Source organism: Nonomuraea sp. NPDC050733, from assembly GCF_040654215.1.
In the GTDB taxonomy this organism is placed as follows: Bacteria; Actinomycetota; Actinomycetes; order Streptosporangiales; family Streptosporangiaceae; genus Nonomuraea.
Window position 1 is genome coordinate 56987 of record NZ_JBFAHO010000014.1, and the last position, 55767, is coordinate 112753.

The 55767-nt window shown below is 73.0% G+C and carries 54 protein-coding genes and 1 riboswitch (2 of these 55 only partly in view); of the genes, 28 read left to right on the top strand and 26 right to left on the bottom strand.

All coding sequences use genetic code 11. The annotated features are described in order from the left end of the window. The 5 genes from AB0H64_RS22780 to AB0H64_RS22800 all read left to right on the top strand — a co-directional run. Positions 1-379, top strand: the 3' portion of a protein-coding gene (locus tag AB0H64_RS22780) for an arginine deiminase (protein ID WP_357627659.1). Its footprint begins 866 nt before the window's first position; 379 of the gene's 1245 nt are visible here — the last part of the coding sequence; its start codon lies off the left edge, out of view; it ends in the stop codon at positions 377-379. 51 nt (positions 380-430) lie between these two features. Further along, positions 431-1366, top strand: a complete 936-nt coding sequence (arcC, locus tag AB0H64_RS22785) for a carbamate kinase (RefSeq protein WP_357627661.1) — start codon at positions 431-433, stop codon at positions 1364-1366. Between the two features lie 42 nt (positions 1367-1408). Next, the gene (locus AB0H64_RS22790; protein WP_357627664.1) at positions 1409-2830 is read left to right on the top strand and encodes an amino acid permease; all 1422 of its coding nucleotides are present in this window, start codon (positions 1409-1411) and stop codon (positions 2828-2830) included. Continuing rightward, complete coding sequence (locus tag AB0H64_RS22795; protein ID WP_357627667.1) at positions 2830-3696, top strand: universal stress protein; 867 nt, start codon at positions 2830-2832, stop codon at positions 3694-3696. Before AB0H64_RS22790 ends, AB0H64_RS22795 begins: the two co-directional genes overlap by 1 nt. Positions 3697-3999: 303 nt before the next feature. Next, positions 4000-4494, top strand: coding sequence for a transcriptional regulator (locus AB0H64_RS22800; RefSeq protein WP_026214021.1), 495 nt, complete (start codon positions 4000-4002; stop codon positions 4492-4494). Positions 4495-5294: 800 nt separating this feature from the next. Here AB0H64_RS22800 and AB0H64_RS22805 read toward each other — a convergent pair. From AB0H64_RS22805 to AB0H64_RS22815, 3 genes are all read right to left on the bottom strand, one after another. Next, complete coding sequence (locus AB0H64_RS22805) at positions 5295-5741, bottom strand: SAV_6107 family HEPN domain-containing protein (protein WP_355447126.1); 447 nt, start codon at positions 5739-5741, stop codon at positions 5295-5297. A 362-nt stretch (positions 5742-6103) separates the two neighbouring features. Further along, positions 6104-6298, bottom strand: coding sequence for a (4Fe-4S)-binding protein (locus AB0H64_RS22810; RefSeq protein ID WP_357627670.1), 195 nt, complete (start codon positions 6296-6298; stop codon positions 6104-6106). 10 nt (positions 6299-6308) lie between these two features. Next, positions 6309-7505, bottom strand: coding sequence for a cytochrome P450 (locus AB0H64_RS22815; RefSeq protein WP_357627672.1), 1197 nt, complete (start codon positions 7503-7505; stop codon positions 6309-6311). A gap of 94 nt (positions 7506-7599) precedes the next feature. On the opposite strand from AB0H64_RS22815, the gene AB0H64_RS22820 reads away from it, so the two are divergent. The 3 genes from AB0H64_RS22820 (at position 7600) to AB0H64_RS22830 (ending at position 11346) form a co-directional block, all read left to right on the top strand. After that, the gene (locus tag AB0H64_RS22820) at positions 7600-8205 is read left to right on the top strand and encodes a helix-turn-helix domain-containing protein (protein WP_357627675.1); all 606 of its coding nucleotides are present in this window, start codon (positions 7600-7602) and stop codon (positions 8203-8205) included. 171 nt (positions 8206-8376) lie between these two features. After that, on the top strand, positions 8377-9543 hold the full coding sequence (locus AB0H64_RS22825) for an ROK family transcriptional regulator (RefSeq protein WP_357627678.1): 1167 nt from the start codon (positions 8377-8379) through the stop codon (positions 9541-9543). Positions 9544-9573: 30 nt separating this feature from the next. Further along, positions 9574-11346 carry a glycoside hydrolase family 36 protein gene (locus tag AB0H64_RS22830; RefSeq protein ID WP_357627680.1) on the top strand — a complete coding sequence of 591 codons (1773 nt, stop codon included), beginning with the start codon at positions 9574-9576 and terminating at the stop codon, positions 11344-11346. Here AB0H64_RS22830 and AB0H64_RS22835 read toward each other — a convergent pair. Beyond that, positions 11300-13132: a hypothetical protein gene (locus tag AB0H64_RS22835; RefSeq protein ID WP_357627683.1), complete on the bottom strand. Its 1833-nt coding sequence runs from the start codon at positions 13130-13132 to the stop codon at positions 11300-11302. The genes AB0H64_RS22830 and AB0H64_RS22835 overlap by 47 nt on opposite strands. A 100-nt stretch (positions 13133-13232) precedes the next feature. Next, complete coding sequence (locus AB0H64_RS22840; protein WP_357627686.1) at positions 13233-14126, bottom strand: LysR family transcriptional regulator; 894 nt, start codon at positions 14124-14126, stop codon at positions 13233-13235. Between the two features lie 73 nt (positions 14127-14199). Between AB0H64_RS22840 and AB0H64_RS22845 the strand changes: the two genes are divergently transcribed. Then, on the top strand, positions 14200-14604 hold the full coding sequence (locus tag AB0H64_RS22845; protein ID WP_357627689.1) for a RidA family protein: 405 nt from the start codon (positions 14200-14202) through the stop codon (positions 14602-14604). A 47-nt stretch (positions 14605-14651) separates the two neighbouring features. Here the strand turns inward: AB0H64_RS22845 and AB0H64_RS22850 are convergent, their stop codons facing one another. From AB0H64_RS22850 to AB0H64_RS22860, 3 genes are all read right to left on the bottom strand, one after another. Next, entirely contained in the window at positions 14652-15917 is a 1266-nt protein-coding gene (locus tag AB0H64_RS22850) for a hypothetical protein (RefSeq protein WP_357627690.1), read from the bottom strand. Beyond that, entirely contained in the window at positions 15914-17107 is a 1194-nt protein-coding gene (locus AB0H64_RS22855) for a CBM35 domain-containing protein (protein ID WP_357627692.1), read from the bottom strand. The genes AB0H64_RS22850 and AB0H64_RS22855 overlap by 4 nt, the downstream gene beginning before the upstream one ends. A 121-nt stretch (positions 17108-17228) precedes the next feature. Beyond that, positions 17229-19100: a glycoside hydrolase family 97 catalytic domain-containing protein gene (locus tag AB0H64_RS22860; protein ID WP_357627695.1), complete on the bottom strand. Its 1872-nt coding sequence runs from the start codon at positions 19098-19100 to the stop codon at positions 17229-17231. A gap of 175 nt (positions 19101-19275) precedes the next feature. Between AB0H64_RS22860 and AB0H64_RS22865 the strand changes: the two genes are divergently transcribed. From AB0H64_RS22865 to AB0H64_RS22895, 7 genes are read left to right on the top strand one after another with little or no spacing between them, the layout of a single operon-like run. Next, positions 19276-20595: an alpha-L-fucosidase gene (locus tag AB0H64_RS22865; RefSeq protein ID WP_357627698.1), complete on the top strand. Its 1320-nt coding sequence runs from the start codon at positions 19276-19278 to the stop codon at positions 20593-20595. A 19-nt stretch (positions 20596-20614) separates the two neighbouring features. Beyond that, the gene (locus AB0H64_RS22870) at positions 20615-22039 is read left to right on the top strand and encodes a sugar ABC transporter substrate-binding protein (RefSeq protein WP_357627700.1); all 1425 of its coding nucleotides are present in this window, start codon (positions 20615-20617) and stop codon (positions 22037-22039) included. Beyond that, positions 22036-22956, top strand: coding sequence for a sugar ABC transporter permease (locus AB0H64_RS22875; protein ID WP_357627702.1), 921 nt, complete (start codon positions 22036-22038; stop codon positions 22954-22956). The genes AB0H64_RS22870 and AB0H64_RS22875 overlap by 4 nt, the downstream gene beginning before the upstream one ends. Positions 22957-22961: 5 nt before the next feature. Further along, positions 22962-23867, top strand: coding sequence for a carbohydrate ABC transporter permease (locus AB0H64_RS22880; protein WP_357627705.1), 906 nt, complete (start codon positions 22962-22964; stop codon positions 23865-23867). Positions 23868-23870: 3 nt separating this feature from the next. Continuing rightward, positions 23871-24851: an aldo/keto reductase gene (locus AB0H64_RS22885; RefSeq protein WP_357627707.1), complete on the top strand. Its 981-nt coding sequence runs from the start codon at positions 23871-23873 to the stop codon at positions 24849-24851. Then, the gene (locus AB0H64_RS22890) at positions 24844-25143 is read left to right on the top strand and encodes a cupin domain-containing protein (RefSeq protein ID WP_357627710.1); all 300 of its coding nucleotides are present in this window, start codon (positions 24844-24846) and stop codon (positions 25141-25143) included. The genes AB0H64_RS22885 and AB0H64_RS22890 overlap by 8 nt, the downstream gene beginning before the upstream one ends. Beyond that, the gene (locus AB0H64_RS22895) at positions 25140-26036 is read left to right on the top strand and encodes an aldo/keto reductase (RefSeq protein ID WP_357627713.1); all 897 of its coding nucleotides are present in this window, start codon (positions 25140-25142) and stop codon (positions 26034-26036) included. Before AB0H64_RS22890 ends, AB0H64_RS22895 begins: the two co-directional genes overlap by 4 nt. Before the next feature lie 24 nt (positions 26037-26060). Here the strand turns inward: AB0H64_RS22895 and AB0H64_RS22900 are convergent, their stop codons facing one another. After that, positions 26061-26867: a L,D-transpeptidase family protein gene (locus AB0H64_RS22900; protein ID WP_357627716.1), complete on the bottom strand. Its 807-nt coding sequence runs from the start codon at positions 26865-26867 to the stop codon at positions 26061-26063. A gap of 95 nt (positions 26868-26962) precedes the next feature. Between AB0H64_RS22900 and AB0H64_RS22905 the strand changes: the two genes are divergently transcribed. Both AB0H64_RS22905 and AB0H64_RS22910 read left to right on the top strand, forming a co-directional pair. Next, positions 26963-27508, top strand: coding sequence for a YbaK/EbsC family protein (locus AB0H64_RS22905; protein WP_357627718.1), 546 nt, complete (start codon positions 26963-26965; stop codon positions 27506-27508). Positions 27509-27518: 10 nt separating this feature from the next. Further along, complete coding sequence (locus AB0H64_RS22910) at positions 27519-28145, top strand: GNAT family N-acetyltransferase (protein ID WP_357627721.1); 627 nt, start codon at positions 27519-27521, stop codon at positions 28143-28145. Positions 28146-28549: 404 nt separating this feature from the next. Here AB0H64_RS22910 and metF read toward each other — a convergent pair whose 3' ends face one another. Beyond that, positions 28550-29473 (bottom strand): methylenetetrahydrofolate reductase [NAD(P)H], encoded by a 924-nt coding sequence (gene metF, locus AB0H64_RS22915; RefSeq protein WP_357627724.1) that lies wholly within the window; start codon positions 29471-29473, stop codon positions 28550-28552. Between the two features lie 89 nt (positions 29474-29562). Here metF and AB0H64_RS22920 point away from each other — a divergent pair, with 89 nt between their 5' ends. After that, entirely contained in the window at positions 29563-30630 is a 1068-nt protein-coding gene (locus tag AB0H64_RS22920; protein ID WP_357627727.1) for a polyprenyl synthetase family protein, read from the top strand. Positions 30631-30681: 51 nt separating this feature from the next. Here the strand turns inward: AB0H64_RS22920 and thiE are convergent, their stop codons facing one another. The 3 genes from thiE to AB0H64_RS22935 are packed head-to-tail and all read right to left on the bottom strand — an operon-like array spanning position 30682 to position 32863. Continuing rightward, entirely contained in the window at positions 30682-31317 is a 636-nt protein-coding gene (gene thiE, locus AB0H64_RS22925) for a thiamine phosphate synthase (protein ID WP_357627729.1), read from the bottom strand. After that, positions 31295-31669 (bottom strand): Rv2175c family DNA-binding protein, encoded by a 375-nt coding sequence (locus AB0H64_RS22930; RefSeq protein WP_357627732.1) that lies wholly within the window; start codon positions 31667-31669, stop codon positions 31295-31297. Before AB0H64_RS22930 ends, thiE begins: the two co-directional genes overlap by 23 nt. 30 nt (positions 31670-31699) lie before the next feature. Continuing rightward, complete coding sequence (locus AB0H64_RS22935; protein ID WP_357627734.1) at positions 31700-32863, bottom strand: FAD-dependent oxidoreductase; 1164 nt, start codon at positions 32861-32863, stop codon at positions 31700-31702. 58 nt (positions 32864-32921) lie between these two features. Beyond that, a riboswitch (TPP riboswitch) is annotated at positions 32922-33038 on the top strand. Here AB0H64_RS22935 and AB0H64_RS22940 point away from each other — a divergent pair. The 4 genes from AB0H64_RS22940 (at position 33028) to AB0H64_RS22955 (ending at position 37649) form a co-directional block, all read left to right on the top strand. After that, complete coding sequence (locus AB0H64_RS22940; protein WP_357627737.1) at positions 33028-34323, top strand: FAD-dependent oxidoreductase; 1296 nt, start codon at positions 33028-33030, stop codon at positions 34321-34323. (Overlaps the previous riboswitch by 11 nt.) Continuing rightward, on the top strand, positions 34320-34520 hold the full coding sequence (gene thiS / locus AB0H64_RS22945; protein ID WP_357627740.1) for a sulfur carrier protein ThiS: 201 nt from the start codon (positions 34320-34322) through the stop codon (positions 34518-34520). The genes AB0H64_RS22940 and thiS overlap by 4 nt, the downstream gene beginning before the upstream one ends. Continuing rightward, on the top strand, positions 34513-35268 hold the full coding sequence (locus AB0H64_RS22950; RefSeq protein WP_357627743.1) for a thiazole synthase: 756 nt from the start codon (positions 34513-34515) through the stop codon (positions 35266-35268). Before thiS ends, AB0H64_RS22950 begins: the two co-directional genes overlap by 8 nt. Positions 35269-35489: 221 nt before the next feature. Further along, a complete protein-coding gene (locus tag AB0H64_RS22955; RefSeq protein ID WP_357627745.1) occupies positions 35490-37649 on the top strand; it encodes a PASTA domain-containing protein in 2160 nt (719 codons plus the stop codon). A 13-nt stretch (positions 37650-37662) separates the two neighbouring features. Here the strand turns inward: AB0H64_RS22955 and alc are convergent, their stop codons facing one another. Genes alc through AB0H64_RS22970 form a run of 3 tightly spaced genes read right to left on the bottom strand, consistent with a single transcriptional unit; the run spans position 37663 to position 41158 of the window. Beyond that, complete coding sequence (gene alc, locus AB0H64_RS22960) at positions 37663-38625, bottom strand: allantoicase (protein ID WP_357627747.1); 963 nt, start codon at positions 38623-38625, stop codon at positions 37663-37665. 3 nt (positions 38626-38628) lie between these two features. Further along, the gene (gene allB, locus AB0H64_RS22965; protein ID WP_357627750.1) at positions 38629-39933 is read right to left on the bottom strand and encodes an allantoinase AllB; all 1305 of its coding nucleotides are present in this window, start codon (positions 39931-39933) and stop codon (positions 38629-38631) included. A gap of 49 nt (positions 39934-39982) precedes the next feature. Beyond that, positions 39983-41158 carry a glycerate kinase gene (locus tag AB0H64_RS22970; protein ID WP_357627752.1) on the bottom strand — a complete coding sequence of 392 codons (1176 nt, stop codon included), beginning with the start codon at positions 41156-41158 and terminating at the stop codon, positions 39983-39985. Between the two features lie 179 nt (positions 41159-41337). Here AB0H64_RS22970 and AB0H64_RS22975 point away from each other — a divergent pair, with 179 nt between their 5' ends. Then, complete coding sequence (locus AB0H64_RS22975) at positions 41338-42552, top strand: winged helix DNA-binding domain-containing protein (protein ID WP_357627754.1); 1215 nt, start codon at positions 41338-41340, stop codon at positions 42550-42552. Between the two features lie 19 nt (positions 42553-42571). Here the strand turns inward: AB0H64_RS22975 and AB0H64_RS22980 are convergent, their stop codons facing one another. Genes AB0H64_RS22980 through uraD form a run of 6 tightly spaced genes read right to left on the bottom strand, consistent with a single transcriptional unit; the run spans position 42572 to position 47079 of the window. Beyond that, positions 42572-43969 (bottom strand): 8-oxoguanine deaminase, encoded by a 1398-nt coding sequence (locus tag AB0H64_RS22980; RefSeq protein ID WP_357627757.1) that lies wholly within the window; start codon positions 43967-43969, stop codon positions 42572-42574. Further along, positions 43966-44463, bottom strand: a complete 498-nt coding sequence (locus tag AB0H64_RS22985; RefSeq protein ID WP_357627760.1) for a (2Fe-2S)-binding protein — start codon at positions 44461-44463, stop codon at positions 43966-43968. The genes AB0H64_RS22980 and AB0H64_RS22985 overlap by 4 nt, the downstream gene beginning before the upstream one ends. Further along, positions 44463-45335 carry an FAD binding domain-containing protein gene (locus AB0H64_RS22990; protein WP_357627762.1) on the bottom strand — a complete coding sequence of 291 codons (873 nt, stop codon included), beginning with the start codon at positions 45333-45335 and terminating at the stop codon, positions 44463-44465. The genes AB0H64_RS22985 and AB0H64_RS22990 overlap by 1 nt, the downstream gene beginning before the upstream one ends. Positions 45336-45346: 11 nt before the next feature. Then, on the bottom strand, positions 45347-46213 hold the full coding sequence (pucL, locus tag AB0H64_RS22995; protein ID WP_357627765.1) for a factor-independent urate hydroxylase: 867 nt from the start codon (positions 46211-46213) through the stop codon (positions 45347-45349). Next, positions 46214-46513 carry a hydroxyisourate hydrolase gene (uraH, locus tag AB0H64_RS23000; protein WP_357627768.1) on the bottom strand — a complete coding sequence of 100 codons (300 nt, stop codon included), beginning with the start codon at positions 46511-46513 and terminating at the stop codon, positions 46214-46216. Further along, the gene (gene uraD / locus AB0H64_RS23005) at positions 46510-47079 is read right to left on the bottom strand and encodes a 2-oxo-4-hydroxy-4-carboxy-5-ureidoimidazoline decarboxylase (protein WP_357627771.1); all 570 of its coding nucleotides are present in this window, start codon (positions 47077-47079) and stop codon (positions 46510-46512) included. The genes uraH and uraD overlap by 4 nt, the downstream gene beginning before the upstream one ends. Before the next feature lie 145 nt (positions 47080-47224). Between uraD and AB0H64_RS23010 the strand changes: the two genes are divergently transcribed. After that, positions 47225-48067, top strand: coding sequence for a deoxyribonuclease IV (locus AB0H64_RS23010; RefSeq protein WP_357627774.1), 843 nt, complete (start codon positions 47225-47227; stop codon positions 48065-48067). Between the two features lie 681 nt (positions 48068-48748). Here AB0H64_RS23010 and AB0H64_RS23015 read toward each other — a convergent pair. Further along, positions 48749-49489, bottom strand: coding sequence for a LytTR family DNA-binding domain-containing protein (locus AB0H64_RS23015; protein WP_357627776.1), 741 nt, complete (start codon positions 49487-49489; stop codon positions 48749-48751). A gap of 109 nt (positions 49490-49598) precedes the next feature. Next, a complete protein-coding gene (locus tag AB0H64_RS23020; protein ID WP_357627779.1) occupies positions 49599-50195 on the bottom strand; it encodes a molybdopterin-dependent oxidoreductase in 597 nt (198 codons plus the stop codon). Positions 50196-50498: 303 nt separating this feature from the next. Here AB0H64_RS23020 and aroF point away from each other — a divergent pair, with 303 nt between their 5' ends. After that, a complete protein-coding gene (gene aroF, locus AB0H64_RS23025) occupies positions 50499-51530 on the top strand; it encodes a 3-deoxy-7-phosphoheptulonate synthase (protein WP_357627782.1) in 1032 nt (343 codons plus the stop codon). Between the two features lie 93 nt (positions 51531-51623). On the opposite strand, the gene thiI is transcribed toward aroF, so the two are convergent. Continuing rightward, on the bottom strand, positions 51624-52820 hold the full coding sequence (thiI, locus tag AB0H64_RS23030) for a tRNA uracil 4-sulfurtransferase ThiI (protein ID WP_357627785.1): 1197 nt from the start codon (positions 52818-52820) through the stop codon (positions 51624-51626). A 215-nt stretch (positions 52821-53035) separates the two neighbouring features. Between thiI and AB0H64_RS23035 the strand changes: the two genes are divergently transcribed. Both AB0H64_RS23035 and AB0H64_RS23040 read left to right on the top strand, forming a co-directional pair. Beyond that, entirely contained in the window at positions 53036-54172 is a 1137-nt protein-coding gene (locus AB0H64_RS23035; protein WP_357627788.1) for an MHYT domain-containing protein, read from the top strand. A gap of 52 nt (positions 54173-54224) precedes the next feature. After that, the gene (locus tag AB0H64_RS23040) at positions 54225-55070 is read left to right on the top strand and encodes an MHYT domain-containing protein (protein ID WP_357627791.1); all 846 of its coding nucleotides are present in this window, start codon (positions 54225-54227) and stop codon (positions 55068-55070) included. A gap of 195 nt (positions 55071-55265) precedes the next feature. Here the strand turns inward: AB0H64_RS23040 and AB0H64_RS23045 are convergent, their stop codons facing one another. Next, a protein-coding gene (locus AB0H64_RS23045; RefSeq protein WP_357627794.1) for a 6-phosphofructokinase crosses the window boundary here: on the bottom strand, positions 55266-55767 show its 3' portion. It continues 524 nt past the right edge of the window; only the last 502 of its 1026 coding nucleotides appear in the window; its start codon lies off the right edge, out of view; its stop codon occupies positions 55266-55268.

Below are 55767 nucleotides of genomic sequence, written 5' to 3' on the forward strand. Positions count from 1 at the left end.
GTTCACCAAGTACGCCGGGCTCGGCATGCTGCCGTCGTACACGATCGAGCCGGGCGACACCGAGAAGGAGCTGAAGGTCACCGACCATCCGCCCGAGGACATGCACCGCGCCATCGGCCGCGCGCTCGGCCTCGACGACATCAAGGTGCTCACGCCCACGCAGGACGTCTACGCCGCCGAGCGCGAGCAGTGGGACGACGGCTGCAACGCGCTGGCCGTCGAGCCCGGCGTGGTCATCGCCTACGAGCGCAACACCACGACCAACAACTTCCTGCGCGACAACGGCATCGAGGTCGTCACGATCCGCGGCAGCGAGCTCGGCCGGGGCCGCGGCGGCCCCCGCTGCATGAGCTGCCCGATCGAGCGCGACGGCATCTGAGCAGCATCTGAGAAGCACGGCATCTGAGCAGGACGGCAGGGGAGGGATCGGATGCGGGTCATCGTCGCGCTGGGCGGCAACGCGGTGCTCCAGCGGCAGCAGCAGCCGGACGCGCACACGCAGGTCGCCAACGTGGCCTCGTCCGTGCGGACGCTGGCCAAGCTGGCCGAGCGGCACGAGCTGGTCATCACGCACGGGAACGGCCCCCAGATCGGCCTGCTCGCCCTGGAGAGCGCCGCCGACCACCATTTGACCAGGCCGTACCCCTTCGACGCGCTCGGCGCGCAGACCCAGGGCATGATCGGTTACTGGATGCTGCAGGCCCTGCAGAACGCGCTGCCCGGCCGCCAGGTCCTCGCCATGGTCACGCAGACGCTGGTGTCGGCGGTCGACCCGGCCTTCGACGACCCGACCAAGTTCGTCGGCCAGGTCTACGACCGCGAGGAGGCGGGGAAGCTGGCCGCCGAGTACGGCTGGACCGTCAAGCAGGACGGCGACTACTGGCGGCGCGTCGTCCCCTCGCCCACGCCGCAGCGCGTCGTGGAGACCCGGCTCATCCGCCGGCTGCTGCGCGAGGAGGTCGTCGTGATCTGCGCGGGCGGCGGCGGCGTGCCGGTCATCCGCGACGAGCACGGCCGGCTGTCGGGCGTCGAGGCCGTCATCGACAAGGACGCGACCGCCTCGATGCTGGCCGAGGCGCTCGAGTGCGACGCGTTCCTCATCCTCACCGACGTGCCGCGCGTCATGCGCGGCTTCGGCACCCCCGGGCAGAGCGAGATCGGCCACACCACCCCCCATGAGCTGCGCGCCCTCGACTTCCCGGCCGGCTCCATGGGGCCGAAGGTCGAGGCCGTGTGCAGGTTCGTCGAGACGACGGGCGACATGGCCGCCATCGGCCGGCTCGACCAGGCGGAGCAGATCCTGGAGGGCTCCGCGGGCACCATCGTCACGCCCAACGCCCGCTGGCCCCTGACGAGCACGCTCTAGGCGCGGCTCCAGGCCCGGCTCCACGTCCGAAGGAGGTTCCCGGTGACACTGGCCCAACGGCTCTTCCGCACCAAGCCGACCGCGCAGATCGTCGCGGAGGGCGGCCGGGGCGAGGGCGGCGAGCTGCGCCGCACCATGTCCCTGTGGCAGCTCACGCTCTTCAGCGTCGGCGCCACGCTCGGCACGGGCATCTTCGTCATCCTCGGCCAGGCCGTGCCCAAGGCCGGTCCGGCGGTGGTGCTGTCGTTCGTGCTCGCCGCCGTGACCGCCCTGTTCTCGGCGCTGTCGTACGCCGAACTCGCCGGGACCATCCCGGTGTCCGGCTCGTCCTACTCCTACGCGTACGCGACGCTGGGCGAGCTGATCGCCTGGGTGTGCGGCTGGTGCCTCATGCTGGAGTACGCCGTCTCGGTGGCGGCGGTGGCCGTCGGCTGGGGGCAGTACCTCAACTCGTTCCTGCACGGCCTGTTCGGGTGGGAGCTGCCCGCCGCGATCATCGGCTCGCCCGGCCAGGACGGCGGCGTCATCAACCTGCCCGCCATCCTCATCGTCCTGCTGGCCACCTGGGTGCTGCTGTACGGGGCCTCCGAGAGCGCCACGGCCAACGCCGTGTTCGTCATCATCAAGGTCATCGTGCTGGCGTTCTTCTGCGTGGTGGCGTTCTCGGCGTTCCAGGCGCAGAACTTCACGCCGTTCGCGCCGCTGGGCGTGGCCGGCATCACCGCCGCCGCCTCTCAGGTGTTCTTCTCCTACATCGGCTTCGACGCCGCCTCCACGGCCGGCGAGGAGGCCAAGAACCCCAGGCGCGACCTGCCGCTGGCGATCATCTTTTCGCTGGTCATCGTGACCGTCCTGTACGTGCTCGTCGCCACCGCCGCGGTGGGCGCCATGCCGTGGACCCAGTTCGACCCGGAGAGCACCGAGGCGAGCCTGGCGCAGGTGGCCAACCTCGCCACCGGCTCCACCTGGGCCGGGATCATCATCTCCTTCGGCGCGGTCATCGCGATCGCCAGCGTCGTGCTGACCGTCATCTACGGCCAGACCCGCATCCTGTTCGCCATGTCCCGCGACGGGCTCATCCCCCACGTGTTCCAGAAGGTCAACCCGCGCCACCAGGTGCCGGTCGCCAACACACTGATCGTCGCGGCGTTCATCTCGGTGCTCGCCGGGTTGGTCCCGCTCGGGCAGCTCGCGGAGGCCACCAGCATCGGCACGCTGTTCGCGTTCCTCATCGTGAACGTCGGCGTCCTCGTCCTCCGCTACCGCAGCCCCGAGCTGCCCCGCAGCTTCCGCACGCCGTTCTTCCCGGTCACGCCGGTGCTCGGGGCGATCTTCTGCGCCATCGTGATGGCCGGGCTCGCGGGCATCACGTGGATCGCCTTCGGGCTGTGGATGCTGGTCGGCCTGGCCGGATACTTCCTGTACGGCTTCCGCAAGTCGCGGCTGAACGCCGAGGTGGTCTGATGCGGTTCGACAACATTCTCGCCGGAGCCATTCCCGAGCCGAGGGGCCGCGACGGGATCGTCCTGGCCGCGCTCCTGGCCAAGCAGGCCGGGGCCCGCCTCACGGTGGCGACCGTGCAGCCGCCGGCCTGGACCACGCCCGGACCGGCGCGGGCGGAGGAGACCGCCTGGCGCGCCTACCTGGAGGAGCAGGCCGAGAGCACGCTCACCCAGGCCCGGCAGATCGCGGGCGACGACGCCGACTACGTGATCCACATGCACAAGGGCAGCGGACGCGGGCTGGTGGAGCTGGCCCGCAGGCGCGGGGCCGACGTCGTCGTGATCGGCTCGGCGCCGGGCGGCGGCAAGGGCCGCATCGAGATCGGCAGCACCGCCGACCAGCTCCTCCACTCCTCCTCTGTGCCGGTGCTGCTGGCCCCGCGCGGCTTCGCGGACGAGCCGCCGGGCGCCTTCGAGCGCATCACGGTCGCCTACCGGCGCGGCCCGTCCGCCGACGCGGCGGTCGTCTCGGCCGCCCGGGCGGCGGCCGCTCTGGAGGTGCCGCTGCGGCTGGTGACGCTGGTCGTCAGCAGCGGCAGGCGGGTCGAGATCGAGGAGCGGATGCTGGAACGGCTGCGCGACCAGACGGCGGCCGACCTCAGGGCGGCGGCCCGGGGCCACCGGCGGCGGCTGGAGGTGGAGGTCGAGGTGCTGGAGGGACGGAACGTGGCCCAGGCGCTCGCCACCACGTCGTGGGTGGGCGGGGAGCTGCTCCTGTGCGCGTCGAGCACGGGCGGCCCGCTGCGCCGGGTCTTCCTCGGCGACACCTCAGTCAAGATCGTCCGGGCGGCCACGTGCCCTGTGATGATCCTCACTCGACAGCCGTGAAACGGAAAACTCGTACTCGACAAATCGTGACGAAGTACCGTTATTGCCGGGACAACTGGGACTAATGTGGCGTAGCCTCCCGGATCGGATTCGGCATCTTTTTTCCAATCAGCTTGACCTTAGGCGTCCTCCCCTTTACCGTCACTGTGCGTAACCACACCTCGCGGCGTTTTGGGGGTAAACCCAAGGCCATGGCTACCGATGGTGCCGGATTCGGCACCAGACCCCCGGTGGCTTCGGCGTTCACCGTGAGGGAGCACAATCTACTGATAGCGATACATACGAGAGCCGGGGGGCCACACGATGCCGTCTGAGTACGCAAAGTCGCTGGGTGCACGACTGCGCGCCATCCGCACCCAGCAGGGTCTGTCCCTGCACGGGGTCGAGGAGAAGTCGCGTGGCAGGTGGAAGGCCGTGGTCGTGGGCTCGTACGAGCGTGGCGACCGCGCGGTCACGGTGCAGAAGCTTGCCGAGCTTGCCGACTTCTACGGGGTGCCCGTCTCCGAGCTCCTGCCGGGCGGTGCCGCGCCCAGCCCGCTCGGGCCGACCCCGAAGCTTGTGATCGACCTGGAGCGGCTGGCCACGCTGCCCAAGGAGAAGGCCGGAGCGCTCGCCCGCTACGCCGCCACCATCCAGAGCCAGCGCGGCGACTACAACGGCAAGGTGCTGTCGATCCGCCAGGAGGATCTGCGCTCCCTGGCCGTCATCTATGACAAGTCGCCCAGCGAGCTGACGGAGGAGCTCATCAGCTGGGGCGTCCTCGACGCGGAGGCCCGCCGGGCGGTCGAGTCGTTCTGACCCGCCCGGGCCGGGGCCCGGCCCCACCGGCACCCGGCCCCACCGGCTTCCGCCCGACCGGCTCCCGCCCGATCGGCACATGCCTGGCCGGCTCCCGCTCGGTCGGCTCGCTCCCGTCCCGGCCGCTTCGCCGGGGGCGATGTTCTCACCTGAGGGGCGCGCACCGCACTGCGCGCCCCTCAGGCATGTCCGGGCCCCGTTGTGACGTACGGCTTGCGTGCGCTTCGGGGATTGCCTGCGTTTCTGGGCGTGCCAGTGGGCTTGCCTGCGGTTCCGAGCGTGCCCGTGGGGCTGTGAGTACTCGGGCGCGCACTGGGATGCTGCGTGCGACGGGAGGCCGCGTGCGGGCTGCTTGCGCTTCTGGCGCGCCCGTGAGGGGCCCCGGCGCTTCCGGGCGTGCACGTGGGGCTGCGTGCGCCTGGAGGCCGCGTGCCTGTGCGGGATGGGCGCCACATATGAAGGCCCCGGATGTGACAGGGCGAGGCGAATCGCGCCGCGAGGGGGCGTCGGCTCGCCGTCGGACCGGGACGCTGGGCGCGGGCGTGCCCGGCCCCGTGAGACTGGCCGGTGCGAATCCACCTGAACGGTGCCGGTGAGCCTGGCCGGCGCCAACTCAGCCTGAACGGTGCCAGTGAGCCTGAACGCGCACGTGGGCGTGCCTGGTGACGCGCGGGGAGGCGCCCCGGTGGGGTTGCCAGTTGGCCGGTAGGGCGGGGCGCGGCCGATGGAAGCCCGTGGAGCCCGGTCGCGAGGGCGCTAGAAGAGGGTCGGGCCCTGGGGTGGTGGGGTGCGGCGGCGGGTCACCCGGCCAAAGGAACGTCGACGGGCAACTGGGGTTGGGTAGGGACCCCCAGGATCTCCTCCACTCGCGTCACAAAGGTGTCGGCCTCGGACAACAGCTCGTCGGCGTCGGCCGCGGAGACGCCGCGGACCATGCCGGCCTCGGCGGCGGCGCGCTTGGCGGCGCTCACCTCGAAGTAGGCGGCCCACTCGGCGAGCTCGGGCTCCGCCTCGGGCAGCAGCTCCCACGCGCTGCGCAGGCGGCGCCTGCGGCCCTCCATCGGCCGGGGCCGGGCGGCCAGGATCGCGGCGGCCGCTCGGAGCGCCGCCAGGTGTGCCGCCACATATCGGGATGCCGGGGTGCGCGCGACCGTCGCCTCCGCCAGGCAGGAACGGGAATCCGTCAGGTGCGCCCGAACGGCGGGCGACAGCCTGGGACCCTGCGGGTCTCTAGACCGTGGTGCCATGTGCACGCCTCCTTGGGGTCGTGGGCGGCTGCCGGCGTCACCACCGGTGAAGCCAGAATCGCAGGCGCCACCGACAATTCCGCCGGGCGAGCCGGACGAGAAGCTTCCCCTCTCCCCGTCCGGCCAGGACGCGCCCCGACTCGTCTCCGCCGACGACGAGGACACGCCCTTCGCCCGTGGAGCCTGACCGCGGGTCCCGCTTGGGGGAAGCGTGGCCCGCGACCAGGTCCTCCGACGTGAGCCGCGAGCCTCACGTCACTACGTCGAACATAAATTCGATCACGCTCGGTGTCAACCCGTTTCAGAACACAGGTTCGATCGGCATGACGAAAAGGGGCTCCGGACGCACCCCTCGCGGGGCGTCAGGACGTGACCGACAGCGCCCCCGACGGGCACAGGGTCACCGCGCGCCTGACCGCCTCCTCCAGCTCCTCGGGTGGAGCCGTCTCCAGGAGGACCACCGTGCCGTCCTCGTCGCTCTGGTCGAAGACCTGGGGCACCGTGAGCGCGCACATGCCCGCCCCGATGCACACCGTCGTGTCTGCCTTGATCTCCATGATGATCTCCCTACCACGTGACGGGGAGGCGGTGCACCCCGTAGATGCTCATGTCCGTCCGCATCGGCACCTCCTCCGGCGGCACGGCCAGGCGCAGACCTGGGAAGCGGCGCAGCAGCGCCGGGTAGCCGATGCGCATCTCGATCCGGGCGAGCTGCTGCCCGAGGCACTGGTGGATGCCGTGCCCGAAGGTCAGATGGCCGCCGGCGGGCCGAGTCACGTCGAGCGTATCGCCGCCGGGGAAGCGGGCGGCGTCGCGATTGGCGACCGGCAGGCACAGGGCGACCGCCTGGCCCTTCGCGATGACGGCGCCCTCCACCTCGACGTCCTCCAGCGCGGTGCGGATCGGGCCGACATGGATGATCGTGAGGTAGCGCAGCAGCTCCTCGACGCCGTTGTCCACCACGGAGGGGTCGTCGCGCATCGCGGCGAGCTGGTCGGGGTTGCGCAGCAGCGCGTACGTGCCGAGCCCGAGCATGTTGGCGGTCGTCTCGTGCCCCGCCACGAGCAGCAGGAACGCGACGCCGGTCAGCTCGTCGTCGGCCAGCTCCCCGCCCTGGGCGAGGCCGCTGATCAGGTCGTCGCGCGGCTCGGCGCGCCGGCGCCGGACGAGCTCGCCGAGGTAGGACGTCATGCTGGCCATGGCGTCCATGACCTCCGCCGCCCCGCTCTCCAGCGCGAGCAGCGCTCTCGAGTCGCGCTGGAAGCGCTCCCTGTCCTCGTACGGCACGCCGAGCAGCTCGCAGATCACCAGCGACGGGATGGGCAGCGCGAACTGCTCCACCAGGTCGGCAGGCTTGCCCACGGCCTCCATGGCGTCGAGGCGGGCGTGGGTGATCTCCTCGATGCGGGGTTCGAGCTGCTTCATCCGGCGGACGGTGAACTGGCCGGTGAGCAGCTTGCGGTAGCGCGTGTGCTCGGGCGCGTCCATGCGCAGGAAGAACCCGGGCGGCACGAACGCGTTCTCCCGCAGTTCCTTGGCGACGGCCGCGCGGGCCGGGAGGGTGGGGTGGATGTGCTCGGGCCGGTTGCCGAAGCGGGGGTCGGCGAGGATGGCGCGCACGGCGGTGTAGCCGGTGGCCAGCCAGCCCTCGTGCCCGTCGGCGAACGTCAGGGGGTGGAGAGGCGCCTCCCCGCCCAGCTCGGCGAGGAGGTCGGGAGGGTCGAAGGGGCGTTCGCGGTCGGTGGACATGGTCAGCTCGGACATCTGTGGGCTCCTTTCGAGTCACCCTCCACAAAACATCAACGAATGCAAACTTTCAACGGATGAAAAACTAAAATGCGTGCAGTACAGTTCCGCCATGGCGGGAATCCGGGAGCGCAAGAAGCAGCGCACGCGCCGGGCGCTGATCGAGGCCGCGCTCCGGCTGTTCGCCGAGAAGGGCTACGAGGAGACCACGCTCGCGGAGATCGCGGCGGAGGCCGACGTGTCGACGCGCACGTTCTTCAGCTACTTCGCGAGCAAGGAAGACGTGATCTTCCACGACATGGAGAGCCGCATGGAGCGCACGACCGCGGCCGTGCGGGACCGGGCGCCGGACGAGCCGCTGCCCGACCTGCTGACGCGGATCGCGCGGGACGCCCTGGCCCACGCCGCCGGGGACGAGAACTACGCCGTGGAGGAGACGCCGCTGCGGATCCGGCTCATGATGACGGTCCCGGCCCTCCAGGCGCGCGCCCTCCACCTGCTCTACACCAGCCAGCTCCAGCTGGCGCGGGCGCTCCACGAGTCCTACCGCGGGCGGCTGAGCCCGGTGGAGGCGGCCGCGGCGGTGGGCGCGTTCGCGGGCGCGGCCAAGCTGGCGGTCATGGCCAGCGTCGAGCGGGGCGAGTCCATGGACCAGGCGCTGGATGCGGCCATGGTCGCCACCGAGATCACCCTCCGCGGCCTGCGCTCGCTGGGCTGACATCCCCGCCCAGGCGCGTGCCGGACGGTGGCGTGGAGCCGCCGGCGAACGTGCCGCGCCGGATCGTGGCGCGCGGCACCGTGACACCCGCGTCCGGGGACGTGGCGCAGGCGGACAAGGGGCGGATGCCGCCGCTTGACAATTCCTTTCCTAACGAAGTTAATTTGCGTCATGCTCGCACCGCTCACCACCCCCGCGTCGGCCACCGTGTTCACCATGGTCCTCACGCAGGGGCCGGTGTCCCGCGTGGAGATCGCCCGGCGGACCGGCCTGTCGTCCGCCGCGGTCACCAAGGCCGCCCGCCCGTTCATCGAGGCGGGCTACCTGGAGGAGCTCCAGGCGACCGAGCGGCCCGGCCCCGGCGCGGGGCGGCCGGCAAGCCCGCTGGCCATCAGGCCCGACCGGCAGTTCTTCGCCGGTGTGAAGATCACCGACGACGAGCTCATCGGCGTGGTCACCGACCTGCGCGCCCAGGTCCTGGAGTCGGCCCACCGGCCCCTGCGCACGGCCTCCGCCGAGGAGGTGGCGGCCGAGATCGCCGCGCTGGTGTCCGAGCTGCTCGACGCCCGCCCCGCCTACCGGGAGCGGTGCCACGCGCTCGGCCTGGCCGTGTCCGGCGACGTCGACAAGGCCCGCGGCGTGGTGCGCTACTCGCCGTTCCTCACCTGGCGCCAGGTGCCGCTGGCCCGGATGACCGCCGAGGCCACCGGCCTGACCGTGACCGTCGAGAACGACGTCAAGTCGCTCACCGTGGCCGAGCAGTGGTTCGGCGAGGGCATCGGGGCGTCGTCGTTCGCGCTGGTCACGGTGGGGGCCGGCATAGGGTGCGGGCTGGTGGTCAACGACCGCGTGGTGGCCGGGTCGCACGGCGTCGCGGGTGAGATCGGCCACGTGCCGGTCGGCGGTGACGAGCCCGCGTGCCACTGCGGCGGGCGGGGCTGCGTCGAGGCCATCGCCGGGACCGCGCCCATCCTGGCGGCCGTCAGGTCCGCGACCGGCGACGCCGCGCTCACCGTCGACGGCGCGATCGAGCTGGCCCACGCCGGCGACCCCGTGGCGCGCGAGGTGTTCGCCCGCGCCGGGCACGCCATCGGCCTGGCCGTGGCCGCCATGGCCAACCTCGTCGGCCCCGAGCGGATCATCGTGACCGGCGACGTGCAGGGGCTGGCGGCCTACGACCTGTTCGAGGAGCAGATCCGGCGGGGCTTCACCGAGCAGGCGTTCGGCGCCGCCGCCGAGTGCCGGCTCGTCCTGCGGCCCCGCCCGTTCGAGCAGTGGGCCCGCGGCGCGGCCGCCGTCGCCATCCAGTCGCTCTTCACCCTCCAGGGCCAGCCGTGACACAGGACCAGCCGTGACGCAGGAGGAACCGTGACCCTGGCCCCCGGCATCTGGCAGCCCCACGACGAGGCGTTCGCGCCGATCCGCGAGGAACGTGTGCCGACCGGCCTGACCGCCGCCGGCGGCGCCGAGATCGTGCTGGACGCCATGGCCGCCGCCTCGCTCTCGTGGACCGTCGTCCCGGGGCCGACGGGCGTGGCCGAGATCACGGTCGTGCCCGACCGGCCGGCGCCCGTACGGGTCGGCTGGCGGTTGCCGTGCGTGGACGTGACCGCGTTCTGGGCGGCCGACGGGGGCGAGCACCCGGGGCTGCCGCCGTTCTGGCGCCGGCCGCGCACCGCCGCGCTGGAGCGGAACGCGCCCGTCGGCTGCCTGGTCGGCGCCGGCGACGTGTCGGTGTGCACGTACGCGGCCGGCGAGGTCGTCAAGCCGGTGCGCACGCGCACCGGCGTCGTGGAGGAGACCGGGGAGTTCGGGTTCTGGGTCGAGCACGACGCCTCGCCGGACGCGGGCGTGGTGCTGCGGCTGGACGTCAGCGGGCGGCACTTCGCCCGCACGCTCGCGGACGTCGCCGCCTGGTGGGGCGCCGGCCGCGTCGCGCCCGTGCCCCGGGCGGCGCGCATGCCCGCCTACTCCACCTGGTACGCCATGCAGCAGCACGTGGACGCCGAAGGGGTGGAGCGGCAGGCCGCCGCCTCCGCCGCGCTGGGCTGCGAGGCGGTCATCGTGGACGACGGCTGGCACAGCGACGACCGGGGCCGCGGCTACGGGTACGCCGGCGAGTGGGAGCCGTCGCCCGCCGCGTTCCCCGACTTCGCGCGGCACGTCGCCCGGGTGCGGGACTCCGGGCAGGCGTACCTGCTGTGGTACGCGCTGCCGTTCGTGGGGCGGCGCACCGCGCTGTGGGAGCGGGTCCAGCCGTACACGCTGGCCTACAAGGAGCACATGGACGCGGCCGTCGTCGACCCGCGCCACCCGTACGTGCGCGAGCTGCTGGCCGGGCACCTGACCCGGGCGGTCGAGGAGTGGGGCGTCGACGGGCTGAAGATCGACTTCATCGACCAGTTCGCCGTGGAGGACCCGCCCGAGCCGGCGCCGGGCGCCGACTGCGCGACGGTCAACGAAGGGGTGCGCAGGCTGCTGGCCATGCTGCCGCGCGACTGCCTCGTGGAGCTGCGCCAACCGTACGTGAGCCCGGGACTGTGGCCGTACGCGACGATGGTGCGCGCCTCCGACTGCCCGCTCAGCCCCGCCCACAACCGGCAGCGCACCGTGGACCTGAGGCTGATCGCCGGGCCGCTGGCCGTCCACGCGGACATGATGATGTGGCACCCGTCGGAGTCGCCGGAGCGGGTCGCGGCGCAGCTCGTCAACACGCTGTTCGCGGTGCCGCAGATCTCCGTGGACCTCACGGCGCAGACGCCGGAGCAGCTCGACGTGCTGCGCTTCTGGCTCGGGTTCGTCAGGCGGCACGCGGACGTGCTGCAGGAGGGCTCGTTCGAGCCGGCCCGGCCGGACCTGATGTATCCGCAGGTCACGGCGCGGGGCGACGGCGTGGTCGTCACCGCCCGCTACGCGCCGCTGCCCGTGGAGGTGCCGGAGAGGGGCACGCTGCTGCTGGCCAACGCGGACGACTCGCCCGACGTGCTGCTCCGCGTGACGGACGCCGGGGGCGCGGCGGGCGCCGTGGTGCGGGACTGCCGGGGGCGCGTGGTGAGCGAGCGGACGGTGGAGCTGGCGGCCGGGACGCACGAGCTCACGGTGCCCACGGGCGGGCTCCTGACGCTGACCCGCCCGGACTGACGCCCCGTGGGCAGCCGGGGCCGGACCAGCTCGTCCAGCCCTGGCGTGTCCCGCCCAGGCCCGTGGCGGTCCAGCCTTCCGGAGGGGCGCCCGCGTCGGGGGGCACCACGGCCGTGCAGGCGCCGGCGGGCGGGTCCTGGCGGGCTCCGTCGTACGACTCCAGCCGGGTCCACCACACCCGGTACGTCAGGGGCACCCAGACGTTCCACTGCACCCGGCTGTCCAGGGCCACCCTGCCGGGAGGCGGCGGCGCGGGCAGCCAGTCGGGGCCGGCGGGCGGCGCGGCCCGGGGGGCGAGGCCGGCGGCGAAGGCGACGTTCACGGCGGCCAGCACGACCACGAGCGGCGCCGTCCGCCACCGCCCCCGGACCCGGCCACCGGCGCACAGCGCGGCAAGGACCAGGCATGCCAGCAGGCCCAGGGCCGCCGCCGAGGCCCGCGCCATGTCGAGGGAGTCCCAGGTACGGCTGAGGAACGAGACCTCCGGGAAGTCGAACGCGATGAACGCGTACCGCCGGAGACGGTCACCCGCGTACCAGGCCGCCACTCCCCCGCTCACGGCCATGAGCGCGGCGGCCGCGCCCGCGTGCACCGCCACCACCCGGCCGGCCCGCACCCCCGGCACGGTGCGGCGGCGGGCGGCGGCGCGGACCGTCCGCGCCAGGACGGCCAGGCCTGCCAGCGTCCACACCACCGCGACGCACGCCAGGTACCGGCCGTAGGCGTAGTTGCCCACCCGGTGCTCGTCCGGCAGCGCCGCCGAGGACGCGTACGCCACTCCCAGGGTGGCCGCCAGCAGCGTGCCCGCCAGGACGCGGCGGGCGGGCGGGCCGCCCCGCCCTAACAGGTGGAAGACCGCCGCGGCCAGGCCGAGGCCCGCCAGGCCCCAGGTGCCGACGATCAGGTACCAGAGCTGGCCGGCGGCCCCCGAGAGCGCCCACGCCTGGCCGTCGAGGGTGGTGAGACGCGACAGCAGCAGGTGGGACAGGTCCCGGGCGCCCCCCGGGTACACCGCCGAGGCCAGCCTGCCGTTGAGCGCCGCCCCCGCCGCCGCGACCAGCCCGGCGGCGCCCCACGCGACGAGCCCGGCCCGCGGCGCGAGCCGCCTGCCCCCTCCCGCGGGCCGGCGGATCACCAGCAGCGCCGCCACCGTCAGGACGTACACGGCCAGGATCACCGCCCCCCGCAGGTGCACCGCCGTCGCGAACCCCGCCAGCGCGCCCGCCACCACCCCGCCCCGGAGGGAGCCGGTGCGCGCCAGGTCGTGCGTGGCCAGCAGCCAGCCCAGCACCAGGGTGGGCAGCACCGCGTCCGCCAGCGCCAGCCCCGAGAACAGCAGCAGCGCCGGAGACAGCCCCGCCACGAACGCCAGCGCCACCGCCTCCGGTCGCCCGAGCGCCAGCCGCCGCAGCACCAGGTACGCCAGCGGGAACGCCGTGGCCGCCGCCATCGAGCCGATCGCGGCCACCAGCCGGTAGACCATGACGGGATCGGAGGTCAGCCAGTACGCGGGCACGAGCAGCAGCGGGTAGCCGCCCTGGTAGAACGTCGAATGCGAGAAGTCCGCCCCGGGGCCGCCGGCGAGCCAGCGGGCCGCGACCAGGTAGCCCGTCTCGTCGGGGTTGGCGACGGGGCCGGTGTGGTAGCGGAACAGCCACAGCCGCAGCAGCACCTGCACCGCCCAGCCGCCCGCCAGCGCCCACGCCGGCCACCTGCTCCGTCGCCTGGCCGCCCTCCTGACGGCCGGCGAGATGCGTTCGGTACGTGCGACGGACGTGGACAGCATGATCTCCCCCTGCTCGGAGCGCGGGGTTTCCCGGGCTCAGAGCAGGGAGTTCAGCAAAAGCCCGCTAACCGGGCCGTCACCTGATCTGGTTATACGGGCGTTATGCCTGGGCCCGGGCCGTGTGGAGGAAGCGGGCCAGCAGCGGGTTCGGGTCGTCGCGGCGGTGGCAGGCGGCGACCGTCGTGCGCGCCCCGCCCGGACTGATCCCCCGGTACGTGACGCCCGCGAGCCGGATCCCCCGGACGCTCGCCGGGGCGAGCGACACCCCCAGGCCGGCGCCCACGAGCGCGCAGACCGTCTGCCACTCCACCGCGCGCTGCCCGGCCCGCGGCTCGAAGCCCGCCGCACGGCACAGCCCCGTGATCCGGTCGTGGACCGTGGGCGCCGCCTCGCGCGGCAGCAGCACGAACGGCTCGTCCGCCAGCGCCGCCACCGGCACGGCTCGCCGGGCGGCCAGGGGATGCCCGGACGGCAGCACCGCCACGAACCCCTCCGACAGGATCGGCTCGGCCACCAGGCCGTCCGCCTCGGGCGGCTCGCGCAGCAGCCCCACGTCGAGCGAGCCGTCGCGCAGGGCCGCCACCTGCGGCGCCGTGGTCATCTCGCGGATCTCCACCTCCACGCCCGGATGCCCGTCGCGGTACGCCCGCAGGATGCGCGGCAGCACGGTGAGCGCGAGGGAGGCCGCGAAGCCGATCCGGAGGCGGCCCGTCTCTCCCCTGCCGGCGCGGCGGGCCGCGTCCAGGCCGCCGGCGATCTCGCCGAGGGCGCGCCGGGCGGACGGCAGCAGCTCGTGCCCGGCGGGCGTCAGCGTGACGCCGCCGGGCCCCCGGTCGAACAGCGCATGACCGACCCTGCGCTCCAGCCGCCGGATCTGCTGGCTGAGCGGCGGCTGCGCGATGCCGAGCCGTTCGGCCGCCCGACCGAAGTGCAGCTCCTCGGCCAGCACGGCGAAGGCGTGGAGCTGGTGCAGCGCGAGCTCGGGCCGGTCCATACGCGCAGGGATATCACATCATACAAGAAGTCGTCTTGGACGTATCTCCGCTGGTGGCCTACGGTTCTCAGACGTGACAGAGCGACGCGCGATCATGAGTGGGTCCGTCTTCGAGGAGCGCATCGGGTACGCCCGCGCGGTGGTGGACGGCGACCGGGTGCACGTGTCCGGCACCACCGGGTTCGACTACGCGGCCATGACCATCTCCGAGGACGTGGTGGAGCAGGCGCGGCAGTGCCTGCGCAACATCGGGGCGGCGCTGGCCGAGGCGGGCTGCACGTTCGCCGACGTCGTGCGGGTGCGTTACCTGCTGCCGGAGCGCGAGGACTTCGAGCCGTGCTGGCCGGTCCTGCGGGAGTGCTTCGGCGAGGTGCGGCCGGCCGCGACCATGCTCGTCTGCGGGCTGGCCGACCCGCGCATGCGCATCGAGATCGAGGTGGACGCCCGGCTCCCCGTACGACTCGGGGCGACGGGCTAGGTCACGGCCCGCGCCGGGCGGACGCGGTGGCGCGGGCCGTGACCGTCCTACCTGATGACGATCTTGTCGAGCTCGGGGGCGCGGGCGGTGTGGTGGAAGAACCGGATGGTGTTCACCCCGGCCACCAGGGTCACCGGCACCGTCGTGGTGGTGACCGTGTCCTTGGCGCCGGTCATCGGCACCTCGAACGAGTCGGCCCCGTTGACGCTGACCCGGAACGACTGGGAGCCGTCCACCAGCGCGTGCACCGTCATCTGCCGGACCCCGGCCGTGTCGGCCAGCACCCCCTTGACCACGGCGTAGTCGTAGATGTTGCCGCCGATGAGCAGCACCTTGCGCCCGCCGGAGCAGACGGCGCAGTAGGCGGGCTCGGCCGCGCCCTCCCAGACGTTGCCGGGCCGCTCGGCCTCGTACGCGCCGGGGCTCCGGTCGGGGGCCGGCAGGGTGACCGGCGGCGTCGCCGGGCCGAGCTGCCACGCCTTCAGGTCGCGCACCAGCAGGTACGTCTCCTGCAGTCCGGCGCTCTTGATGCTGCGGTAGATCCCCCACTTGGGCCGCCCGTACTGCTCCCGGGTCCACCACAGGTCGATGCCGTCGGCCCGCTGGTCGGCGACCGTCCGCCGGCCGTCCTGGAGCACCCAGCGCAGGTAGCCCTGGTGGCCGGCCTTGAGCTCCAGCGTGGTGGTGATCCACCGGTTCTGGAGGGGCTCCAGGTCGGCCGAGGCGACCTCGTGGGCCTGGTCGTCCCGGGTCCAGTAGCGGGCCTGGATCTTCTGCACGCCGTTCACGACGGGCAGCGAGATCTGCGCCACCGGGGTGCCCACGTCGGAGAACTTGAGCTGCCAGATGTGGCTGAAGCTCGTGGTCGCGTCGAGGGTGTCCGGGATGTACATCTGATAGGTGATCCGCCAGACCTCGTCCTCGCGGATCTCCAGCGGCCGGCCGTCGTGGTCGCGCATGCCGCGCATCTCGTTGCGCATGCGGTCGGAGCCGTCGCGGTCCTCCAGGTGCGAGTCGAAGCGCCAGGCGTCGCGCTGCACGTAGACGTGCGGCTGACCTTCGGGGTGGGAGCCGCGCCGGTCGTCCTCCAGCGCCTCGAACGCCTTGAGGCCGTCCCGGGACGGGCTGGGACTCCAGCGCTGCTCCCAGCGCTGGGGCCGGGCGGTCCCGGTCCCAGTCCTGGTATCGGCCTCGGTCGAGACCGTGGGAGAGGAAGAGGGAGAGGGGGCGGCCGCGGCCGCCGGGGTGGCCGCCGCGATCAACGCGATCGCGGACAGAACCCCGGCCAGCCGCAGGCCGTGTCGCTTTGTCACTGAAGGGTCACCTTGTCGAGGTCGGGCGCGCTGGCGCTGTCGTTGGTGAAGCGGATGGTGTTGGCCCCCGCGGCGAGCTGGACGGGGATCGTCGCCGTCACGGGGGTGGACCAGCTCGTGCCGGTCAGCGAGAGGGTGACGGGCGAGCCGCCGTTGACGCTGACCTGGAAGCTGCGGGTGCCGTCGACCAGGCCGTGGACGGTCAGCTGCCGGGTGCCGGCGGAGGCGGCCCGGGCGTTGATGGTCACGTGGTTGCCGGAGCCGGCGCCGAGCCGGCCCACCTTGGTGCCGCCGGAGCAGCCGGAGCAGGAGGTGGAGCGGGCGGTGCCGGCCATCGTGCCCTGCTCGGCCTCGTACGAGCCGGCGGAGGAGCCGCCGTCGTCGCCGGTGAGCTGGTGGGCCTGGAGGCGCCGGACCAGCAGATAGGTGTTCTGCAGGCCGGAGCTGTTGATGCTGCGGTAGATCCCCCACTTGGGCCGCAGGTACTCGTCGTCGCCGCGCCACAGGTCGGTGTCGTCCAGGCGCTTGTCGACGAGCGTGGTGGACCCGTCCTTGAGGGTCCAGCGCAGGTAGCCGTCGTCGGAGGCCTTGAACTCGAAGGTGGTGTCCAGCCACTTGCCCTGGATCGGGTTCAGGTTCGTGTTGCCGACCTCGTGGGTCTGCTCCGACTCGTCCCAGTAACGGACGTTGATCTTGGGGGTGCCACCCGAGACGGGCAGCGACATCGTGTAGAGCGGCGCCCCGGACCCGGGCACCTTCATCTGCGCGATGTGGGTGAAGCCGGTCGTGGCGTCCAGCGAGGTGGGGATGTACAGCTGGTAGCTGATCCGCCAGGTCTGGTTCTCCAGGATCTTCAGGTACGAGCTGCCGCCGGTGCGCATGCCCTTGGCCTCGTTGCGCTGGCGGTCGTCGCCGTCGCGGTCCTGGGTGTGCATGTCGAAGCGGTAGGAGTCGCCCGAGGTGTAGATGTGGGTGACGCCGGGGTGCGAGCCGGAGCGGTCGTCCTCCAGGCCCTCGAAGGCCTCGGAGGGGCTGTCGCCCGGCGCGGTGGGGCTCCAGCGGAGCGTCCACACGGGGGCCGCCGCGGCTGCGGTGCCGGCTGCGGTGGCGGACGCGGTGGCGGGGGCGGTGGGTAGGGCCGCGCAGGTCAGGGCGAGCACGGCGAGCGCACCGGTGAAGCGCTTGATCATGAGATCTCCCACGGCGGTGAGGGGTGGCCGGCCCGGCGGGACCGGGCCGGTGGTACCGGTGGTTCGGCGGGGCGTCCCGGAGGAGCCGGCGGGTCGCCGGGGCGGCCCCGCGGTCGGGCGCCTAACGGCGCAGGCGGACGGTGAATCCCCCGTTGCGCGCGACCGGCAGGTCGAGCTTGCCCCCGGCGGTGACGGTCACGGTCTCGGTGACGATCCGGTCGTCCGGCGGCTCCGGCCGGACGCCCTGGTCGCCGGGCGCGTCGCGCCAGATCTCGGCCGTCCACTCCCCCTGTCTCCCGGCGGTCTGCCCCCCGGCGGTCTGGTCCCCGACGGTCTGCTCCCCGGCGGTCTCGTCCCCGGCGGTCTCGTCCCCGGCGGTCTCGTCCCCGGCGGTCTCGTCCAGGAAGGTGAGCGGCACGGTGATCGTGCGTGGTTCGCCGGCGGTGCCCGCGCCGACGTACCACTCCGCTCCGCTGCGGCGGGCGAGCACCACGTGGTCGGCGGGGTCGCCGCTGACCAGCCGGGTCTCGTCCCACGCGACGGGCACCTCCGACAGCAGGCGCAGGGCCTCGGGCCGCCGCCGGTAGGAGTCGATGCCGTCGGCGAAGTGCTGGACCCCCGACTCGAAGATCACCGACAGCGCCAGCTCGAACCCGGCGGAGATGTCGCGGACCGCGGTGAACGTGCAGGGCGTGAAGTCCATGGGTCCCTGCACGTTGCGGGTGAACGCGAGCGACAGGTAGTGGGTGGCCGGGTAGAGCGGCCGCTTGCCGGGCTTGGGCTTGATCCACTCGGCGCCCTTGACGGCCTCGGCGGTCATGAACTGCGGCCAGGTGCGCTCGGTGCCGCGCGGGATCGTACCCCCGTGGAAGACGACCATGAGCCGCAGCCGGGCGGTGGCGGCGAGGATGGAGTCGAACCAGCGCATCCGGTCCTGCCCGTCGGACTCGGTGAAGTCGATCTTCACACCGACGGCGCCCCACTCCTTCCAGAGGGCGAGCTTCTCGCGGTGCTCCAGCTCGGTGTCGACGTGCTGCCAGTGCGACCAGAGCCAGACACCGACGTTCCGGTCCCGGGCGTACGCGATGAGCTCGGGCATCCAGTCCTTGTGCCAGCCGGCGTCGGCCAGCACGTACGGCCAGCCGTTCTCGGCGGCGAAGTCCACCCAGCGGCGCTGCTCCTCCGGGTCGCGCGTGGAGGGCGGGTCGGACCACCACGACCAGGCGGCGGCGCCGGGCCTGATCCAGGAGGTGTCCTCGATCCGGGAGGGCGCGGCGAGGCTGGTGACGAGGTCGCTCTCGACGACGGCGGCGAGGTCGCCGACGACCATGGCGCGCCACGGGGTGACGAGCGGGCTGGCGGCGGTGACGTACGGGTCGGGCAGGTCGAGCCGGTAGGCGCGGCCGTCGAAGCGCAGCCGCGAGCCGGCGTAACCGCTGTCGAGATCGGACTCGGTGAGCAGCAGCCACGTGCCGTCCACCTGGAACAGCGACGGGTAGCCGTAGAGGATCCGCTCGGCCTCCCCCGCGGTGGTGTGGCGGTGGATCTCCTCGTAGTCACTGCGCCCGTTCTCGTAGGGCAGCAGGACGGCCCGCGCGTGCGCCGGCACGACGTACTCGGAGATCTCCTCGCACACGGTCACCGGCCCGCTCCACGGCACCGCGTACCGGTAGGCGACACCACCGCCCCCGATGCGCACCAGCAGGTCGAGCCGCTCGCCCGCCCTGGTGAACGTCAGCGTCCAATCCCGGGCGGCGTAGTGGTGCGCGCGCCGCTTGCCGGTCACCGTGGTGTACGACTCCTCGACCCGCCGCGCCGTCAGCCCGCCGAACAGCAGGCCCTCGGTGAGGTCGGCGTGGGCGGCCCGCAGGCCGAGCCGGGACGGCTCCACCACGACGCGCCCGGCGTGGCGGACCTCCAGCGTCAGCTCGCCGGCGGCGGACAGCGCCACCGCCACCTCGATGTCGTCGTCCTTGAGCGTCCACTTCGGCACTAGGCCCTCCGCAAAGAGATAGGAGGAGTGAGCGACGCTCGCCCTCGGCCCGCCAGGCCGGTCGTGACACCCGAGCTTCGGCCCACGGCGCTCCTCACAGTGGGCCTGAGCTTAGGTTGCAAGCGCTTTCGATTCAATTCTTGACGAAGTTAATTACCAGGTCTACGGTACGGCCATGCCCCACGGACTCGGCGAAGACGACCCCTCCAACCCGGCCAGTCATCGGACCTCTCCCGCTCGGTTGGCCGAGTTCCGGGAGCAACGGTTCGGGTTGTTCATCCATTGGGGGCTGTACGCGCTCGCCGCCCGCCACGAGTGGGTCAAGCAGCGCGAGCGCCTCACCGACGAGCAGTACCAGCGCTACTTCGACCATTTCGACCCCGACCTGTTCGACCCGGACGCCTGGGCCGACGCCGCCGCCGGGGCGGGGATGAGGTACATGGTGCTGACGACCAAGCACCACGACGGCTTCTGCCTGTGGCCCTCGGCGCTCACGGACTACTCGGTGGCGGGCACGCCGTACGGCAGGGACCTCGTCGGCCCGATCGTCGACGCCTTCCGGGGCCGCGGGCTCGGGGTGGGCTTCTACCACTCGCTCATCGACTGGCACCACCCCCAGTTCCCGATCGACGGCATCCATCCTTCATGGTCCGAAGATGTGTCCAACGCCGACCGAAATATCGAGGAATATCAGGCCTATTTGCATGGCCAGGTCGAAGAGCTGCTGACCCGCTACGGCCGCATCGACACGATGTGGTTCGACTTCTCGTACGCCAAGAGAGTGGTGAACGGCAGGCCCACCCCCGGCGGCAAGGGCGCGGCCGACTGGAGGTCCGAGGAGCTGGCCGCGCTCGTCCGCAAGCTCCAGCCCGACATCCTGATCAACGACCGGCTGGAGATCCCCGGCGACTTCACCACGCCGGAGCAGTACCAGCCGACCGCGCCCCCCGCGCAGGTGTGGGAGGCGTGCCAGACGCTCAACGGCAGCTGGGGCTACGACCGGGACAACCTCGACCACAAGCCCGTCGACCTGCTCGTGCGCATGCTCGTCGACACCGTCTCCAAGGACGGCAACCTGCTGCTCAACGTCGGCCCGAACGGGCGCGGCGCGTTCGACCCGCGCTCGCTGGAGACGCTGCGCGGCATCGGGGAGTGGACGCGGCTGCACGGCCGCTCCCTCTACGGCGCCGGCCCCAGCACGTTCGAGGCGCCGCCGGACTGCCGGTACACCCAGCGCGGCGACCGGCTCTACGTGCACCTGTTCGCCTGGCCGTACCGGCACCTGCACCTGCCGGGGCTGGCCGGGCCGGACGGCCCCCGCGTGCGCTACGCGCAGCTCCTCCACGACGCCTCGGAGATCCGGACCCTGATCCCGGACCCGGCGCGGGACAGCGGGCACACCAGGCTGGGCGCGCTGCCGCCCGGCACCCTGACCCTGCAGCTCCCGGTCCAGCGCCCGGACGTGGCGGTGCCGGTGATCGAGCTCTTCCTCTGAAAGGCCCACCCCCATGGAGATGAACCGTCGCCAGCTGCTGTCCCTCGCGGTGGCGGCAGCGGCCGTGCCCGTGCTCTCCGCCTGCGCGGGCGACACGCGGCAGCAGCGGCAGGCCGCCGCACCGACGAAGTCGGGTGTGCCCACGCTGGACCCGGACCGCCCCGGCAACGACACCTGGCCGTACGAGGAGGCCGAGCAGCTCAACAACTCGCTGACCTGGCCGAAGACGGACGTCCCCGACCCGGCGTCCAAGGTGACCATCACGGTCGCCATCACCGCGGACGTCATCGCCGAGGTGCGCAACGCCCAGTTCGACTTCTTCTTCAACAAGCGGCACCCGAACATCGAGATCAAGCGTGAGACCTCGCCGTTCGACGCCTACCTCACCAAGTACATGGCGCAGGCGGCCGGCGGCTCCATGCCGGACGTCATCTACACGCACTACAGCTGGGCGCAGAACTTCATCGCCAACGACGTCTTCGAGCCGCTCGACCCCTACATCGCCAGGACGCCCGCGTTCGACAAGGACGACCTGCCGGTCAAGGCGCTCGGCTTCTACGAGCGCGACGGCAAGCTGTACGGCCTGCCCACCGACATGGCCCCCAAGCTCCTCTACTTCAACAAGGACATCTTCGACAAGGCCGGTGAGAAGTACCCGGACGAGTCGTGGACGGTCGAGAAGATGATGGAGGTGGCGCGCAAGCTCACCAGCGGCACCGGCGCCGAGAAGATCTACGGCCTCACCCCGATGCTGTTGCCCGAGCCGGACATCACGCCGCGCTGCCTGGCCCAGTACGGCGGGCGCTTCCTCAACGAGGACGAATCGGCCTGCCTGATCGCCGAGCCGGCCGCCCAGAAGGTCATGGGCATGTGGCTGGACCTGCTCAAGGACAAGGCCGTGCCCAGCCTCGCCGAGCTGAACCAGGTGCTGGAGAAGGTCGAGCCGTTCAAGGTGGGCCACGCCGCGATGTCCATCAACGGCGCCTGGAGCCTGACCGAGCTGGCCAAGCAGAAGGCGTTCCGGTGGGGCGCGGTGCCCATCCCGAAGGGCCCCAACGGCCGCTTCACCCCGGTCATCGGCAGCGCCCTCGCGATGTACGCCAAGTCGCAGCAGAAGGACGCCGCCTGGATCTACCTCAACGAGTACCTGTCGGCCACCGGCCAGCAGTTCCGCCGCATCAGCGCTCCCGCCCGTCAGTCGGCCTGGGAGCCGAACGCCGAGGCGCTCGGCATCCCCAAGGACGTCGTCGAGGTCGTCAAGAACGCCATGAAGGAGTACGGCACCAGCGACGGCGTGCTCAAGCTGCCCGCCAACAAGAAGATCGTCGAGACGGCCAAGCCCATCTGGGAGCGCGTCATGATCGGCAAGACGGACCTGGCGAGCGGACTCAAGGAGATCACCGAGAAGGTCACTCCGCTGCTGGCGGAGAACAAGATCGCATGAGTGCCGTCGCCGCCCGGCGCTCGCGGCGCGCCCGCTCCTCCCTGGCGCGCCGCGAGGCACGGCGCTTCCACCTGTTCGTCTCGCCCTGGCTGATCGGCTTCGTGCTGTTCGGCGGCGGGCCGATCATCGCCTCGATCGCGATCAGCTTCACCGACTGGAACCTGCTGAGCAGCCCCACCTGGGCGGGCCTGGCCAACTACCGGAAGATGGCCGCCGACCCGGAGTTCTGGGACGCCGTCGGCAACACCTTCTACTACGGCGTGGGCGCCGTGTCGCTCGGCGTGCTGTTCACCTTCGGGCTGGCGCTGCTGCTCAACCAGCCGCTGCGGTTCCAGGGCCTGTTCCGGACCGTGATGTACCTGCCGTCGGTGGTGTCGGGGGTGGCCACGGCCCTGCTGTGGCTGAACATCCTGCACCCCGACTACGGGCTGATCAACAAACTGCTCGCCCTGGTCGGCGTCGAGGGCCCGCCGTGGCTCGGCTCCACCGAGTGGGCCATGCCGGCGCTGATCCTCATGAGCGTCTGGGGAGCGGGCAACACCATCGTCATCTACCTGGCCGGCCTCCAGGGCATCCCGACCACGCTGTACGAGGCCGCCGAGATCGACGGCGCCGGCTGGTGGCGGAGGTTCTGGAGCGTCACCGTGCCGATGATGTCGCCGGTCATCTTCTTCAACGTCGTCACGGGCTTCATCGCCAGCATCCAGGCGTACACGCTGATCCTCATCATGACCGAGGGCGGCCCCGCCAACGCGACCATGGTGCTCGGCCTCTACATCTACCGGCAGGCGTTCGTGTTCTTCGACATGGGGTACGCCGCCGCGTTGTCGTGGGCGATGTTCCTCATCGTCATCGTGGTCACCCTCATCCAGTTCGGGCTGGCCCGGCGCTGGGTCCACTACGAGTTCGCCGGGTGAGGCCCATGCACACCACTGTCGAGCACCCCACGGCCCGGCGCCGCGCCGCCGGGCGGCCCATGACGGCCCAGCAGGCCGAGCGGATCAGGCGTACCCGGCGCGCGGGCGCGTACGTGCTGCTCGTCGCCGCCACCGGCGTGTTCCTGCTGCCGTTCCTGTGGATGGTCACGACGTCCCTGAAGTCGGACGCGGCGAACCTGGCGTTCCCGCCGCAGTTCCTGCCCGACGCCTTCAACTGGGACAACTACCTCAAGGGCTGGACCGGCAGCCTGCCGTTCACCCGGTTCCTCGTCAACAGCGTCGTCGTCACGGCCCTGTCGATGGCCGGCAACCTGATCTCCTGCGTCCTTCCCGCCTACGCCTTCGCCCGGATGCGGGCGCGGCTGGGGTCGTTCCTGTTCGCGCTCATGCTGGGCACGATGATGATCCCGCGGGAGATCACGCTCGTGCCGAAGTACATCCTGTTCGCCAAGCTGGGCTGGGTGGACACGTACCTGCCGCTGATCGTGCCCGAGTTCTTCGGCGTGGCCCTGTACATCTTCCTGCTGCGCCAGTTCTTCACCACGATCCCGCAGGAGCTCATCGACGCGGCCCGCATCGACGGCGCGGGCGAGTGGCGCATCCTGTGGAAGGTCATGCTGCCGCTGTCGAAGCCGGCGCTGGCCGCCATCATGCTGTTCTCGTTCGTCGGGAACTGGAACCAGTACCTTGAGTCGGTGATCTACCTGCGGACCACCGAGAAGTTCACCATCCCGCTGGGACTGGCGATGTTCTCGGGGCAGTACGCCACGCAGTACAACCAGATGATGGCGGTGGCGATCGTCGCGATGCTGCCCATCGTCGTCCTGTTCTTCGTCGCTCAGAAGACGTTCATCAGGGGCGTCACGCTGACCGGCATCGCGGGAAGGTGAGTCTTGAACCACGAACGCCAGCCGTACCGCCGCTGCGGCCGCAGCGGTCTGCTGCTCCCGGCCGTCTCCCTCGGCCTGTGGCACAACTTCGGTGACGGCAGGGCCCTCGACGGGCAGCGGGCCATCATCCGCAAGGCCCTCGACCTGGGCATCACCCACTTCGACATCGCCGACAGGTACGGCCCGCCGCTGGGTGCCGCCGAGTCGACGTTCGGCGAGATCCTCCGGCGGGACCTGCGCGGGCTGCGCGACGAGATCGTCGTCACCACCAAGGGCAGCAACCCGATGTGGGACGGCCCGTACGGCAAGGGCAACAGCCGCAAGCACCTGCTGGCCACGCTCGACCGGTCGCTGGAGCGGCTCCGCCTCGACTTCGTCGACATCTTCTACCTCCACCGCGACGACGGGACGCCGCTGGAGGAGCAGGTGGCGACGCTGGACCACATGGTCCGCACCGGCCGCGCCCTGTACGCGGGCGTGTCCAACTTCTCCCCCGAGCGCACGGCCGCGGCCGCCGAGCTGATGCGCGGCCTCGGCACGCCGCTGCTGGTCCACCAGCCGCCGTACTCACTGCTCAACCGCGGCATCGAGCGGTCGCTGCTCGGCGTGCTGGAGGAGCAGGGCGTCGGCTGCGTGGTGTACTCGCCGCTGGCGCAGGGGCTGCTGACCGACCGCTACCTCGACGGCATCCCCGCGGACTCGCGCGCCGCCGAGGGGCGGTTCCTGACGGCCGACAAGGTCACCCCCGAGGTGCTGACGTTCGTCCGCGCGCTCGGCGAGCTGGCCGCCGCGCGCGGCCAGAGCGTCGCCCAGCTCGCGCTCGCCTGGGCGCTGCGCGACTCCCGCGTCACCTCCGTGCTGGTGGGCGCGTCCAGCCCCGAGCAGCTGGAGGCCAACGTGGCGGCCGTGGACCGGCTGGACTTCACCGGCGAGGAGCTGGCCGCCATCGACCGGGCGGCCAAGGAGGCGGGCGTCGATGCGTAGGAGCACCCTCGCCGAGTGGGCCGGCGGCGTCTCGCTGCCCGGCTACCGGGTCGCCTCCGGCGGCGTGTCCACCCTGCCGCCCGGGAAGGTGAGCCACGGCGAGGGCCGGCACGTGCATCCCGACCCGGAGATCTTCCTCATCCTCTCCGGCGCCGGCCGGCTCCACCTGGACGGGGAGGAGTCCGGCTTCGCCGCCGGCGACGTGCTCGTCGTCGACCCGGGCGAGGACCACCACCTGGAGGCCGTCACGGAGGTCGTCACCACCTGGCTGCACCTGGAGCCCGTGCCATGACGCCGCCGCTCGCGCTGCCGCGGGCCGGGCTGGGCGGCGGCCCGCTCGGCAACTACCTGCGCCCGATCTCCGACGAGCAGGCCCGCGCGGTCGTGGACACCGCGTGGGAGGCGGGCGTGCGCTACTTCGACACGGCCCCCTTCTACGGGCTCGGCCTGTCGGAGCGGCGCATGGGACGCGCGCTGCGTGAGCGGCCCCGCTCGGAGTTCGTCCTGTCCACCAAGGTCGGCCGGCTCGTCCGGCCCGGCCCGGGCCACGACGGCGCCTTCGCGGTGCCCGACGACCGGCACGTCGAGTGGGACTTCAGCCGCGACGGCGTGCTGCGCAGCGTCGAGGAGTCGCTGGAGCGGCTCGGCCTCGACCGGGTGGACGTCCTCTACATCCACGACCCCGACCGGCACTGGCCGCAGGCGCTGGACGAGGCCTATCCCGCCCTGGCCGACCTGCGGGCGCAGGGCGTGGTGCGGGCCATCGGCGTCGGCATGAACCAGTCGGGCATGCTCCTCGACTTCGTCCGCCACGCCGACCCCGACGTCCTGCTCGCCGCGAACCAGTGCACGCTGCTGCGCCGCTCCGCCTTCGAGGAGCTGCTGCCCATGTGCCTGGCGCGCGGCATCACGGTCGTCGCGGCGGCGCTGCTGCACCGGGGCGAGCTGGTCACGCCGCCGCCGGACGCCTCCGGCGAGGTCCGCGCCATCGCCCGGGCCTGCGCCGAGCACGGCGTGCCGCTGACGGCCGCCGCCCTGCAGTTCCCGTTCCGGCACCCGGCGGTCCGCTCGGTGCTGGTGGGGGCGCACGAGCCGGCCCAGGTCACCGCCAACCTGCGGGACCTGGAACGGGACGTGCCCGAGGCGCTCTGGCGCGCGCTGGAGACGCCCGTCCCGGCCCCCTGAGATCCGGCGCGGCCGGGCCCGTGCTCAGCCGCGCCGGAACGCGCCCCGCACGTGCACCGGCACGCCCGTGCCGAGCATCCCGGGCAGCACCTCGGCCACGTTCATCGGCATCCGCACGCATCCGTGCGAGGCCGGGGCCAGCGGCACCGACAGCGCCCCGTGGAACGCGATGCCGCCGTTGAAGAAGATCGGGTTGTACAGCCGGCCCAGGTACGAGGTGTGCCAGCCGGACTTGCGCCAGGTGGTCTTGTAGTCGCCCGTGGGCGTGCGGGCCGAGCCGCAGAAGCGCTGCTTCTTGCCCTGCCACACCGCGGTCTCGCAGTAGGCGATGCCGCTGCCCGACGAGATGTGGGTGATCAGCTTGGGCTGCCCGGCCACGTACAGGACCATGATCTGCTTCGTGAGGTCGACCTCGGCGCGGGTCGGCTTCCCCTTCGGGACGAGGACCCTGGGCGCCCTGGGACTCTCCAGGGCCGTCCAGGTGCGCGAGGCCACAGTGCTGGTCGGGGCGATGCCGTTGACCTTCTGGAACGCCCACACGGCCGTCAGCGTGGTCCCGCCGTACCGGCCGTCGGCCCTGCCCGGCTGGTAGCCCAGCTCGGCCAGGCGGCGCTGGAGCCACGCGACGGCCTCGCCCTTCGCGCCCAGCTTCAGCGTCTTGCGCGGCGCCTTGACCGTCGTGGCGGTCCCGGCCGGGGCGGTGATCGCCGGGGTGGTGATCGCCGGCGCCCCGGTGGGGGCGGCGGAGGCGGGTCCCGCTCCGAAGCCGGTCAGGACGACCACGCCGGCCGTGACGAGAGCTGCCATTCCCGGCAGACGTCGTGCCCTCACCCGAATCACCTCTTCCGCTCAACATTTGAATCAAAGGACCTTACACCACCACCATCACCAGGTAATGGCAAGGTCAATCCTCGTAGAGTGGCCACATGTCCGAGAAGTCGTCCGACGCACAGCACCCGCAATCGTCAGCGCCCTCTGCGGCGGAGCTGGCGGCCCGCTCCACCGGGCTGCCCTCCAACGCCGTCATCGTCCAGTCCGCCCTGCGCGAGCTCGGCGCCGCGGGTGAGGTCATCGTCCTGCCGGAGAAGGCGCCCACCGCCGCCACCGCCGCCGCCCAGCTCGGCTGCGAGGTCGGCGCGATCGCCAACAGCCTCGTCTTCGACGCCGACGGCACGCCCCTGCTCGTGATGACGAGCGGCGCCCACCGGGTGGACGTCGAGCTCGTCGCCCGCACCGCCGGCGTCCGATCGGTGAAGCGGGCCACACCCGAGCTCGTCCGGCAGGCCACCGGCCAGCCGATCGGCGGCGTCGCCCCCATAGGCCACCCCACCCCGATCCGCACCCTCGTCGACACCTGGCTGAGCAAGCACGACGTCGTGTGGGCCGCCGGCGGGCATCCGCACACGGTGTTCCCGACGAGCTTCGACGAGCTGGTGCGCATCACCGGGGGCACACCGGCCGACGTCGAGTAATGTGCGCAGCGTGATCGAGTTTCGCGGGGCGGGGCCGGCCGAGTTCGACGAGCGGCTGGACACGGTGATCGGCATCTACGCTGCCGCCATGCGCCCGCCCGCGGAGCAGCTCACGGGCCGCCGCGCCATCATGCGCAACCACGGCATGTACCCGCGCTTCCAGTGCTACTTCGCCGAGCTGCGTGACGCGCCGATCCACCACGGGCCGGTCCACCACGGGCCGGTCCTCCACGGGCCGGTCCACCACGGGCCCGGCCACGGGCGCCCCGCTCCGGTCGTCGGGTTCGCGTACGGCTTCCACGGCGCGCCCGGCCAGTGGTGGCACGACGTGGTCTACCGCGCCCTGGAGGAACAGGCCGGGGCGCGGGTGGCCGACGCCTGGCTCGGCGACGCCTTCGAGCTGGCCGAGATCCACGTCCACCCCGACCACCAGGGCAAGGGCATCGGCCGGGCCATGATCACCACGTTGTGCGCGGGCCGCAGGGAGCGCTCGGCCGTGCTGTCCACCCACGACCGGCCCACCGCCGCCCGCCACCTGTACGCGAGCCTGGGCTTCACGGACCTGCTGTCCCGGTTCGTCTTCCCCGGCGGTCACGAAGAGTACGCGATCGCCGGGCGGCCCCTGCCGCTCGCCTGACGGATCCCCTGGTAAAGCCTTGACCAGCCGGTTTGGCTGCCGTGACGCCGGGGGATGAATGACTACGCAAAGTAATGGACGCTCTACCGCGCGTCTACCCACCCCTGACCGCCACCCGCCGGGTCCCCCTGCGGGCGGGTGGCGGGCCCACCCGGCCACTTCCCCGGCCGGCATCTGCAGACGTGTTCGCGGCGGCGGGAATGTTCCGCGGGAAGGAGGGGTTCTACTCCACGTGACCGGTGTGTCCAGTGTCCCCGGGCCTCACCTATCGCCTTCGCGGAATACCGTTCGGCTGGAGCCGCGTTGTGCCACTCGCCGAGAGGCGACCTGCACACCGGTACGCACACGTCGAAGCGCCCGTCCCCATCAGGGGGCGGGCGCTTCGGCATGTGTGGAGGAACGCCTCAGACCGCGACCGGCTCCGGGCGTGACAGGAGCTGGAAGACCTCACGCGAGGCGCTCGACCGGTTGAACGTGATGAAGTGGATGCCCGGCGCGCCCTCGTCGAGCAGCCGCTGGCACAGCTCCGCCCCGTGCTCGATGCCCAGCCGCCGCACCGCCGCCGGGTCGTCGGCGACGGCCTCGAAGCGGGCCGCGAGCTCCGGCGGGAACGGCGCGCCCGAGAGCTGCTCCGACCGGGCGATCGTGCTCATCTGGGTGACCGGCATGATGCACGGGATGATCGGCGTGTCGCAGCCCCGGGCGGCGACCCGGTCGCGCAGCCGCAGGTAGTCGTCGGCCTGGAAGAACATCTGCGTGATCGCGTAGTCGGCGCCCGCCCGGCACTTGCGGACGAAGAACTCGGTGTCGGACTCGATGGACGGCGAGCGCGGGTGCTTGTAGGGGAACGCCGCCACGCCCACGCAGAAGTCGCCGGCCTGCCGGATGAGCCGCACCAGGTCCTCGGCGTACTGGACGCCGTCGGGATGCCGGACCCACTCGCCGGTCGGGTCGCCGGGCGGGTCGCCCCGCACGGCCAGGATGTTGCGCACTCCCGCGTCGGCGAACCGGCCGACGAGGTGGCGCAGCTCGCGGACCGAGTGGTTGACGGCGGTGAAGTGGGCCACCGGCGTGAGCGTGGTGCCGTGGGCGACCCGCTCGACGATGTCGACCGTGCGGTCGCGCGTGGTGCCGCCCGCGCCGTACGTGACGGACACGAACGTCGGCCGCAGCGACTCCAGCTCCCTGATCGCCCGCCACAGCTGCCGCTCGCCCTCGTCGGTCTTCGGGGGGAAGAACTCGAAGGAGAACGACCGGCCACCGGAGGCGAGGAGCTCGCGGACGGTGGGGACACGATCGGGCAGGACGGAAGGTCGACCAAGCGCCATGTCCCAAGGTTACCGTGGCGGGGCCCGCGCCAGCGGTCACCCGGGTCCTGGAGATCCGGGTGCCGCCCGTCGGCCACTAGTCTCAAGGCATGAGCACTGAGGCCGCGAGCATGGACACCTTGCGCGAACAGGTGGACCGTTGCCTGAGGGAGTTCGTCGACCGGCAGCTTCCGCTCACGGGCGCGCCGGAGCTGGAGCCGCTCCGCCTGGCCGCCAAGGAGCTGCTGGCCGGCGGCAAGCGGCTGCGTCCCGCGTTCTGCTACTGGGGGTGGCGCGGGGCGGGCGGCGCGGACGAGCCGGGCATCTACCCGGCCGCGGCGTCGCTGGAGCTGCTCCAGGCCAGCGCGCTGGTCCACGACGACGTGATGGACAAGAGCGACCTGCGCCGCGGGATGCCGTCGGCGCACCGCCGGTTCGAGACGATGCACGCGGGGGCCGGCTGGCACGGCTCGGCCGAGCAGTTCGGCGTGGGCGCGGCGATCCTGCTGGGCAACCTGCTGCTGATCTGGTCCGGCGAGATGTGGCGCGGCAGCGGCCTGCCGCCGGAGTCGATCGGGGCGGCGCAGCCGGTCCACGACCACATGCGCACCGAGCTGATGTGCGGCCAGTACCTCGACCTGCTGGAGCAGGCCCACGGGGAGAACACGTTCGAGTCGGCGCTGCGCGTCGCCCTGTACAAGAGCGGCAAGTACTCCGTCGAGCAGCCCCTCCGGCTCGGGCTGGTCCTCGCGGCGGGCGAGCTGGCGCCGTGGATGGACGAGCTGTGCACCACGTACGGCACGCGGGTGGGGATCGCGTTCCAGATGCGCGACGACATCCTCGGCGTGTTCGGCGACCCGGCGGCCACCGGCAAGCCGGCCGGCGACGACCTGCGCGAGGGCAAGCGGACGATGCTCATGGCGCGCACCCTGGCCGCCGCCACCCCCACGCAGGCCGCGCTGGTGCGGAGCCTGCTCGGCGACCCGGGGCTCGACGACCGGGGCGTGGCGGCGCTGCGGGAGGTCATCGAGGACACGGGGGCGCTGCGGGAGTGCGAGGACCTGATCGGGACGTACCTGACGGAGGCGCTGGCCTGCCTCGACCAGGCGCCGATCACGGCCGGGGCGCGCTCCGCGCTGGCCGACCTGGCCGTCGCCGCCACCTCCCGCAAGGCCTGACCCTCCCCGCGCTTCCACGGGCGCTGGGAGGGTCGCAAGCGGTCGGGTGGGTCAGCGGGCCAGGCGCTTGGCGAACTCCGCCGCCGCCGCGCCCGGGTCGTCGGCCTCGGTGATCGCCCGCACCACGACGACGCGGGTCGCCCCGCACGCCATGACCTCGTCGAGGTTGTCCAGGTCGATGCCGCCGATGGCGAACCACGGCCGGTCCGTGGCGATCGAGGCCGCGTGCCGCAGCAGCGACGGCCCCGGCGCGGGACGGCCCGGCTTGGTCGGGGTGGGCCAGGTCGGCCCGCAGCAGAAGTAGTCGACGCCCTCCTCCACCGCGGCGGCGGACGCCTCGGCGGTGGAGTGGGTGGACCTGCCGATGAGGATGTCGTCGCCGAGTATCTCCCGCGCGACGCCCACCGGAAGGTCGTCCTGCCCCAGGTGGAGCACGTCGGGCCGGGCGGCGTAGGCCACGTCCGCCCGGTCGTTGACGGCCAGCAGCCTGCCGTGCCGGTCGCAGGCGTCGCGGAAGACCTCCAGCAGCGCGAGCTCCTCCCGCGCCTCCAGGCCCTTCTCACGGAGCTGGACGACGTCGACGCCGTTGGCGAGCACGGTGTCGAGGAACTCGGCCAGGTCACCGCGCCGGCGCCGGCCGTCGGTGCAGAGGTAGAGCCGGGCGTCAGAAAGCGAGGGCCTGGGCACGCCGCTTGACCTCGGTGTGGCGGCCCGCGCGGATCGCCTCGACGGGCGAGCCGGGCAGCGAGTCGTCCGGGGTGAAGAGCCACCGCAGCGCCTCGGCGTCGTCGTAGCCCGCGTCCAGCAGCACGGTCAGCGTGCCGGGCAGGCCCTTCATCACGTCCCTTCCGTCAAGGAACGCCGCGGGCACGTGCGGCCCGCCGCTGCCCCGGCGCACGCCGAGCAGCTTGTGGTCCTTGAGGAGTTGCTTGGTCCGCCCGAGCGAGAGCTGCAGGCGGTCGGCCACCTCGGGGAGAGTGAGCCACTCGTTGACGAGCTGGTCGGTCTCCCGGTCGATCTGTGCAACAGAAAGCGTCACGAAACCACAACTACCACATGGCGCGCTTGCTCAAACAACACAATCCCGTAGAGGGACATCGGGATCTACCAGGCGTTCCGGGTCGATCCTGTGCCCCGCGTCGATGATGCGGCGGCCCTGGACGAGGTCCCGCGGCCGGTCCACGGCCAGCACCGCGGCCAGCGCGCCGTCGCCGGTCAGCCAGCAGGCCGACCACTTGCCCTCCGGGCCGCCCCGGTACAGGAGACGCTCGCCGGCCGGATGGTGACCCGCGTACTGGACCATGTGGCCGAACTGCTCGGACCAGAAGTACGGCACCGGGTCGTAGACGGCCTCCTCGCCCAGCAGGGTGGCCGCGGCGACCTCGGGCGCGCCGAGCGCGGTGTCCCAGTGCTCCACCCGCAGGCGCGTGCCGTAACGGCGCGACCACCAGGCGGCGCAGTCGCCCACCGCCACCACGCCCGGCAGGGAGGCGCGCAGGTGCTCGTCGGTGACGACGCCGTTGTGCAGGTCGATGTCGGCGCCCGCCAGCCACTCCACGGCCGGGCGGACCCCGATGCCGGAGACGACCACGTGCGCCTCGACGAACTCGCCGTCCACCAGCCGCACCCCGCCCTCGTCCACCGACGCGACCATGGTGTCCAGCCGCAGGTCGACGCCGTCGTACCAGGCGGTGGTACGGGCGCCGATCTCGGTCCCGACGGCGTGGGAGAGCGGCGCGGGGCCGGCCTCGATCACGGTCACCTCGCAGCCCGCGCGGCGGGCGGCCGTGGCCACCTCGGCGCCGATCCAGCCGGCGCCGACCACCGCGACGCGGGCGCCGCGGACCAGCCGGGCACGCAGCTCCAGCGCGTCGTCGAGAGTGCGCAGCACGTGCTGCGGCCCGTCGCCGGGCAGCGTGATCGGCTCGGCGCCGGTCGCGATGACCAGCCCGTCGTACGCCAGCTCGCCCTCGCTGGTCTCGACGACGCCCGGACGCAGGCCGGTGGCGCTGACGCCGGGGCGGAAGTCCACCTCCAGCGTCGCGAGGTCGGAGTCGACGAAACTGGAGTCGCTGGTGCCCAGCAGCACCGCCTTCGACAGGGGCGGCCGGTCGTACGGGCGATGCCGTTCCTGTCCCAGGAGGGTGATCTCGCCGCCGAACCCCCTCGCCCGCAGGGCCTCGATGCTGCGCACGCCGGCCAGGCCCGCTCCTGCCACCACGACACGGTTCACGGTCAAGACCATAACGGGGCCGCCGCCTGCGCTCCGCACCGAGGCCGTAGGCTTGAGGGGTACGACGCGCGGGAGTCCGGCCGTGACCGGGCTGAGAGGAAGGCTTGACCGGGCCTTCGACCGCAATCCACCTGATCCGGATCATGCCGGCGAAGGGAGCGCGCATGGAGCTGGTCGTGGGCGGCGGGATCGTCGGGCTGTCCATCGCCTGGCGGCTGTCGCGGGTGGGGCGGGCCGTCACCGTGGTGGACCCGGCCCCGGCCTCCGGGGCCTCGCACGCGGCGGCGGGCATGCTGGCGCCCGTCAGCGAGGTCGCCTACACCGAGGAGCCGCTGCTGCGGCTGGGGGTGGCGTCGCTGCGCCGCTGGCCGTCGTTCGCCGCCGAGCTGGCCGAGGACGCCGGCCTGCCGCCGGGCGTCCTGGCCCCGTCGCGCCCGCGCGGGCCCTCCGGCGGCGCTTCTCCCGTGCCGTCGTCCCCTGCGCGTCCTGGCCCGGTCCCGTCGTACGGGCTGGACTTCCGTGCCGACGGCACCCTGGACGTGGCGTTCGGCGCGGACGACCTGGCGGCGCTGGACGAGCTGGGCGGGTTCATGGGCAAGCTGGGGCTGCCGGTGGAGCGGCTGACGGGCAGGGAGTGCCGCCGCCTGGAGCCGATGCTGGCCCCGTCGGTGCGGGGCGGGCTGCTGGCGCCGGGCGACGCGTGGGTGGACCCGCGCCGCGTCACAGCCGCCCTGCTGGCCGCCCTGGAGCGGCTGGGCGTCCCCGTGGTGCGGGCCCGGGTGTCGGAGCTCCTGCGTGCCCCTGGCGGCCCTGGTGGCGGCTCCGGGCGCGGTCCGGCGGTCGTGGGCGTACGGCTGGAGTCTCCGGCGGACGGCGGGGACCTGCCGTCCGAGATCCGCGCCGACGGGGTGATCCTGGCCGCCGGCGCGTGGAGCGGCGAGCTGTACGACCTCCCGGTCCGGCCGGTCAAGGGCCAGATCATGCGGCTGCGCTCCCCCGAGCCGCTGCTCGGCCGGTGCGTGCGCGGCATGGTCCACGGCGCCCCCGTCTACCTGGTGCCGCGCGGCGACGGCGAGCTCGTGGTGGGCGCCACGCAGGAGGAGATGGGGTTCGACACGCGGGTGACGGCCGGCGGCGTGTACGAGCTGCTACGCGACGCCCGGGAGCTGGTGCCCGGCGTGACCGAGCTGGAGGTGGCCGAGGTCGTGGCTGGCCTGCGTCCCGGCACCCCGGACAACCTGCCGCTCATCGGCCCGGCCGGCGTCCCGGGGCTGACGCTGGCGACCGGGCACCACCGCGGCGGGGTGCTCCTGGCGCCGCTCACGACGGCGATCCTCCTGGGCGAGGAGCCCGAACTGGCCGCCCTCTGCTCCCCGGCCCGCCACCACCCGGCCCCCGGCGCGCACGACAGGCCCCCCGGCCCCTACGACAGGAGCTCCGGCTCCGAGGAGATGGGATGAAAGTGACGATCAACGGCAGCCAGCGCGAGGTGCCCGACGGCACCACCGTGGCGCAGGCCGTACGCATCCTGACCACCGCCACCACCGGCGTGGCGGTGGCCCTGAACGACGAGGTCGTGACGCGCGGCTCGTGGGACACCACGGCGCTCGGCGACAGCGACCGCGTCGAGGTGCTCACGGCGGTGCAGGGTGGATGATCTGATCATCGCCGGGGAGAAGTTCTCCTCCCGGCTCATCATGGGCACCGGCGGCGCGCCCTCGCTGGAGGTGCTGGACCAGGCCCTCGCCGCCTCCGGCACCGAGCTGACCACGGTTGCGATGCGGCGGCTCGACCCGTCGGCCCGCGGCTCGGTCCTCGACGTGCTGCGCGAGCGCGGCATCAAGGTGCTGCCCAACACCGCGGGCTGCTTCACCGCGGGCGAGGCCGTGCTGACGGCCAGGCTGGCCCGCGAGGCCCTCGGGACGAACTGGGTCAAGCTCGAGGTCATCGCCGACGAGCGGACGCTGCTGCCGGACCCGATCGAGACGTTCGACGCGGCCGAGCGGCTGGTTGCCGAGGGCTTCGTGGTGCTGCCGTACATCGGGGACGACCCGGCGCTGGCGCGCCGTCTGGAGCAGGCCGGCTGCGCGGCCGTCATGCCGCTCGGCGCGCCCATCGGCTCCGGTCTCGGCATCCGCAACCCGCACAACATCGAGCTCATCGTGGAGGCGGCCTCCGTGCCGGTGATCCTCGACGCGGGCATCGGCACGGCCAGCGACGCCGCGCTGGCGATGGAGCTGGGCTGCGACGCCGTGCTGCTGGCGACGGCGGTCACCCGCGCGCAGCGACCCGACCTGATGGCGGCGGCCATGCGGGGCGCGGTCCATGCCGGGCGGCTGGCCCGCCAGGCCGGGCGCATCCCGCGCCGCCGCTACGCAGAGGCGTCCTCCCCGATGACCCCGTGACCCGGCGCCCCCGGTGACCCGGGACCCGCGACCGGACTCACGGATCGGGTCAAGCCGGGCCCGGCGTCACGCCGGGGCGGGCGGGGCCTCTGTGAGCCGGTGGATCCCGTGGTCCGGGAGGTGCCGGGGAGGTCAAGAGAGGGCGTGGCAGGAGCCACGGCTCCGCATCGTTTCGGGTGGTCGCACCCTGCCAGGGGCCAAACGCCCGTAAACTCGGCGGCGTGGACACGACGACGGCGGACCCCCTGGTCGGGCGACTCCTCGATGGGCGCTACCGCATCGAGTCCCGGATCGCGCGAGGCGGCATGGCGACCGTCTACCTCGCCCTGGACGTCCGGCTCGACCGCACGGTCGCGCTGAAGGTCATGCACCGCTCGCTCGCCGAGGACCCGGCGTTCGTGCGGCGCTTCATCGGCGAGGCCAAGTCCGTGGCCAGCCTCTCCCACCCCAACGTGGTGCACGTCTTCGACCAGGGCACCGACGGCGACGTCGTCTACCTGTCGATGGAGTACGTGCCGGGCAGGACGCTGCGCGAAGTACTCCACGAGCGGGGCAGGCTGCCCGCCCGCGAGGCGCTGGAGATCCTGATCCCGGTGCTCGCGGCGCTGGGCGCCGCCCACCAGGCGGGCATGGTCCACCGCGACGTCAAGCCGGAGAACGTCCTGATGACGGCCGACGGCCGGGTCAAGGTCGTGGACTTCGGGCTGGCCCGCGCCATCGAGGCGACCAACCAGACCCGTACCGGCGTGATGATCGGCACGATCGGCTACATGTCGCCCGAGCAGGTGACCACCGGCCGCGCCGACGTCCGCACCGACGTCTACGCGGCCGGGATCATGCTGTTCGAGCTGGTGACCGGCCGGCAGCCGTACGACGGCGAGACGCCCATGTCCGTGGCCTACCGCCACGTGCACGACACCGTCCCGGCGCCGTCGTCGCTGACGCCCGACGTGCCGCCGGTGGTCGACGCCCTGGTGGCGCACGCCACGGCGCGCGAGCCGGACGCCAGGCCCGCGGACGCGACCGCGATGCTGGTGGCGGCCGTCGAGGTGCACCGCCAGCTTCCCCGGCTGACCGCGCCGGGCGTCTCCCACTCCTCGGCCCAGCACTCGTTGCCGGGCACCGGCTCGTACGCCCCCTCGGGGCCGCTGGCGGCGCCCACGGCACAGCCGTCGTCGGGCGCCCACCCCGTGCCCTCAGGACCCCATACAGGGGCTCATACGGGGGCTCATACGGGGGCTCGCACCGGGCCCCAGAGCGGCGCCCGGCCCACCGGCCCGGCCGCCGGCGGCTACGGCGCGCAGCCCGCCTCCCAGCCGGGCCTCCCCGCGGGGTCGCCCGCGATGACGCTGGCCATGCCGCAGGTCCCGCCCGGCGGGGCGCCCGGCCCCAACCCCACGGTCGTGCAGCCCCGGATCGAGGGGCCGGCCGAGCACGCGGGCGGGCGGCGGCGCGGCGGGTTCCGGCCGAGCTGGATCATCATCGGCCTGGCCGTCGTCATGGTGGCGGCGATCGGCCTGACCGGCTGGTACGTCTCGCGTCCCCAGTACGTGGCCGTGCCCGCCGACCTGGTCGGCAAGGACGTCTCGATCGTGGAGCAGAAGCTCACCGCCGGCGGCTTCAAGGTGCGCCTGGCGCCGGGCGAGTACAACGACAAGGTGAACGAGGGCCTGGTGCTCCGCGTCGACCCCGTGACCGGGCAGCAGGTCCTGGCCGGCACGACCGTCACCCTGGTGCCCTCCCTCGGCCCCAAGCTGGTGCTGGTGCCCAAGGTGGCGGGCATGTCGGCCGACGACGCCCGCGCCACCATCGCCAAGGCGGGCCTGACGGTCGGCAGCGTCCGCCGGCTGGCCAGCCCCGACGTGGCCCGCAACACGGTGATCCGCACCTCGCCGCTGGTGGGCGAGAAGCTCAAGGAAGGCTCGAAGGTCTCCATCTACGTGAGCGCCGGGCTGACCATGCCGGACGTCAGCCACATGCCCAAGGACCAGGCCGCCGCCTTCCTGCAGGAGCAGGGCTTCCAGGTGCAGGTCAACGAGGTGGACGACGACGCCGAGCCGTGCACCGTCATCGCCCAGGCGCCCAAGGCCAACGCCGAGGTCGACCGGGGCGCGGTGGCGATGGTCACGGTGGCGCGCTGCCAGACCGGCTTCGAGGAGTGGTTCCGCAGGGGCGACAACGAGGCCCGCGAGGACCAGCAGTTCCAGATGATCCCGCAGGTGATGGGCAAGAACGTCAACGACGCCCGCCAGGAGCTCCAGCAGCTCGGCTGGAGGGTCAAGGTCCGCAAGCTGGGACGCGGCAGCGGGGTCGTCCGCTTCCAGCAGCCGCTGCCCAACAGCGAGCGCCCGCCGGGCTCCGAGGTCACCCTCTGGCACTGACGCCGCCGCCCGCTCAGGCCGTGAGGTGTCCGTGCAGGCGCACGCGGGCGAGGCCGCCGTCGGGGTGGATGTCGACCCGCACGTGCGTCACCGGATCGGCGTGGCCGAGGCGGTAGCGGTGCGGCGTGTCGGGCTGCAGCCGCGTCCGGGGGAGCAGCGTGACCTCGCGGTCCCCGTCGAGGCCGGTGAGCGTCACGGCGGCGGGCGCGTTGAAGATCAGGTTCGTGGTGTCGATCTCGGCGAGCCTGACGACGCCCCGCCCGGCCAGCCGGATGACCAGCCACTCGTTGCCCTCCTCGCGGCGGCGGGCGGTCTCCCAGCCCTCCGCCTGGTGGCGGGCCAGGCCGGGGGCGATGACGTTGTTGGGGGCGGAGTAGTACGCGTTGGAGCAGGCGGTGACCAGGCCGCCGTTCTGCAGCGCCGCCAGGTCGAGGCTCAGGCCGTCGTACACCGACAGGTCGGGGCGCGCCTCGCCGTGGACGCGCAGCCGGGCGATGCCGCCGTCGGGGAACATGTTCAGCCGCACGTGCGTGTAGCGGCCGTCGTCGGCCACCTCCACCGGGTGCTCGGCGTCGCCGCGCAGCGGCAGCCGGGGCACGATCTCCACCCAGCGGGCGCCGGCCAGCTCGGCGGGCGACGGGTGTCCGTCCACGGCGGCCGCCTCGACCGACGCGTGGGTCGGGTGGTTGCCGGTGAACCAGGCAGTGTCGATGACCACGCCGCGGACCGCGCCGGGCAGCCCGAGCCGGACGATCGCCCAGTCGTGCCCCGGCTCGCGCCGCCGCCGCGTCTCCCACCCGTCGTACACCTGGCCCCTGCCACTGAACGTCTCCGGCTGGAACGCCGGCCGGCCGGGCCGGATCAGGCTCTCCTTCTCGGCGAAGGACTCGTCGCTGGCGGCGACGACCGAGCCGCCCAGCGTGCGCAGCGCCAGATCGGGCAGCGTGGTGAAGCCGGTGGTGGGCCGCTCTGACATCGTCTACCTCTCTCCCAGCAGGAAGGTCCCGTACGGCTCCCCGTCGACGGGCCGGCCCCGGAGCCACGTGGTGAGCACCACGCCCTTCAGGGTGCGGCCGTGGTAGGGGGTGACGGGATTGCGGTGGTGGAGGCGGCCGGCGTCCACGGGGTTCGCGGCGTCGGGGTCGAAGGCCACCAGGTCGGCGTCATTGCCCGGCTTTATCGCGCCTTTCCGCACAATTTTGGCTATTGCGGCTGGATGGGTGGACATCCAGCGGGCCACGTCCGCCAGCCCGTACCCCCTGCGGGACGCCTCCGTCCAGACGGCGGACAGCCCGAGCTGGAGGGAGGCGACGCCGCCCCAGGCGGCGGCGAAGTCGGGCACCTTGAGGTCGGCGGTGGACGGCGAGTGGTCGGAGACGACGCAGTCGAGCACGCCGCGCGCCAGGCCGTGCCAGAGGAGGTCGCGGTTGGCCCCGTCGCGGATCGGCGGGCAGCACTTGAAGCTCGTGTCGCCCTCCGGCACCTGCTCGGCCGTGAGCGTGAGGTAGTGGGGGCAGGTCTCGGCGGTGACCGGCACACCCCGGGCCCGGGCGGCCTCCAGGGGTTCGAGGCAGGCGGCGCTGGAGACGTGCAGCACGTGCACCCGCGCGCCGGTCTCCTCGGCCAGCCGGATCACCTGCTCCACGGCGCTCCGCTCGGCCGCGCCGGGCCGCGACGCCAGGAAGTCCCGGTACGTGGGCCCGGCGGGCTCGGCCAGCAGCGCCGGGTCCTCGGCGTGCACCACCACGAGCCCGCCGAACCCGGCGACCTCGGCCATCGCCCGCCGCGCCTCGCCGAGGCCGAGCGGCGGGAACTCGTCCACCCCGGAGGGCGACAGGAAGCACTTGAACCCGCGCACCCCGCGCTCGTGCAGCGGCCGGAGCTGCTCCACGTTGCCGGGGACGGCGCCGCCCCAGAAGCCGGTGTCCACGTGGCAGCGGCCCTCGGCGGCGCGCAGCTTCGCGTCCAGGGCGTCGGGGCTGACGGTGGGCGGGATGGAGTTGAGCGGCATGTCCACGATCGTGGTGACGCCTCCGGCCGCCGCCGCCCGGGTCGCCGAGGCGAACCCCTCCCAGTGGGCGCGGCCCGGCTCGTTCACGTGGACGTGGGTGTCGACCAGACCCGGGAGGAGGGGCAGGTCGCGCAGGTCGACGTCCTCGGCGGCCTCGACGGGGGCGGCGTACGCGTGCAGCGCCGTGATCCTGCCCCCGCGCACGGCGACGGCGGCGGGCCGCACGCCTTCGGGGGTGACGACCCTCCGCGACCGCACCACCAGCTCGTCCATGCCCGCTTCCTTCCCCCGTCCCCTCATCTCGTGCGGCGTGGGCCGGGAGTCACAGGCGGTCGGCGGCCAGGCGGGCCGCCAGGCGTTCGAGGAGGGCGGCGGCGTCCGTCATGCAGCGCCCGGGATCGGGCTCCAGGTCGGTGAGCGCGTACGCGGCCTCGATGCCCGCCGCCTTCAGGTCTGCGTCGGAGAGCGTGCGCCGCCCGCAGACGGCCACCACGGGCACGCCGGCCCTGGCCGCCGCCTGAGCGACCCCGACGGGGGCCTTGCCCCGCAGCGACTGCTCGTCCAGCGACCCCTCCCCGGTGACCACCAGCCGCGCCCCCTTCACCAGCTCCCCGAACCCCAGCAGGTCGAGCAGGTACTCGATGCCGGGACGGATCTCCGCCCCCAGGAACGCCAGGGCGGCGAAGCCCACCCCGCCGGCCGCCCCCGCGCCGGGCGCGCCCGCGACGCCCATGGGCCGCGGCCTGTCGTCGTGCTCGACCGCGCCCACGAGCCCGTGCGTCCTGGTGGCCACGGCGGCCAGCCTGGTCAGAGCGGCCTCCAGCAGCTTGACCTGCGCCGGGTCGGCACCCTTCTGCGGGGCGTAGACGGCCGCGGCGCCGTGCGGGCCGAGCAGAGGGTTGTCGACGTCGCTGGCCACCACGAACTCGATGCCCGAGACGTCGGCGAAGTCGCTGATGTCGATGCGGTCGAGCCTGGTGAGCGCCGCCCCGCCTGGCTCCAGCTCCTTGCCGTCCGCGTCGAGGAACCGCGCGCCCAGGGCCCGCGCCATGCCCGCCCCGCCGTCGGTGGACGCACTGCCGCCCAGGCCCAGCACGATCCGCTCAGCGCCCCGCGCCACGGCGTCGGCGACCAGCTCACCCGTGCCGTGGCTGGTGGCGGTCAGGGGCTCGCGGCCGCCGGGCAGACGGCGCAGCCCGGACGCCTCGGCCAGCTCGACCACGGCGGTCGGCACCCCGCCGTCCCCGGGGCCGGCGGGCGCTCCGGTGGGATGCCAGGCGTAGGAGGCCCGTACCGGCAGGCCGGTGGGGCCGGTCACCTCCAGCGTGATCCGGGTGAAGCCGCAGGCCACCACCGCGTCCACCGTGCCGTCGCCGCCGTCGGCCACCGGCAGCTCCACCACCGGGACGCCCAGTCCGGCCGACACCCTGGCGGCGACCTCCGCGGCCGTCAGCGACCCCTTGAACTTGTCCGGGGCGACAAGCACGTGCTCAACCACTGCGAACTCCCACGCGATGACGAACGTTGCCCGGCCCTCCCACCTCGCCCGGCCGGTCGAGCGGTCGGGCGGCGGCGTGCCGGCGTGGGACTCATCATCACACTTCCCCCACGGCCGCCCGGCGGGGGTTCCGGGTGAGCCGGTGATGGCGGCCCCGGCGGATGGGGAGCGGGCGGCGTATGCTCCCGCCGTACCTGAACGACGGCGAAGGGGACGGCGTGCGGATCTCGGTGCGGCAGAGGCGGGCGCGGCTGGGTGTGCGGCACCGGCTGGCGGCGAAGGCCGCGAGCGTGGAGGCGGCGGCGGAGTCCGTGGTGGCGCTGCACGGGACCGACCCGGCGACCGTGTTCCTGTCCGCGGGGGCGCGTCTCACCGCCCCGGGGCCGGAGCCGGTGGAGCGGGCCCTGTACGAGGACCGGACCCTGGTACGGATGACCGGGATGCGGCGGACCGTCTTCGTGGTGCCGGCGGAGCTGGCGCCGGTGGTGCACCACTCCTCGACGGCGGCCATCGCGCGCAACGAGCGCCGGCGGCTGCTGAAGGTGCTCGCCGAGGGCGGCGGGTGGGACGAGGCGTGGGTCAAGGACGTCGAGGCGTCGGTGCTGCGCCTGCTCGGCGACGGGGGCGAGGCGGGCGAGGCGACGGCGGCCGAGCTGGGCGCCCTGGAGCCGCGGCTGCGCGAGCAGTTCCGGGTGGCGGTGGGCAAGCCGTACGAGGCCACGCACAGCGTCGCCTCCCGGCTGCTGCCGATCATGGCGATGGAGGGCCTGCTCGTCCGGCGGGGCCGGCCGGCCGGATCGTGGGTGAGCGGACAGCACCGGTGGGGCGTCGCCCCGCCCATGCCGGACCTGGCCGTGGCCGAGGCGCGGGCGGAGCTGGTGCGCCGGTGGCTGGCGGCGTTCGGCCCGGGCACGGAGGCCGACGTGAAGTGGTGGACCGGGTGGACGCTCGGGGAGGTGCGCGCGGCTCTGGCCGCCGTGGGCGCCGCGCCGGTGGAGCTGGACGAGGGCACCGGGTACGTGCTGCCGGAGGACGCGGAGCCGGAGGAGGCGCGGGAGGCGTCCGGGCCGCCGCCGTGGGCGGCGCTGCTGCCGGCGCTGGACCCGACGCCCATGGGCTGGCAGGGCCGCGACTGGTACCTGCCGGCCGAGCACCGGCCGGCGCTGTTCGACCGCAGCGGCAACGTGGGCCCGACCGTGTGGTGGAACGGCGAGGTGGTCGGCGGCTGGGCGCAGCGCGGCGACGGCGAGATCGTGTGGCGGCTGCTGACGGACGTGGGCGCCGACGCCCGGACCGCGATCGAGGCCGAGGCGGCGGGGCTGGCGTCCTGGCTCGGCGGCGTGCGGGTGACCCCGCGGTTCCGTACTCCGCTGGAGCGGGAGCTCTCCGCCTGAGCGTCCTTCCCGGGCGGCGTCAAGGGCCCCGTCGCGTCTCCGGGGTGACCGGGACACCCCGCTCCCGCGCCAGCCGGGTCAGCCGGCGGTGCGCCCGGGCGCCCGCCTCCCCCGCCGTGTCGTGGGGCACGGTCCGCAGCTCGCCGTCCGCCACGACCGTCTCGCCGCCCACGAGCAGGCGGGCCAGCGGCGGCTGCGCGGTGGCCAGGACCAGCGCGCACACCGGGTCGTCCACCGCCGAGGCGAACGGCCCGTCCACCCGCCACAGCGCCACGTCGGCCAGCTTGCCGGGCTCCAGGGTGCCGAGCTCCTGGCCCCGGCCGAGGTTGCGGGCCCCGCCCAGGGTGGCCAGCTCCAGCGCCTGGCGGGGGGACAACGCCGTGGGCCCGTTCAGCGCCCGCTGGAACAGCAGGGCCTGCCGCATCTCCCCCGCCAGGCCGGTCAGCTCGGCGGAGGCGCTGCCGTCGACGCCGAGGCCGACGTTCGCGCCGCGCCGCAGCATCTCGGACACCCGCGCGACGCCCGCGCCGAGCCGGCCGTTGGACGAGGGGCAGTGCGCGGAGCCGGTGCCGGTCGCGGCGAACCGGTCGATGTCGGCGTCACTGAGGTGGACGGCGTGCGCCACCCACACGTCCTCGCCGAGCCAGCCCAGCTTCTCCATGTAGGCGACCGGCCGCACGCCCGTCTGCTCCAGGCAGAGCTCCTCCTCGTCGAGCGTCTCGGCCAGGTGGGTGTGCAGGCGCACGCCCTTGGACCTGGCCAGCGCCGCCGCTGCGGTCATGAGGTCGGAGCTGACCGAGAACGGCGAGCACGGCGCCACCGCGATCCGCAGCTTCGAGGAGAACGACGGGTCGTGGTAGGCGTCCACGGCCTCGGCGGTGGCGTCGAGGATGGCGTCCAGCGGCTCGACCACCTCGTCCGGCGGCAGCCCGCCCCGTGACCGGCCCCGGTCCATGGAGCCGCGCGCGGGGTGGAAGCGCAGGCCCACCGCGCGGGCTGCCTCGATCTCGGCCGCCAGCAGGTCGCCGCGGCCCCGGGGGAAGAGGTAGTGATGATCGCTGGAGGTCGTGCACCCGGACAGCGCGAGGTGGCCGAGGCCCGCCGTCGCCGCGCCGTGGACCACCTCGGCGTCCATGGCCGCCCACACGGGGTAGAGCGTGACCAGCCACTCGAACAGCGTCGCGTCCTGGGCCAGCCCTTGGGAGGCCCACTGGTACAGGTGGTGGTGGGTGTTGACGAGGCCCGGCGTCACCAGGCAACCGGCGCCGTCGATCCGCTCCGCGCCGGCCGCCTCGGGGACCTCGCTCATGGGGCCGAGGGCGGCGATCCGGTCGCCCTCGACGAGGACGTACCCGCGGCGGATCTCGGGCCCGGCGACGGGCGCCACGTAGGCGTTCTCGATGAGCAGCGCGCTCAAGCGCCTGCCTCCCCTCGCGGCGAGCCGGCCGTCGCCTTGCGGTCGGCGGCGAGGCGTACGGCGTCGAGGATCTTCTCGTAGCCGGTGCAGCGGCACAGGTTGCCCGCCAGCGCCTCGCGGATCTCCGCGTCGGAGGGCCGCTCGACGCGGCTCAGCAGGTCGTGCGCCTGCACGAGCAGGCCGGGCGTGCAGAAGCCGCACTGGACGGCGCCGCACTCCACGAACGCCTCCTGGACGGGATCCAGCCGGCCGGCCTCGGCCAGGCCCTCGACGGTGCGCACGCGGCGGCCGTCGGCCTGCCCGGCGGCGACCAGGCAGGCGCAGACCGGCGTGCCGTCGAGGTACACCGTGCAGGAGCCGCACTCGCCCTGCTCGCAGGCGTTCTTGGAGCCGGGCAGCCCCAGCCGCTCGCGCAGCACGTACAGGAGGCTCTCGCCCTCCCAGACGTCGTCGGCGGTCTCCTCCCGGCCGTTGACGGTGAGCGTGACGCGCATCAGGCGGCCCTCCTTCCCACGTGGTCGTCCCAGGCCCAGGTCAGCGTCCGCCGGGCCATCACGGCGACGGCGTGCCTGCGGTAGGCGGCGGTGCCGCGCACGTCGTCGATCGGCGAGGCGGCGGCCGCGCAGAGCTCGCCGAAGCGCCGCAGCAGCCCCGCGCCGAGCGGCGCGCCGGGCGGCGCGTCCCAGTCGAGCTCGCGGGCCAGGAAGTCCTCGGCCTCCGTCGCGCGCAGCGGTGTGGGCCCGGCCGAGCCGATGCCGGTGCCGGCCCGCCGCTCCGCCGGGTGCAGCGCCAGCGCGAACGAGCAGACCGCGATGACCATGGCGTTGCGGGTGCCGACCTTGGAGAAGTACTGCGGGCCGGCGGCGACGCCGGCCCGCACGGCCCGGATCAGCTCGTCCGGCTCCAGCGCCGGCCGCTTCACGCCCAGGTAGAAGGCGTGGACCGGGATCGCCCTGACGCCCCGGTCGCGCGACTCGACCTCGACGACGGCGCCCGCGGCCAGCAGCGGCGGGTGGCTGTCGCCGGCGGGCGAGGCCGCCCCCAGGTTGCCGCCGACCGTCCCGCGGTTGCGGATCTGCGGCGAGCCGACGGTCCGCGACGCCTGCGCCAGCCCCGGCAGAGCGCCGCCCAGCTCCTCGACCACGGTCGTGTACGACACTCCCGCGCCGAGCCGGCACACGCCGTCCGCCACGGACCACTCCCGCAGCTCCGCCACCCGGGTGAGGTCCAGCAGCGCCTCGGGCCTGCGCACGCCGAAGTTGATCTCCACCATCACGTCGGTGCCGCCCTGGAGGGGCAGCGCCTCGGGCCGGTCCGCCTTGGCGGCCAGCGCCTCCTCCCACGTCGTGGGGCGCAAGAAGTCCATCGTCACTCCCGTCACTCCCAGGCGGATCCGGGCTCGGGCGCGTCGTCCCGCAGCACGGTCCCCTCGATGAGGCCGTAGGGGCGGTCGGCCGCGTGGAGCACCTCGTTGTCGTTGTCCAGGCCGAACGGCGACAGGTCCACCGCGAAGTGGTGCCGGTTCGGCAGCGCGAGCCTGATCTCGCAGATCTCGGGGCATTCCGACAGGGCCCGCTCCCCCATGGCGTACAGGGTCTGCTGGAGCGACAGGCTGTGCGTGCCGGCGAACGCCTCCAGCAGGCAGGCCCGCACCCGCTCGTACGAGTCGCCGTAGGAGGGGGTGTCGCCGGCGTGCCGCCACCGGGCGGTGACGGCGGTGGCGAGCACGCGGTCGGCGGCGGGCGGGAGGGTCGTGTACTCGTCGACGGCGTAGCCGTGGAACTCCGAGCCGGTGGTGTTGAGGACGACGAGGTCCGTCAGCCCCGACACGACCGTGGCCCGGCCGTCGCGGTCGTGGTGGACGACGCAGGTGCGCACCTCGCCGCCCCGGCGTACGAACGAGTGGCCGGTGACGGGGATGCGGTCCCAGGCGTACTCCTCGACCTCCACGCGGGCGTGGCGGATCGCCGGCTGGGCGGTGGTGAAGTGGCGGGCCAGCAGCAGCGCGAAGTCCTCGACCTGGTCCACGCCGTGCTTCCTGGCCAGGGCGTACACGGTGTTCTTCTGCGTGTCGGTGGGCAGCACGGCGGTGTTGTCGCCGGTCAGGTGCACGGCCTCCATGTCGCCCGACAGGGAGGTGCTGACGTTGACGTCCTTGAGGTGGTGGGTCGCTCCGTCCCTCGTGACGCGCACGAGCCTGGTCTCCGCCTTGCCGTAGCGGTTGGGCCCCAGGATGATCGCCATCTAGCTCCCTCGGTAGGTGGAGTACGCGTACGGGCTGAGCAGCAACGGCACGTGGTGGTGCGCCGAGGGGTCGGTGACGGTGAAGGCGACGACGACCTCCGGGTAGAAGGTCTCGGCCAGGTAGCCGCCGGTGTCGAAGACGACGCGGTTGACGCCGGAGCCGGGCGTCCAGCCGGTGATCCGGCCGTCCTCGTCGGTGCGGCCCTCGGCCAGCACCCCGCCGTCGTGCTCCAGCCGGACGAGGACGCCGGCGGCGGGACGCCCGCTCACCGCGTCCAGGACGTGCGTCGAGAAGCTCACGGCGTCTCCCCCTGACTCACTCCGCTCACTGTGCTCCCGTCACAGTGCTCCCTCGACTCACTGGCCTCCCCCAGCAGCCTGCCGACCCGCAGCCGGGTGATCCTGGCCAGCTCGGCGCGGACGACCGCCCGCTCGGCGCCCTCGTCGTTGCCCAGACGCTCGCGCAGCCTCGCCAGCATCTCGGTCCCCGTCAGGCCGGTGGCGCAGACCAGGTAGACGTGGCCGAACCGGTCCTCGTAGGCGCGGTTGCCCTCGGCCAGCTCCCGCCGTATCCGGTCCTCCACGCCCGCCTGCTCCCGGCGCGACCAGGCGGCCTCGCGGGCGGCGCCCGCCGGGCGCTCCCCGATGCGCGGGTGCGCGGCCAGCGCCTCCAGCACGTCCGGCCAGTGCAGGCCGTGCACGGCCGCCTCGGCCGCGTCCGCGAGCCGTTCCGGGTCCTCGTACGGCCGGCCGGCCGCGACGCCCGTGGCGAACGCGCGGGAGGCGCAGCAGGAGAGCAGCTCCCGCTCCGCCTCGGCGTCCGCCGCCGCGTTGAACCGGGCCAGGGCGGTGAGCGTCTGGGGCATGCCAGCAGTACACACATGCCCGTCATTCCCGGTCCATCCCCGAGAACTCCGAACCGCGCGCCCCGTTGGCCAGGTCTTTTCGTGGCATGCTCCAAGGCGCGGGACGGCGGGAACGGTCGGCGGCGCCTCCTAAACTGAGAGCATCATGACCTCACGCTCTCTCATCGGCGCACACGTCTTCGTCGCCGGCGGCCTGGCCAAGGGCGGCCTCGCCTACATGGCCGAGATCGGCGCCGAGATGATCCAGGTGTTCGTCACCAACCCGCGCGGCTGGGCACTCGCCGAAGGCAGGCCCGACGAGGACGCCAAGCTCGCCGAGTCCGGCGTCGAGACCTTCGTCCACGTGCCCTACCTCGTCAACTTCGGCTCGCCCAACCCCGACACGCTCGCCAACTCGGTCGCGGTCCTGCGCCACACGCTGCGGCGCGGCGTCGAGATCGGCGCCAAGGGGGTCGTGGTCCACACCGGCTCGGCCGTGACGCAGCCGCGCGACGACGCGATGCGCCAGCTCCACGAGCACCTGCTGCCGCTGCTCGAAGAGATCCCCGACGGCGGGCCCGACGTGCTGCTGGAGCCGATGGCCGGGCAGGGCGCGATGCTGTGCGCGAGGGTCGAGGACGTGGAGCCCTACCTCGCGGCGCTCGACTGGCACCCCCGGGCCGGGGTGTGCCTCGACACCTGCCACGCCTTCGCCGCCGGCCACGACCTCACGAGCGAGGAGGGGCTGCGGGAGACGTTCGACACGCTGCACAAGGTGGCGGAGGGACGGCTCAGGCTCATCCACGCCAACGACTCCAAGGACGCGTGCGGCTCCAAGAAGGACCGCCACGAGAACATCGGGGCCGGCCTGATCGGCAGCGCGCCGTTCGGCGCGCTGATGCGTCACCCTGCGGTGGCGGGCGTTCCCATCTGCATCGAGACGCCCGGCAAGGCCGACCAGCACCGCGCCGACCTCGACCTGTTGAAGAGCCTGCGCGACGCGATCTGAGCCGGCCCTTCCTCTTCGGGGAGGAAGGCTCGTGTGGGGCGCCCGCTGGCGCGATCCAGCGCCCCCGATTGGCGGATCGCGGCCAGAGGCTCGCGGCCCTGGCGGGCGCCCCTACACGTGGCCGGCAGACGGGCCCTACCCCCCGGCAGGGGCCCGGCGGCCGTGGTGACCTTGGCGGTCACCGGAGGATCCGGCGCATCAGGCGTGCGGTGAGCCCCCCGGCTCGTCCCCCGATGCGCCGGGGTGGCTGGTCCGATGCCGAAACACTACGGTCGCGATCTTCCGGTCGACACCCGGTTTCCGTACAGCTCGATGAACGGTCTGTAGTCATCGCCATACGGAGCGTCGCTGTCGGACGAACGGTCATTCCGGCGCGACGAGCGGTCTTCCAAGGGGCTCGCGCACCGGCGCGAGGGGTGTGAACGGCGAGTGAACGGAGCGCGGACAACCGAGGACGGCGAGCCAGGGCCCGACTACCCCGCCGTGACCAGCGGAAACCACCGCGCGTCACAGAGTCTGGGCAGGGGGGAGGAGGCAGGCACGCGGGCAGAGCGCGCACGGCTTTCACACCCGCCTGGTCCCCGCGCGAGCGCGCCCCTCACGCCCCCCGAAGGGCCGCCCGAGCACTCCAGGACCCGGGCGAGCGGCCGGGTCTCCAGGACCCGGGCGAGCGGGCGGGGATCAGGTGAAGGCGCCCCTGTGCTGGTGGACGAGCGCCTCGCGGACCTGCCGGCTGTGCCGGCGACTGACCTTGAGGATCTCCGTGCCGACGGTCAGGGTCACCCTGCCGCCCTCGAAGCGCATCTCGCTCACGTGCCGCGCCGACACGAGCGTGCTGCGGTGGACCCGGATGAAGCCCGCCTCGGCCCAGCGCCGCTCCAGCGCGGCCAGCGACATGCGGACGAGGTAGCTGCCGTCGACCGTGTGCAGCCGCACGTAGTCGCCCTTGGCCTCGGCGAACCAGATCGCCTGCTGCGGCACGAAGCGGGTCCGCCCGCCCAGTTCGACCGGGATCACGTCCTCGTGGCCAGGCTCGGCCGCGGGACCGGCGGCGGCCTGGAGCCGGCGGACGGCCTCCGACAGGCGCTCGGCGCGGACGGGCTTGAGGAGGTAGTCGACGGCCTCCAGCTCGAACGCCTGCACCGCGCACCGCTCGTGGGCCGTGACGAAGACGAGCTTGGGCGGGCTGGGGAAGCCGCCGACCAGGCGGGCCAGGTCGAGCCCGCTCAGTCCCGGCATCTCGATGTCGAGGAACACCCCGTCGAGCCGGTCCCCCGCCCCGATCATCTGGACCATGTCCTGGAGGGCAGCGACGCCGTCGGACGCGGTCAGCACCTGCTCGACCCGCGCGTCCTGGCGGAGCAGGTATGCCAGCTCCTCCAGTGCGGGCAGTTCGTCGTCAACGGCCAGGAGACGCAGCATGGCATCTACGCTGACGCAAGAACGCCAAGGTCACAAGCGATACGCAAACCCACAGTAAAGATTTGGCCACAAAGAGCCAGATCCCGCCCTGGTTTGCCCCGATCAAGAGCTACTCGGGCCCTTCGCCCGGCTCCTCCTGATACGAGTAACGCTGCTCGCCCCAAGGGTCGGCCACGTTGTGGTAGCCCCGCTCCTCCCAGAAGCCCCGCCGGTCCTCTAACAGGTACTCCACGGCCCGCACCCATTTCACGCTCTTCCACGCGTACAGGTGGGGCACCACGAGCCGCACCGGGAAGCCGCGCTCCGCGCTGAGGGGCTTGCCGTCGAGCTCCAGCGCGAACAGCGTATCGGCGGCCGTGAAGTCGGACATCCGGATGTTGGCGCTGTAGCCGTACTCGGCCCAGATCATCACGTGCCGCACCCCGGGGTCGGGCGGCGCGGCCTCGAGGATGGCGGCCGGGCTCACCCCGCCCCACTCGCTGCCCATGATCGACCACTTGGTGACGCAGTGGAAGTCGGCCAGCACGCTCCTGCGGGGCAGCCGCTCGAACTCGGGCCAGGTGACGCAGTGCTCCTGTCCGGAGGCGGTCGCGCCGAAGACGCGGAAGTCCCAGCTCTCCGGCTTGAAGGCGGGCACCCTGCCGTAGTGGATCACGGGCCGGCCGCGCGGCACGTACTGGCCTGGCGGCAGGCGCGACTGCTCCACGGGCACTCCCCTCGCACGGTCTCGTGGTCCGGAGCCATCCTCCCACCCGGGTCGCGGGGGATCCGCGTCCGGGTGCGATACGTGTTCCCCGGCGGTGCGCTAGTATGACGGGACTATGCGCACCGCGATCCAGTTTTGGTATGGCGACGGACCCGAGTCCGTTCGCCATCTGACGCTGCGCTAGCAGACAGGCGAACGAAAGGCCCCGGGTCCGTCAGGACCCGGGGCCTTTCGCGTTGTCCGGACAGTTTTCACTTCCCGAGTTTCCCTTCCCTTCCAGAGTTTTCCGTCAAGGAGGCACAGATGGTGATCGTGATGAGCCAGGAGGCCACGCGCGAGGACGTCGAGTCGATCGTGGCGGTCGCCACGGCGGCCGGGGTCGAGGCGTTCGTGAGCAGGGGCGTGCAGCGCACGATCGTCGGCCTGGTGGGCGACGTCACCCAGCTCGACGCCGCGGGGCTGCGCGGCATGAACGGCGTGCGGGACGTGATGCGCGTGTCGACCCCGTACAAGCTGGTGAGCAGGGAGAACCATCCCGAGCGTTCGACCGTCCACGTGGGCGGCGTGCCGATCGGGCCCGGCACCGTGACGCTGATCGCGGGCCCGTGCGCGGTGGAGACGCCCGAGCAGACGCTGGGGGCGGCCCGGATGGCCCAGGCGGCGGGCGCGACGCTGCTGCGCGGCGGCGCCTACAAGCCGCGCACGTCGCCGTACGCCTTCCAGGGACTGGGCGAGCAGGGCCTGCGCATCCTGGCCGACGTGCGGGAGGAGACGGGCCTGCCGATCGTGACCGAGGTGGTCGACGCCCACGACGTGGCGCTCGTCGCCTCGTACGCCGACATGCTCCAGGTCGGCACCCGCAACGCGCAGAACTTCGGGCTGCTCCAGGCCGTGGGCGAGTCCGGCAGGCCGGTCATGCTCAAGCGCGGCATGAGCGCCACGATCGAGGAGTGGCTCATGGCCGCCGAGTACATCGCGCAGCGCGGCAACCTCGACATCGTGCTGTGCGAGCGGGGCGTCAGGACGTTCGAGACCGCCACCCGCAACACGCTGGACATCTCGGCGGTGCCGGTCGCGCAGCGCCTGTCGCACCTGCCGGTGATCGTGGACCCGTCGCACTCGGGCGGGCGGCGTGACCTGGTGCTGCCGCTCACCCGCGCGGCCGTGGCCGTGGGCGCCGACGGTGTGATCATCGACGTGCACCCGCAGCCGGCGCTGGCGCTGTGCGACGGCCCGCAGGCGCTGGTGGACGGCGACCTGGACGAGCTGGCCACGGTGCTGCGGGACCTGCCGCCGCTGCTCGGCAAGACCGCCGCGGCGCCGCTGACCGTCTGACGCGCCCGCTGATGTGCCCGTCCCGCCACGAGCGACCTGCCGTGGTACGGCGGCCCGGCCACGAGCCCGCCGCCGTACCGCCTCACACGGGCTCTACAGGGTGTACTCCTGGATGGAGTCGGCGAGCTGGACGGCCAGCTCCTCGGCGTCGAGGCGCTTCTCGATCTGCTTGAGGTCCTCGATCTTGGCGCGGGTCTCGGCCCGCTTGGGGGCGAGGAGGCTGCAGCAGTCCTCGTCGGGCAGCTCGGAGATCTCCAGCGTGCCGATGCGCCGGGCCTCGGCCATGATCTCGGTCTTGTCCCAGCCGACCAGCGGGCGCAGGATCGGCAGCTCGACGGCGTGGTCCTGGGCGGTGATGTTGGTCAGCGTCTGGGAGGAGACCTGGCCGAGCGCGTCGCCGGTGATCAGTGCCGCGGCGCGGATGCGGTGGGCGACCTCCTCGGCGGTCTTGAGCATGAGCCGCCGCTGGGCGATCACCGCGAGCCGGTCCTGGCCGGAGGTGCGGATCGACTGCTGCGCCTTGCCGAACGGCACCACCCACAGCCGCGACTGGCCCTGGAAGCGGTCGAGCTTGCGTACGAGCGCGTACGCCTTGTAGATCGACTCCGAGGTGGTGAACGGGATGCCGGAGAAGTGCAGGAAGTCGACGTGCAGGCCGCGCCGCATCATGCGGTAGGCCGCCACCGGCGAGTCGATGCCGCCCGACATGAGGACGAGTGCCCGGCCGCTGCTGCCGACCGGCAGCCCGCCCTGGCCGGGCAGCCCGCCGGTGAAGACGAACACCTCGTCGCGGTCGACCTCGATGTGCACGGTCAGCTCGGGGCGCCGCAGGTCGACCGGCAGGCCGTACTCGTCGTTGATGGCGCCGCCGACGAGCCGGTCGAGCTCGTTGGAGCGCAGCGGGAAGCGCTTGTCGCGGCGGCGGGACCGGACCGCGAACGGCGCCTTGCGCCGGACCTCGTCGGTGTCGCGCACCAGCTCGATGCCGGCCTTCAGGACGGTGTCGGGGTCCTTGGCGACGCGCCAGGCGGGGTGGATCCAGACCAGGCCGGGGACGTCGGCGACCCGCCGGGCCACGGTCTCGGCCTGCTCGGGGGTCGAGCCGGCCGGCAGGAAGATCGCGACGACGCCGTGCCTCTTGCGCACGTCTAGCTCCAGGCCGAGCTCCTTGAGGGCGTGGCGGATGTTGGCGATCAGGCGCCGCTCGAACAGCTCGCGATTCTTGCCCTTGAGGACGATCTCGCCCAGCTTGAGCAGAACGCACGGCTCGCCCAGGGCGGACATCGTCATGGCGGAACCTCCGGGGAAGACAGGGATGCGCGCCGCGGGCAACGCCGCGACCCATCGAGTTTAGTCCGCCGCCGGCCTCACAGCTCCGGCCGGGCGGCTGTGAGCAGTTCTCATGTTCCGAACACGCTCACTTGACAGATAGTCGGGTTATCCATGCGTATGGGACAGGACAACTGGCACAATCCGGTGACCCCTATTGCAAGGAACTCCACCGTATGTCTTCCGCTGTAAACCACTTCACCCACGGACTCATCACGCCGGTCCTGGCCTACGTGATGTCGTGCATGGGCTCGATGCTCGGACTGCGGCTGACCGCCCAGGCTCGCGCCTCGCGCGGCGCCTCGCGGGTGCGCTGGCTGCTCGGGGCGGCCGTCTCCATCGGAGGCACGGGCATCTGGGTCATGCACTTCATCGCGATGATGGGATTCCAGGTCGAAGGCACCCAGATCAGGTTCGACGTGCCCCTCACCGCCGCCTCCGCGCTGGTCGCGATCGTGGTCGTCGGCACCGGCCTGTTCCTCGTCTCGTACGGCCGCGGCCGGGTGCTCGCGCTGCTCGGCGGCGGCCTGCTGACCGGCCTCGGCGTGGCGAGCATGCACTACCTCGGCATGTACGCGATGAACATGTCCGCGCACGTCTCCTACGACCGCACGATCGTCGCCGCCTCGGTGGTCATCGCGGTGGTGGCCGCCACCGCCGCCCTCTGGTTCACCATGCGGGTCAGGAGCCCGGTCTGGATCGCCGGCGCGGCCCTGGTCATGGGCGTGGCCGTCTCCGGCATGCACTACACCGGCATGTACGCGCTCATGGTCACGGTCGACCCCGAGCCCGGCGTGGTGAGCGGCGCCGACGCGCTCGACTTCCTGGTGCCCCTGATGACCGTGATCAGCCTGATCACGCTGACCATGCTGCTCATGGTGATCCTGTCGCCCTCGGAGCAGGAGCTGAACGAGGACGCGGAGCTGACGGCCCGCCTGGAGCTGCGCCGGCGCACCCGGCAGCAGCTCACCGACACCCCGCTCGCCGAGGCCACGCCCATGGTCGGCACCGGCCGGCGCCCGCAGGGCGGCCCGCTGTTCGCCGCGCCCGTCCCCGACCAGCCCTTCGCCCCCGGCGCCTACGCTCCCGGGGCCCAGCCGCACGGCTCCCCCGCGCCCGATTCCTTCACCCCCGGACCGCAGCAGGCCCCCTACTCCGGCCGTCCGTATCCCGACGCCCAGGCGCAGCCCGGACAGGGCGCGCCCGTCATCCCGTTCCCCGGCACGCCCGCCGGGCAGCACCAATCGCCCGAGCTCGCCGCCGACCCCCGGCAGCAGCCTTCCGGAAAGAGATCACGATCTCGCCGTAGGTAGTTGATTTCGGTCGAGCCGAGCCCGATACTCCAGGCATTGCTGAGGGGGGCTCATGTCACCGATCGACCAGTTCTCGTACGGGTTACTCACGCCCGTTCTCGCCTACGCCATGTCCAGCGTCGGCTCACTGCTCGGCCTGCTGCTGGCGTCGCGGGCGCGCCTGATCGGCGGGAGGGAGAGCCGCTTCTGGCTGGCCGGCGCGGCGCTCGCCATCGGCGGCACCGGGATCTGGACCATGCACTTCATCGCGATGATCGGCTTCGCCGTGGAGGGCACGGAGATCAACTACGACGTCCCGCTGACCGCCGCCTCCGCGCTGCTCGCCGTGGCGGTGGTGGGCGCGGGGCTGTTCCTGGTCTTCCGGCGCGGCGAGCAGGGTCCGCGCATGGCCGCGGGCGGTGAGCAGAGTCCGCACCTGATCGCGGGCGGCGTCCTGACGGGCCTCGGTGTGGCGGGCATGCACTACCTGGGCATGGCCGGGATGCGCATGGACGGCCACGTCTCCTACGACCCCGTCACCGTGGTCCTGTCGGTGGTGATCGCGATCGTGGCGGCGACGGCCGCGCTGTGGTTCTCGCTGCGCGTCCGGGGCGCCCTGCGCACCGGCGGCGCGGCCCTGGTCATGGGTGTGGCCGTCTCCGGCATGCACTACACCGGCATGTACGCCATGGCCGTGGAGGTGCACTCCGGCGGGACGACCGTCGGGGGCACCGAGCCGATCGACTTCCTGGTGCCGCTCGTCGTCGGCGTCAGCGTGGTGACCGTGGGCCTGCTGCTGGCCGTGCTGCTGTCGCCGTCGGAGCGGGAGGTGCGCGCCGAGCGGGAGTTCAAGGACCGCATGCTGGGACGTGAAAGGGGCGCGCCGGAAACAGATCTGTTCGGCACGCCCCGTGGATGACGCCGCCCGTGGCCGCCCCCGTGACCTTCCGGGCGGGCGTCTCCTGGGTACGGCTCGCGCCGCGTAGTGGGCCGCCAACTCGCCGCGGCGCAAGCCGTACCCGAAGGGGATCGTCGGTGACCCCTCGGCTCCGAAGGTACGGCCCGCCGCTTGCAGGCGGCTTACAGGCCACTTCCGGCCCGCAGGCCCGCGCCTCTAGCCGAAGAAGACCTCGGCCTCGGCGTATCTCTCCACCGGCACGGTCTTGAGCTCGGAGGTGGCCTCGTCGAGGCCGACGCGGACGATGTCGGTGCCGCGCAGCGCGACCATCGTGCCGTGGTCGCCCTCGTGGGTCGCGTCTATGGCCTGGAGCCCGAACCGGGTGGCCAGCACCCTGTCGAACGCGGTGGGCGTGCCGCCACGCTGGATGTGGCCGAGCACGGTGGTGCGGGCCTCCTTGCCGGTGCGCTTCTCGATCTCCTTGGCCAGCACCTCGCCGATGCCGCCCAGCCGTACGTGGCCGAACGCGTCGAGCTCGCCGGCCTGCAGCGCCATCTGCCCCTCGATCGGGTGGGCGCCCTCGGCGACCACGAGGATGGGCGAGTAGCGGGTGCGGAAGCGGGACTCGACGTACTCGCAGACCCGGTCGATGTCGAACGGCTTCTCCGGAATGAGGATGACGTTGGCGCCGCCCGCCATGCCGGCGTGCAGCGCGATC

What these genes read in the sequence shown, in the direction of transcription:
- arcC (WP_357627661.1), top strand. Translation starts at nt 431, where the DNA reads ATGCGGGTCATCGTCGCGCTGGGCGGCAACGCGGTGCTCCAGCGGCAG.
- AB0H64_RS22795 (WP_357627667.1), top strand. Translation starts at nt 2,830, where the DNA reads ATGCGGTTCGACAACATTCTCGCCGGAGCCATTCCCGAGCCGAGGGGC.
- AB0H64_RS22800 (WP_026214021.1), top strand. Translation starts at nt 4,000, where the DNA reads ATGCCGTCTGAGTACGCAAAGTCGCTGGGTGCACGACTGCGCGCCATC.
- AB0H64_RS22805 (WP_355447126.1), bottom strand. Translation starts at nt 5,741, where the DNA reads ATGGCACCACGGTCTAGAGACCCGCAGGGTCCCAGGCTGTCGCCCGCC.
- AB0H64_RS22810 (WP_357627670.1), bottom strand. Translation starts at nt 6,298, where the DNA reads ATGGAGATCAAGGCAGACACGACGGTGTGCATCGGGGCGGGCATGTGC.
- AB0H64_RS22815 (WP_357627672.1), bottom strand. Translation starts at nt 7,505, where the DNA reads ATGTCCGAGCTGACCATGTCCACCGACCGCGAACGCCCCTTCGACCCT.
- AB0H64_RS22820 (WP_357627675.1), top strand. Translation starts at nt 7,600, where the DNA reads ATGGCGGGAATCCGGGAGCGCAAGAAGCAGCGCACGCGCCGGGCGCTG.
- AB0H64_RS22825 (WP_357627678.1), top strand. Translation starts at nt 8,377, where the DNA reads ATGCTCGCACCGCTCACCACCCCCGCGTCGGCCACCGTGTTCACCATG.
- AB0H64_RS22835 (WP_357627683.1), bottom strand. Translation starts at nt 13,132, where the DNA reads ATGCTGTCCACGTCCGTCGCACGTACCGAACGCATCTCGCCGGCCGTC.
- AB0H64_RS22840 (WP_357627686.1), bottom strand. Translation starts at nt 14,126, where the DNA reads ATGGACCGGCCCGAGCTCGCGCTGCACCAGCTCCACGCCTTCGCCGTG.
- AB0H64_RS22855 (WP_357627692.1), bottom strand. Translation starts at nt 17,107, where the DNA reads ATGATCAAGCGCTTCACCGGTGCGCTCGCCGTGCTCGCCCTGACCTGC.
- AB0H64_RS22865 (WP_357627698.1), top strand. Translation starts at nt 19,276, where the DNA reads ATGCCCCACGGACTCGGCGAAGACGACCCCTCCAACCCGGCCAGTCAT.
- AB0H64_RS22870 (WP_357627700.1), top strand. Translation starts at nt 20,615, where the DNA reads ATGAACCGTCGCCAGCTGCTGTCCCTCGCGGTGGCGGCAGCGGCCGTG.
- AB0H64_RS22875 (WP_357627702.1), top strand. Translation starts at nt 22,036, where the DNA reads ATGAGTGCCGTCGCCGCCCGGCGCTCGCGGCGCGCCCGCTCCTCCCTG.
- AB0H64_RS22880 (WP_357627705.1), top strand. Translation starts at nt 22,962, where the DNA reads ATGCACACCACTGTCGAGCACCCCACGGCCCGGCGCCGCGCCGCCGGG.
- AB0H64_RS22890 (WP_357627710.1), top strand. Translation starts at nt 24,844, where the DNA reads ATGCGTAGGAGCACCCTCGCCGAGTGGGCCGGCGGCGTCTCGCTGCCC.
- AB0H64_RS22895 (WP_357627713.1), top strand. Translation starts at nt 25,140, where the DNA reads ATGACGCCGCCGCTCGCGCTGCCGCGGGCCGGGCTGGGCGGCGGCCCG.
- AB0H64_RS22905 (WP_357627718.1), top strand. Translation starts at nt 26,963, where the DNA reads ATGTCCGAGAAGTCGTCCGACGCACAGCACCCGCAATCGTCAGCGCCC.
- metF (WP_357627724.1), bottom strand. Translation starts at nt 29,473, where the DNA reads ATGGCGCTTGGTCGACCTTCCGTCCTGCCCGATCGTGTCCCCACCGTC.
- AB0H64_RS22920 (WP_357627727.1), top strand. Translation starts at nt 29,563, where the DNA reads ATGAGCACTGAGGCCGCGAGCATGGACACCTTGCGCGAACAGGTGGAC.
- AB0H64_RS22940 (WP_357627737.1), top strand. Translation starts at nt 33,028, where the DNA reads ATGGAGCTGGTCGTGGGCGGCGGGATCGTCGGGCTGTCCATCGCCTGG.
- thiS (WP_357627740.1), top strand. Translation starts at nt 34,320, where the DNA reads ATGAAAGTGACGATCAACGGCAGCCAGCGCGAGGTGCCCGACGGCACC.
- alc (WP_357627747.1), bottom strand. Translation starts at nt 38,625, where the DNA reads ATGTCAGAGCGGCCCACCACCGGCTTCACCACGCTGCCCGATCTGGCG.
- allB (WP_357627750.1), bottom strand. Translation starts at nt 39,933, where the DNA reads ATGGACGAGCTGGTGGTGCGGTCGCGGAGGGTCGTCACCCCCGAAGGC.
- AB0H64_RS22975 (WP_357627754.1), top strand. Translation starts at nt 41,338, where the DNA reads ATGCTCCCGCCGTACCTGAACGACGGCGAAGGGGACGGCGTGCGGATC.
- AB0H64_RS22985 (WP_357627760.1), bottom strand. Translation starts at nt 44,463, where the DNA reads ATGCGCGTCACGCTCACCGTCAACGGCCGGGAGGAGACCGCCGACGAC.
- AB0H64_RS22990 (WP_357627762.1), bottom strand. Translation starts at nt 45,335, where the DNA reads ATGGACTTCTTGCGCCCCACGACGTGGGAGGAGGCGCTGGCCGCCAAG.
- pucL (WP_357627765.1), bottom strand. Translation starts at nt 46,213, where the DNA reads ATGGCGATCATCCTGGGGCCCAACCGCTACGGCAAGGCGGAGACCAGG.
- uraD (WP_357627771.1), bottom strand. Translation starts at nt 47,079, where the DNA reads ATGCCCCAGACGCTCACCGCCCTGGCCCGGTTCAACGCGGCGGCGGAC.
- AB0H64_RS23010 (WP_357627774.1), top strand. Translation starts at nt 47,225, where the DNA reads ATGACCTCACGCTCTCTCATCGGCGCACACGTCTTCGTCGCCGGCGGC.
- AB0H64_RS23015 (WP_357627776.1), bottom strand. Translation starts at nt 49,489, where the DNA reads ATGCTGCGTCTCCTGGCCGTTGACGACGAACTGCCCGCACTGGAGGAG.
- aroF (WP_357627782.1), top strand. Translation starts at nt 50,499, where the DNA reads ATGGTGATCGTGATGAGCCAGGAGGCCACGCGCGAGGACGTCGAGTCG.
- thiI (WP_357627785.1), bottom strand. Translation starts at nt 52,820, where the DNA reads ATGACGATGTCCGCCCTGGGCGAGCCGTGCGTTCTGCTCAAGCTGGGC.
- AB0H64_RS23035 (WP_357627788.1), top strand. Translation starts at nt 53,036, where the DNA reads ATGTCTTCCGCTGTAAACCACTTCACCCACGGACTCATCACGCCGGTC.
- AB0H64_RS23040 (WP_357627791.1), top strand. Translation starts at nt 54,225, where the DNA reads ATGTCACCGATCGACCAGTTCTCGTACGGGTTACTCACGCCCGTTCTC.